This window comes from Prosthecobacter sp. (genome assembly GCF_044222565.1).
Taxonomy (GTDB): Bacteria; Verrucomicrobiota; Verrucomicrobiia; order Verrucomicrobiales; family Verrucomicrobiaceae; genus Prosthecobacter.
The window spans coordinates 1-57,671 of sequence record NZ_JBGANA010000016.1; the positions used below are offsets into that span (position 1 = coordinate 1).

Annotated in this window: 20 protein-coding genes (1 of these 20 running past the window's edge); 13 read left to right on the plus strand and 7 right to left on the minus strand. The window is 61.7% G+C overall.

The genetic code is table 11. The annotated features are described in order from the left end of the window. Window positions 1-631 precede the first annotated feature (631 nt). Window positions 632-1,429: a hypothetical protein gene (locus ACILSR_RS21650; protein ID WP_395751883.1), complete on the minus strand. Its 798-nt coding sequence runs from the start codon at window positions 1,427-1,429 to the stop codon at window positions 632-634. A 70-nt stretch (window positions 1,430-1,499) separates the two neighbouring features. Beyond that, complete coding sequence (locus tag ACILSR_RS21655) at window positions 1,500-2,081, minus strand: hypothetical protein (RefSeq protein ID WP_395751884.1); 582 nt, start codon at window positions 2,079-2,081, stop codon at window positions 1,500-1,502. Between the two features lie 367 nt (window positions 2,082-2,448). Between ACILSR_RS21655 and ACILSR_RS21660 the strand changes: the two genes are divergently transcribed. Next, on the plus strand, window positions 2,449-2,808 hold the full coding sequence (locus ACILSR_RS21660; RefSeq protein ID WP_395751885.1) for a hypothetical protein: 360 nt from the start codon (window positions 2,449-2,451) through the stop codon (window positions 2,806-2,808). 142 nt (window positions 2,809-2,950) lie between these two features. After that, on the plus strand, window positions 2,951-3,367 hold the full coding sequence (locus tag ACILSR_RS21665) for a hypothetical protein (RefSeq protein WP_395751886.1): 417 nt from the start codon (window positions 2,951-2,953) through the stop codon (window positions 3,365-3,367). On the opposite strand, the gene ACILSR_RS21670 is transcribed toward ACILSR_RS21665, so the two are convergent. After that, window positions 3,357-3,482 carry a hypothetical protein gene (locus ACILSR_RS21670; protein WP_395751887.1) on the minus strand — a complete coding sequence of 42 codons (126 nt, stop codon included), beginning with the start codon at window positions 3,480-3,482 and terminating at the stop codon, window positions 3,357-3,359. The two genes, ACILSR_RS21665 and ACILSR_RS21670, sit on opposite strands and share 11 nt — an antisense overlap. A 213-nt stretch (window positions 3,483-3,695) precedes the next feature. Between ACILSR_RS21670 and ACILSR_RS21675 the strand changes: the two genes are divergently transcribed. Beyond that, window positions 3,696-4,589 (plus strand): GH25 family lysozyme, encoded by an 894-nt coding sequence (locus tag ACILSR_RS21675; RefSeq protein ID WP_395751888.1) that lies wholly within the window; start codon window positions 3,696-3,698, stop codon window positions 4,587-4,589. 17 nt (window positions 4,590-4,606) lie between these two features. Here the strand turns inward: ACILSR_RS21675 and ACILSR_RS21680 are convergent, their stop codons facing one another. The 4 genes from ACILSR_RS21680 to ACILSR_RS21695 all read right to left on the minus strand — a co-directional run bounded on the left by ACILSR_RS21680 (window position 4,607) and on the right by ACILSR_RS21695 (window position 5,976). Beyond that, window positions 4,607-4,948, minus strand: a complete 342-nt coding sequence (locus ACILSR_RS21680) for a hypothetical protein (RefSeq protein WP_395751889.1) — start codon at window positions 4,946-4,948, stop codon at window positions 4,607-4,609. A gap of 148 nt (window positions 4,949-5,096) precedes the next feature. Next, the gene (locus ACILSR_RS21685; RefSeq protein WP_395751890.1) at window positions 5,097-5,363 is read right to left on the minus strand and encodes an addiction module protein; all 267 of its coding nucleotides are present in this window, start codon (window positions 5,361-5,363) and stop codon (window positions 5,097-5,099) included. 134 nt (window positions 5,364-5,497) lie between these two features. After that, window positions 5,498-5,803 (minus strand): type II toxin-antitoxin system PemK/MazF family toxin, encoded by a 306-nt coding sequence (locus tag ACILSR_RS21690; protein ID WP_395751891.1) that lies wholly within the window; start codon window positions 5,801-5,803, stop codon window positions 5,498-5,500. 5 nt (window positions 5,804-5,808) lie between these two features. Continuing rightward, entirely contained in the window at window positions 5,809-5,976 is a 168-nt protein-coding gene (locus tag ACILSR_RS21695; protein WP_395751892.1) for a hypothetical protein, read from the minus strand. Between the two features lie 129 nt (window positions 5,977-6,105). Between ACILSR_RS21695 and ACILSR_RS21700 the strand changes: the two genes are divergently transcribed. From ACILSR_RS21700 to ACILSR_RS21745, 10 genes are all read left to right on the plus strand, one after another. Further along, window positions 6,106-9,531, plus strand: a complete 3,426-nt coding sequence (locus ACILSR_RS21700) for a PVC-type heme-binding CxxCH protein (RefSeq protein WP_395751893.1) — start codon at window positions 6,106-6,108, stop codon at window positions 9,529-9,531. A gap of 331 nt (window positions 9,532-9,862) precedes the next feature. After that, window positions 9,863-45,895, plus strand: coding sequence for an autotransporter-associated beta strand repeat-containing protein (locus tag ACILSR_RS21705; protein ID WP_395751894.1), 36,033 nt, complete (start codon window positions 9,863-9,865; stop codon window positions 45,893-45,895). A 128-nt stretch (window positions 45,896-46,023) separates the two neighbouring features. Then, entirely contained in the window at window positions 46,024-50,910 is a 4,887-nt protein-coding gene (gene vccA / locus ACILSR_RS21710; RefSeq protein ID WP_395751895.1) for a Verru_Chthon cassette protein A, read from the plus strand. Beyond that, window positions 50,907-51,410, plus strand: coding sequence for a Verru_Chthon cassette protein B (vccB, locus tag ACILSR_RS21715; RefSeq protein ID WP_395751896.1), 504 nt, complete (start codon window positions 50,907-50,909; stop codon window positions 51,408-51,410). Before vccA ends, vccB begins: the two co-directional genes overlap by 4 nt. Before the next feature lie 12 nt (window positions 51,411-51,422). After that, on the plus strand, window positions 51,423-52,643 hold the full coding sequence (gene vccC / locus ACILSR_RS21720; RefSeq protein ID WP_395751897.1) for a Verru_Chthon cassette protein C: 1,221 nt from the start codon (window positions 51,423-51,425) through the stop codon (window positions 52,641-52,643). Between the two features lie 64 nt (window positions 52,644-52,707). Continuing rightward, a complete protein-coding gene (gene vccD, locus ACILSR_RS21725) occupies window positions 52,708-53,421 on the plus strand; it encodes a Verru_Chthon cassette protein D (protein WP_395751898.1) in 714 nt (237 codons plus the stop codon). An 87-nt stretch (window positions 53,422-53,508) separates the two neighbouring features. Beyond that, the gene (guaB, locus tag ACILSR_RS21730; protein ID WP_395751899.1) at window positions 53,509-54,966 is read left to right on the plus strand and encodes an IMP dehydrogenase; all 1,458 of its coding nucleotides are present in this window, start codon (window positions 53,509-53,511) and stop codon (window positions 54,964-54,966) included. 49 nt (window positions 54,967-55,015) lie between these two features. Continuing rightward, window positions 55,016-56,536, plus strand: coding sequence for a glutamine-hydrolyzing GMP synthase (guaA, locus tag ACILSR_RS21735; RefSeq protein ID WP_395751900.1), 1,521 nt, complete (start codon window positions 55,016-55,018; stop codon window positions 56,534-56,536). Window positions 56,537-56,540: 4 nt separating this feature from the next. Further along, on the plus strand, window positions 56,541-57,176 hold the full coding sequence (gene tmk, locus ACILSR_RS21740; protein ID WP_395751901.1) for a dTMP kinase: 636 nt from the start codon (window positions 56,541-56,543) through the stop codon (window positions 57,174-57,176). After that, window positions 57,166-57,671 carry the 5' portion of a hypothetical protein gene (locus tag ACILSR_RS21745; protein ID WP_395751902.1) on the plus strand. Its footprint extends 487 nt past the window's final position, so only the first 506 of its 993 coding nucleotides appear in the window; its start codon is at window positions 57,166-57,168; its stop codon lies off the right edge, out of view. The genes tmk and ACILSR_RS21745 overlap by 11 nt, the downstream gene beginning before the upstream one ends.

Below are 57,671 nucleotides of genomic sequence, written 5' to 3' on the forward strand. Positions count from 1 at the left end.
GTGGTGGGCGGTGAGCGGTGAGCGGTGGTCAGTGGGCAGTAGGCGGTGGGTCAGAGCGAAGGGATGGTAGGGAACCGCTGCGTCGGGTCCGTGGTTATGGGTCTGTAGCGTCGAGGGCGATGAAAAAGGTGCGCCGTCCTTGAGGCGGGGAGAGGCAGTGGAGCGGGTAGCGGGGAGAGGCGAGGCGGTGAGGCTTGGGTAGCGGCGAGTGGAGACGGTGGGTGAGGTGCGGAGCGTGTGAGACGCGAGGCTGCGCTGGGACGAAGGATTCTTCGGACGCGGCGCAGCGCGTCCCTACCAGCCTGTGGTATCGAGAGGCGGTGGTAGGGAACCGCTGCGTCGGGTCCGTGGTTTTGGGTCTGTGGCGTCGAGGGCGATCAAAGAGGTTCGCCGTCCTTGAGGTGGGGATAGGCAGCGGAGCGGGGAGGCGGCGAGGCGGTGCGGCTTGGGTAGCGGCGCGTGGAGACGGTGGGTGAGGTGCGGTGCGTGGGGGACGCGAGGCCGCGCCGGGACGAAGGATTCTTCGGACGCGGCGCAGCGCGTTCCTACCAGCCCGTGGTATGCGGCACCTCGATGCTGCTGCGTGCCGCCGTCATCCTCAGCCGCCTCTGCCTCTGCCTCTGCCTCTGCCTCACTTTTTCTGCGCACGATCCTCGGTTTCGGCCTTGATGTAGGCTTTTTGGATTTGTGCGCGGCGCTCTTCCTCGGGGAGGTTTCGGAATTTCTGATCGCTGAAGAGTTCCCGCATGGCATCACGAAATTTGGATTTCGCATCGTCTGAGAGGCTTTCGTAGCGCCTCCTGTCCTCCTCCGTGGGGCCTCTGCGCTCTGCGGTGGCGGGTCTTCTGTTTTCAGGGCGCGAGGCTTCGGCGGGCGGTGTCGGCGGCACCTTCGGGGCTGGCGGAGTCTCGGTGGGCGTGAGGGTGATGGCGCAGACCATGCCGGAGATTTTCATGACCTCGTAGCTCTGTCCCGGCTTCAGCAGCAGCATGCCCATGGCCCCTGTTTTTTTGTATTGAAACGTGGAAGTCAGAGATTCGGCCGTGCCCGCCAGCCCTATCGTCTGCATGGGCACCGGCGTATCCACCCGCATGTCGTAGCTCAGCTTCAGGCTGCCGTCTGCCTGCTCGGCCAGAGCGCCGCGCAGGGTCAGGGGCTCGCCTTTGACATCGTCAGCGGTCGGCTCGATGGCGAAGCCGCTGATTTGAAAAGGAGAGGAGCAGGTCAGCACCGCGAGCTCGCTCTGCTTTTTGCCATTCACCGTCGTGGTGATGGCGATGCGGTAATTGGCCCCCAGCATCGTGGTCTCGGGCTCGGCCTCCCGGTGGCCCGGAGGTGGTGGCACATCCGTCGGGCGCTGCGCAGCGGCCGGTGTGAGGCCCGCACCCAGGGCGAGCGCCAGCAGCATGTGGAATGGAGAAGATTTCATCGGAGTGAATGCAAATGCGGATGCAGTGGGTGGAGATTCAGCGCATCCGCAGCGGGATGCGGCGTTGGCTTCATTTCAGCGGCTCGGCGGAAATCGTCAGCGAATACACCACGCCCGCCGTGGTCACGAGCTCGTAGGTTTTGCCGGCCTTCACCCGCACCGCGCCGCTGGAAAGATTGTCGCGGAAATTGATGATGCTCGTGACGGTGGTGCGCGGTGTTTCCGGCTTGGCCTCGCCTGCTTTCGCCTCAGCCTCCTGGCGCTTCGCTGAAGAGCCCGCAAAGCTGGAGGTGGACTGGATCACCGGCGCGTTCACGGCAAAAGAGTAGGTCAGCAGCAAGGCCCCGCCCTCCTCCTCCGCCAGCGTGCCGCGCAGGGAAAGCTGCGTGGCGGGCAGAGCGCCATCGGCGGGTTTTTCCAGCATGCCTGAGGCATCGATGGCCTTCGCGCAGGTGAGCACGGACACTTCTCCCAGGGCCTTTTCGCCCGACTTGGCGGCAAGCGTCAGCCGGTAGTTTGTGCTGAGCGTCGCGGCAGAGAGCGGCGGCGGAGCAGCGGCATCGCTCACGCGTATGCGGCTGGTCTGCGCATGGGCAGGCAGGCCGGCGGCCAGGAGAAGAAGAGCGGCGGTGAAAAGGCGCGGGAGATTCATGGTCGGGAGCAGTCAGTGGTGAGAGGTGGAAAGAAAACGCGCTGAGAAGAACGGGCCTGCGTGTGGTGCGGTGTCAGACGGGAACGATGCCGTGCGGATTCAGGCCAAATTGATATATCGGGGAGGTTTTCGGTTTTACGGAAATGGTGCAAGCTTATTCGGCAGGTGCTGAACCGCTGCGCGTGCAGCCAGCGCCTTCGCTGCATGCCGCGCGATGTAGGCGCACAGCCCACGCAAGCACCGCCGCGCGCCTGATTTTGCAGCGCCGGTTTGTTTGAATCGTCGTCTGGAGAGCGGCGTCTCAACCGATGACGCTCGATTTTCGAATGAGCGCAAACACACAGAAATCCTTAACCCCCTCATCACCATGAAAACGTTTCTCCCCATCGCCATTGCCACCGTGCTTGGTGCCGCCGCACTGCCGCAGAATGCCAGCGCCGCGTGGCCGTGGCATCCGCGGGTCAATGAAGTCAGCGGCAGGTTGAACAATGAGCAGCGACGCATCGGCAACGGCGTCGCCACCGGTCGGCTCAGTCCGGGACAGGCGAACCGCCTGGAACGCGGCGAGCAGCACATCCAGCGCCAGGAGTCGCGCGACCTCGCCCGGCACGGCGGTCACCTGACCGCGCGTGAGCAGCTGCGGCTCAACCGCGAGGAAAACCTGCAGTCCCGACGCATCAATCAGGCGGAACACCACAGCATCTTCCACCGCTGGTTCCATCGTTGATCGAAGCGGGTGATTCAGACGAAGAAAGCCTGAGTCATTCACTGTCCCAAGCGCGGCATCTTCACGGGTGCCGCGCTTTTTTGGTGAAAACGGCCGCCCGTAAAACCCTTGTCAGAAGAGCGGATGCAGGCACCGTTTCATCATGCGTGCTCACCTTCGTCCGAGATATTTTGCGCTGCTGCTCCTCCTCCCGCTCTGCTGCTGCATGGGGAAAGAGAAAGATTCAGGGCCGCCGATGCATGCCTCCGGAATATTTTCGGCCGAAACACTCGCCTCCAAAACTCGCCTGGCCAAGCTGGGGGACTCGGAGGCTGCCTATGCCATCCATCAGCACTGGATGTTCTCGCACGATCCCGCAGCCTCGCTCAAGTGGTTGCGAATCGCCGCCATCCAGGGCAACGCCAAAGCGCAGCACGCCATGTTTGTCTACCTCACCATTCCTGGAGAAAAAACTACGCTGGAAGACCGCATCGAAGCAGGCCTCTGGCTGCAAAAGGCTGGTGCGGCGGGGTTTGAGTTGGCAGTCGAGGCGTTGAAGCGGGGTGAGATCAAGCCGTGACAGGTGCCTGCACCACGTTGCCGTCCTTCATATTGCACAGGGTCATCCCCGTCGCCGTGATGGCCACCAGCAGAGCGATCCTCGCATTCAGTTTGCGCTCTCCCGCTTTCACCACGGTTTCCTAGATGGCCTCGGTGATCTCGCTCATGGGGCAAGGATGCGGTCCAGGGAATCAGGTGGCAAGAGCTGCCTTGTCAGGCGTGCTCGCCAGCCGCCTGGACTAGCCCTGTTCCTGCGGAAGGGGGGAGCGCACCGCAAAGGTCCGAACGCGAAGGACGACCGAAAGGTATGGACTCGGTCCCACCCGCCTCCCGCTAAAACAGCACGCATGACTTCACGCGCGTTCTCTCGTTTCAGCAGGGCTGCGGCACTCGCGGCGGCATTGTCTCTCGGGTCATGCGCTCCCATTCGCACGGTCACGGTCTCCACGCATCAGGCGCGCACGACGCTGCTGAACAACACGGTCGATTTCGGCTGGGATGGCGGCGGGGTGCGGCCAGATCTGCTGCGCAGCATGGGGGTGGAGCTCATGATTCATCGCGCCACGCGCGGCGGCTCTGGCGCGGATGTGGACTACTCCCGGCGCGAGCACGCGGCGCGTGTGGCCGGGCTGAAGTGGGGCGCGTATCACTATGTGAACCGCGCGGGAAACCTGCAGGCGCAGATCGAGCGCTTTGTGCACACCGTGGCCGCCACTGCGCATCGCAACGGCACCAGCGGGCATGCGGTGATGATGGTGCTGGACAATGAAGGGCGGGACCGCGTGTCGTGGTCGCAGCTTGCCTCTGCGGCGCAGCAGGTGCGCGCACACACGGGCGTCTGGCCGCTGCTGTATTGCAGTGTGCCACTTCCTGGTATGCCCACCTTCGCCCAGCAGGAGCGCGAGCTGGAGGCGCTGACCTCCGACCAGCGTCAGATCCTAAAAACCTGCGGCCTGTGGATCCCGCGCTATGGCGAGCAGTCCGGCCACCACATGACCTTCAGCGTGCCGCGTGTGTTTGGCAGCTGGACCTTCTGGCAGTACTGCGGAGACATCAGCGGCCATCCGAAGACCGCGCTGCTCGGGCCGGAGTTCACCGGAAACGTAGGCGGCGGCTACACCCGCAGCGGCGGCCGCGTGACCCTGCGCCACTTCTGCGACCGCAGTTTCTTCAATGGGTCACGCGGGGCGTTTGAGAAGTTTTACCGCGAGCATTCCTCGGCGGTGAGGGCTTGGAGGTAGAGGCGGTGCTTTCACCTTCATTCCAGCCACTTCATTCCGAGCACGTAAGCAGCCAGTTCATCGGGGTCCGTCGGCTCGCCAGGAAAGCGTGTGATGCATCCAGTCGCCACCCACCCGATTAATCCATCCAAATAATTGCTCACATCATCATAATGCTCTTCTGGTAGAGATGAGAAGGATGTCATAATCTCGCTTGCCAGATGGTATAGCTCCTTGCGGGTCCATCCTTCCTCAAAGAGCTGTGTCATGCGGCGCTCCAGCGCATCCCAGCCTGCATCCTGATCTCCTTTCGGCTGCTTGCGTATGTTCAAAAACAGGTGCGTCACTTCCTCGAGTGCTTGTGCATGGCTGGTTTTCATGCCGGGCGTTTGTTTCCTGTTTCTACCACTCGTTTCATCTTTCACTGCAGGCGGTCTCTCCAGTAGCCAGGACGGCGGTGCAGGTGCATCACAGAAATGATGCGCAGATCGTAATATTCGATCCGGGCATGCCTGTTCCAGAGGTGGCTTATGCGGCCTGCTTTTCTTTGCGGATGCGGGCCACCAGTTCGCGGGCACCGCTCATGACCTCCTCGTGCGGGACAAGCTGCGCAGTGCCCAGGCGGACGGATTCCACACGCCGGTTGAGTTCATCCCGCCATTCCTGGCTGACTTCGACATCATCGTCCTCATCCAGGCTGCCGATGAGCTTGGTGGCGAGGTAGGAGCGCTCCGCACGCGGCATGGACAGCGCACATTCGACAAGTTCGGCGATGTTGAGGGCGGCGGTGCTCATGCGCTGATTCTAAGAGACTGCGGCACTGATTTCAACTGGATGCGTGCCACATTCACCCTGCTCCCGCACCGCGTTTGAGAAGTGTTACCGCGAGCATTCTTCGGCGGTGAGTGCGTGGCGGTGAAAGGGGCTTGCTAGCTCAGGCCGAGCCAGCGCTTGAGGGCTGCTTCGACCTTTGACAGGGTGGCATCATCGCAAACAGTCAGACGCCGGATCAATTGCACGTCCGGGACGGTGCCGATTGATTGCGCATCAAACACGCCGGGGGCAAACTTCGCGTGTTCGTGGGGTACCTCGTATTCCGTGCCACGTGTGCTCGTTGTGCGCGCCACATAGCTCACCAAGGCCCGTTCTTCATCCTTGTAACGAACACTGAGGATGAGCACGGGCCGAACCTTTTGCGTCATGCCCAGATCAATGAGCCATATTTCGCCGCGCATGGCGGTCAGTCTTGCCACTGCTGCTCCGCCCCTTCCTCGGCATCGTAGAGGGAAAACACACTCGCAGAAGCGGAGAGCGTGGCATCACGCTCCATGAACCACTCGCGTAGTTCCTGCCACTGTTCGGGCGGCAGCGTCTCGATTGCTTTTTCGATTTCAAGGACGGTACTCATTAAGAGATTCTAAATGCTGGCTGAGCCAGTTTCAACCGGCGAGAGGCGCTCCCCACCCCCTCCGCATTTCCCCTGAGAGAAAGCTTGCCAAACTCCCGCCGCAGCGCCGTATTTTGCACTCCCTTTTTTATGACCTCCCGCCTTGCCCTGATTCTTCTTGGTTCGCTCAGCTTCGCCGCGTATTCGGCGCATGCCTCGCAGCCGACTTCGCTGGCTGACCTGCCGGACGCGAACCCTGATGCGGAGCTGAAGGCCTTCGTGGTGCCGGAGGGCTTTGAGGTAAATCTCTTTGCCTCGGAGCCGATGATCCAGAAGCCGGTGCAGATGAACTGGGACGCGCAGGGCCGCCTGTGGGTCGTCACCAGCACCACCTACCCGCACATCAAGCCCGGTGAAGAGGCCAAGGACCAGGTCGTCGTGCTGGAGGACACGAACGGCGACGGCAAGGCCGACAAATCCACCACCTTCGCCGAAGGCCTGCACATCCCCACCGCGCTGGCTCCCGGAGACGGCGGCCTGTATGTGGCCAATTCCACCGAGGTGCTCTTTTTGAAGGACACGAACGGCGATCTCAAAGAAGACGAGCGCACCGTCATGCTCAGCGGCTTCGGCACTGAGGACACGCACCACCTGCTGCACACCTTCCGCTGGGGTCCGGAGGGCATGCTGTATTTCCTGCAGTCCATCTATATTCACACCCACATGGAGACGCCCCACGGCGTGCGCCGCCTCATGGGCGGTGGCGTGTGGGAGTTCCGCCCCGAGACGCGCCGGGCGGAAATCATCAGCAAAGGGCTCATCAACCCCTGGGGCTTTGAGTTCGACCGCTGGGGCCAGAGCTTTGCCTGCGATGGCGCGGGCGGGGAAGGGGTGAATTTCATCTTCCCCGGCTCCGTCTTTGCCACCTCCCCCGGCGCCAAGCGCATCCTCCACGGCCTCAGCCCCGGCCAGCCGAAGCAGTGCGGCCTGGAAATCATCGAAGACCCCCACTTCCCGGCGGACTGGCAGGGCACGTTTGTCCTGAACGACTTCCGCGGCAACCGCGTGAACCGCTTCCAGCTCACCCCCAGCGGCAGCAGCTACATCGCCAAGCAGCTCCCGGACCTGCTCGCCTCCACGCACCGCGCCTTCCGTCCCATCGATGTCAAAATGGGGCCCGATGGCGCTCTTTACATCGCCGACTGGTACAATCCCATCATCCAGCACGGGGAAGTGGACTTCCGTGACCAGCGCCGCGACCACCAGCACGGTCGCATCTGGCGCGTCTCCGTCAAAGGCCGCCCCCTCAGCCCCAAACCCCAGATCGCCGGTGCCAAAACCACCGACCTGCTGGAAATGCTGAAGTCAGACCGCAACTACGTCCGCCGTTTTGCCAAGCGCGAGCTGCGCGATCAGGGCGCGGAGAAGGTGACCCTGGCCCTGGACGAGTGGGCCGCGAAGCTGGACGCCAGCAAGGAGGCAGACACCCACGCCCTGCTGGAGGCCGCCTGGGCGCGGGAAGGCACCAATTCCTTCTCCCCCGGCATCTGGCGCCGGCTGTGGGAAAATCCGGACTACCGCGTCCGCGCCGCCGCCCTGCGCATCCTCAGCCACCGCTGGAAGGAATATCCGGAGTCCATGAAGGTGCTGGAAAAGGCCGTGGCAGATGAGAATGCCCAGGTGCGACTGTGGGCGCTGGCCGTGCTGGCAGACATGCGCAAGCCCTCCGCTATCAGCCTGGCGCTCAAGGTTTTAGACCAGCCCATGGACGAGTCGCTGGACTTCCTGCTGGAGCAGACCTGCCGCGAGCAGGCAGACATCTGGATGCCCGCCGTGGCCAGCGGCAAGTTCAAGCTGGAGGAGCGCCCCAAGCACCTCGTGTACGCCATGAAGAGCACCGGCCGCAGCGATGCCCTGCCGCCCCTCTTTGCCGCGCTGAAAAGCGGGAAGCTCAGCGAGGAAGACGCCGCCGCCGTGCTCGGCATGGCCGGAGGCGCCGCAGACGCCGCCCAGGCCCGGCTCATGGCAGACATGGTCAATGACGCCGCCATGGCCCCTTACTACATCGGCCTGCAGGACGCCCTCGTCAAAGCCGCCACGGACCGCAAAATCATCCCTGAAGGCGCCAAAGAGACCGTCATGGCCTGGTTTGACCGCCCCGAGCCCCACGTGCAGCATCGCGCCGCCATCCTCGCCGGTCTTTGGAAGGTGGAACCCGCCCGTGAAAAGCTGGTGGACCTGCTCACCGACGCCAAAACCATCCCCCCCATCCGCGATGGCGCCATGCGCGGCCTCACCGCCCTCGGCGGCGTGAAGTCCCGCGACCTCTTTGACAAGCTCTTCGTGGAATCCCAGGACGCCAGCCTGCGCGCCCTCATGATCGACGGCCTCACCAGCGTCGGCCCGCAGCTCGCCGCCAAGCGCGCCGTGGAATTCCTCGCCAAGGCAGATGTCGAGTCCGCCAAGCCCATCCTGGCCGTGTTCCTCAAAAACAAGCAGCTCCCCGCCGTGCTGGCCAAGGAGCTGGAGGGGAAGACGATTCTTGACTCCGTCGCCGTGGAGGGCATCCGCATGGTCACCTCCCGCGGCATCCAGGGCCCGCTGGCAGACGCGCTGAAAAAAGCCGGTGGCGTCAAGCAGATGGACCGCCCCCTCACCGCCGAGGAAATGAGCGCCCTCGTGGCCAAGGTGAAGTCCCAGGGCGACCCCGCCCGCGGCGAGGCCGTTTACCGCCGCCAGCAGATGCTTTGCACCACCTGCCACGCCATTGGCGAATCCGGCGGCGTCCTCGGGCCAAACCTCGTCAGCATCGGCGCCAGCGCCCCGGTGGACTACCTCATCGAAAGCCTGCTGGAACCCAGCAAGAAAATCAAAGAAGGCTACCACATGGTCATCGTCAGTAAAAAGGACGGCGGAGTCATCTCCGGCGGCCTCATCAATGACGGTGCCGAGGAGTTGACGATTCGTGACCCCGCCAACCAGATCGTCAAGGTGGCCAAGTCCGCCATCGCCAGCCGCCAGATGAGCCCCGTGAGCATGATGCCCCCCGGCCTCACCGCCAGCCTGCGGGAGGACGAATTTGTCGATCTCGTGCGCTTCCTCTCCGAGCTCGGCAGGGAAGGGGCCTACAAAACCCAGCCCAACCGCTACGTCCGCACTTGGAAGGCGATGGGCAAAATGGAGCAGAAGGACGTCGATCATGTGCGCCATGTTGGCAGTTTCGCTCTCAACGATGAGAATTACGCCTATCCCTGGCAGATCGCCCTCAGCCAGGTCAATGGCGACCTCCCGCTGGCCGATTTGCCCGCTGCGCAAAAGATGTATCCGTGGTTCCCGAAAATCATTCAATTCGGTCTGAAATCCGATGCCGGGGGAAAGGTAAAGCTGGGCTTTAGCTCCGTGAAAGGCATTGTGGTCGCGGTGGACGGCGCTGAACTCAAGGAACTCAACCCTGAGCAGGCGTTTGACCTATCACCTGGAACACACAGAATCAGTGTGTTAGTCACGCGGGACGCCGCAGACTTGGCGGCCTTACGAGTGGAAATCTTAGATGGACCTGCGGTGGCGGTGCCGTGAAGAATTGCAATGCCGAAAATTCGTAAAGTCGATGTATTTGCATTGACGGAGCGGAACCATTTTCGCTATTCTGAACGCTGGCTCAAAATCCGTGTCATAAACCCGTCGCGTATTCGTGCCCCAACCATTGCATAGCATCTACATGAGAAACAAACCGGCCGACCCATCCCAGAACGAAACGCTCGTTGGGTCGAACGCTTGCGACTTTTTAGGGTTTGCATTGGAAGAAGTGCAGCAGTGTCTCAACGCCACCCGCCTGCATTCTTGTGCCTCTTTTTTCCGCCTTTCTTAAATTCTCCCGTTCCTCCCCCGAACAAGATCCTTTTCTCTGATGAAAACATTACGACACAATCGCATCCTCCTCGGCTGGTTCATGACCGTGCTGGTGTTCGCCATGCAAGTCGCCACGCCTCTACGGGGAGCCACCTTTTACTGGGACCCCACCGGCGTCTCCGGCAGCGGCCAGACCCAGTCTGGGACTTGGGACACGACCACGGCCAACTGGGTGCCTAATGCGCCTTCAGGTTCTTCGCAGACCACGGCCGCATGGGTGAATTCCAACTCCAGCATCGCTCAATTTGGCATCGTTGGCAGCTCCACCAGCCAGAACATCACGCTCGGCAGCGCCGTCACTGCCAATGGGCTCCAGCTTGACAACACCAGCGGCTTCACCCTCCTCGGCGGCGGCACCGTGGCCGCCCCCGGTGGCAGCCTCACCCTGGCCGGGACGAACCCCACCATCACCATCGGCAGCACCACTGCCGCGGCTTCCGCCACCATCAATGCCGTGCTCAGCGGCACCAACGGCGTGACTGTGCAGCCTGGCGGCACAGCCACCTCCGCACGCCTCATCCTCGGCGCTGCCGGCACCGGAGCCAACTACGCCAACAACCTCACCGGCGGCATCACCGTGGCCAACAAGGCGACCGTGGAGGCCATCGTCCGCACCGGAAACAACAATCCGCTGGGCACCAACGCCATCACCCTGCAGGGCGGTTCCAATCTCGACCTCACCGGCACTCGTAACTCCACCATCGGCATCTCCGGCCGTTTGTTTGACATTACCGCGACCGGGGACACCGCCCGCGTCAATTTCAACGGCGTCGCCACCGGCGAAACGCTGCCCAGCCAGAGCCTTGTCGCCAGCGGTGGCAGCGGCCAGAACGTGGTGACCTTGAGCACCACTGTCGTGGGAACCTCGGGCACGATCCCCACCACCGCCTCCCTGTCAGTCGGCCAGCAGTTGAGCGGACCCGGCATCCCGGCGGGTGCTCGCGTCGGCCAGATTCTCAATGGCACGCAGTTTACCGTGGTGAATGCCAGCAATCAGGAACTGGACCTCACCTCCGCGATTAGCTCCATCACCGTCACCCCGCTGCTGACCTCCCAGCTCACCACCAATCCCACCCCCAGCCTGCCGCTGTCCCCCACGTTCACCCTTAATGGTCTCGACGGCTCCGCAGTCACCTCCATCCGCTACCTGGATGCCAACAACACGGTGCAGACCGTGGCCAACTACGCCGTGCAGTGGGTGGGCAAGGTGAACATCACCACCGCTGGCGGTTACACCTTCTTCGCCAGGCCGGATGACGGCGCGCGTATTTACATCGACGGCGTTCTGGTGCTGAACAACGACGGCGGCAAGGGCGCCACCGACCTCTCCAGCGCCGTGCTGCAGCTCGGCGTCGGCTACCATGACATCCGCGTCGATTATGTGCAGGGCACCGGCGGTGGCTCGCTGGATCTGGCATACGCCGGCCCTCAGACCTCCTATACCCGCACCAACCTCACGGCCGCCCTCTTCCAGGCGGAAACGAACACTGCGGCCGGCTCCAGCAATGCCATCGCTCTCGGCAACGATGTGATCGTCACTGGCAACGCAGGCATCAATCTCAAGGGCAACGGGGCCTCTTCCATCGCGCTGGGCGGCCTGCAGCTGAACACCGGGCTGACGCTGACCGTGAAAGCAACAGACTCCACCGGCGCCAATGAAGTCGTGGGCGGCAGCAGCGGCTTCGGGCAGACGCTGCGCTTTGCTGGCAGTTCCGTCTTCGGCTCCTCAGTCACCATCGACGCCAATCCGAACGTGGCCTTCGACGGCTCGGTTTCTGACGGCGGCGCAGCCATGACCCTGGTCAAAAAGGGCAACGGGCGCCTGTTCTTCAATCAGACCGCCACGGCCAACAATCTCGGCGTCGGTCATACCTCGATCATTGAAATGCAGGGCGTCAGCACCACGCTGACTCCCACCCTGGTGGCGAATTCCAACACCTTCACCGTTTCGGACGCCTCCACCCTGCGTCTGGGCATGACGGTCAGCGGCAACGGCATTCCCACCGGCGCATTCATCACCGCCATCAACGGCACCTCGGTCACTCTCTCGGCCTCCGCCACCGCCGCAGGATCGCAGGTCCTCAACTTCTCCTCCACCCCCACGCTGGTTCTGTCTGGCGGCACGGACTCGACCTCCGGCACCTTCAACCCCATCGGTTCCGCCACTGTCAGGCTCAACGGTGGCAACATGATCCTGGACTCCAAAGGTTCCACGATCGCGGGTGTGGGCCCCACCTTTGCAAACAACGTGCAGGTGGTCAAAGACGCCAGCATCCAGTCCACCGCCAATGCGGCCATCACCATCCTGGGCAGCAACAGCAACACCATCACCATCACCAACCAGTCCATCAGTTCCACCGCGATTCTCAACAGCACGAGTGTCACCGTCCCCAGCGGCACGGGCACCCTGCATGTGGGCCAGGTGGTGAGCGGCCCCGGCATCAATCCCGGCACCACCATCGCCGCCATCGTGAGCGGCACTCAGATCACGCTTTCTCAGCAGGCCGGCGTCGGCGCGGGTACGGCCAATCTCACCTACGGCACTACTTTGGTGCTCGACGCCATCTCCGGTGGTCTGCCGGTGGGAGATCCCGGTGCCACCCTGACGGTGGCCTCCGGCATCGTCGGAGATGCCTCCACGACCATCGTGATCCGCTCCACAGTCATGAACGCGGGCACCACGATCAGCGCCTCCCAGGCGCAGGTCACCTCCAGTGCTCAGACCACGGGCAACAGCGGCGTCACCCCCGGTGTGGTGGCCCTGCGCGGAGACAACTCGAACTTCCTCGGCACCCTCAGCTTTGAAGCCAATGCCGGCCTGCGCATCGAAGGCGTGAACGCCCTTTTCGGCAGAACCTTCGCCCTCAACAACGCCAACACCCTCTTCCTGCTCGAAGACGGCAACGGCACCGGCGGTGCTCAAAACCTCAACTTCAATGTCAACATCACGGTCAACAACAGCAACACCATCCAGGTGGGCCGCATCGGCACCTTGTTTGCCCCGTATTTTGCCCAGGCTGCGAACAAGACCGCCCAGATCTCCACGCTGAACATCAGCCAGGCCACCCTCATCGTCGCCAACAACAATGGCTACGGGCTTGAAGTCACCGGAGCCACCGCCTTCACCGGAGCACCCACCTTCCAGGTCAACAACGGCACCAACTCCAACGTCGTGCAGGGCCTGACCCTCACCGGCGTGGTTTCTGGCAACTCCAGTCTCACGAAGACCGGCGGCGGCACCCTGGCCCTCATGAATGCGGGCAACACGTTTGGCGGCACCGCCACCATCACCGGCACCTATGGGGTCAATGGTTCGGCCATCATCACCGCCACCAGCGTGGCCCAGCTGGCCGTGGGTGAGCGCGTGAGCAACGGCACCACCATCCCAGCCGGCGCCTTCATCACGGCGGTGAACGTGCAGAACTTCGCCGCCAGCTCCGCGACCGGCGCTACGACGGTCTATATCACCACGGATCCCACCACCATCTTTGCCAACACCATGCCTGTGACCGGCACCGGCATCGCCGCCAACACGACCGTCACTGGCTTCAGCAACAATGTTACATCCACCACCACCGGCTCCTCGGGCACCAATACAGTTACGGTCACCGGCGGATCGCTTATTGGCACCTATTCGGTGGGCAACACCCTCATCGCCGGCACTGGTATTCCCGCTGGTACGGTGATCACGGCCATCAATGGCAACGTCCTTACGCTCAATCAAAACATCACGGCCAACAATCCGACCATCAAGCGCTACTCGCTCACCCTGAGCAACGCCACCACCACCGCCAACCCCACCGTGACGCTGCAGCAGGTGACGCTGAACGCCAATTTGACCGGAGCTCCTGGCACGGTCACCGCTACGCCTGTCATCAACATCGCCGCCGGCACGGTCGCCGCGGCATCGGACGGTGCGCTGGGCAATGTAGCCAACCAGATTCTCATCAACAACAACGCCACCACCGGCGGTCTGCGCGCCACCGGGACCTTCTCCACCTCCCGAGCGATCATTTTGAACCAGGCCAGCAACTCCATTGAAGTGACCAAGGGCAACACCCTCACGCTCAATGATTCGGGTGCCGGCTCAGGCCTGTGGGTCACCACCAGCACCAACAACCTGCAGAAGAACGACGAAGGCACGCTCGTGCTCACTGCAGCTCCGGAGAGCGGCACCGGCGGAGTCTCCGCTTGGAACGGCACGCTGACCGTGGCACAGGGCAGCCTGCAGGTCACCAGCGCCGCAGCGTTCGGCTCCACCGGCTCCACCAATGCCGCCCTGCGCACCATCATCAATGACATCTCCGCCGAAGTGGCCCTGAACATCCCGGCCGGTGCCACGATCAACGAAACCTTCCAGATCAACACCCAGAACGGCCGCAACGTCTCCGGTATCAACTCTCTGGGCGCCATCCGCAACATGGCGGGCAACAACACGATCACCGCCCCGGTCATCATTTCCGGCACCCCCGCCGACAACAACTCCAAGAACGTCATTATCGCCGGTGTGGACACCGGCACTCAGCTCACTCTGGCTGGTGGTGCCCGCTCCAACTGGAGCGTCGGCGGTTCCGGGCAGTCGATGAACTTCTATCTTTCCGCCACAGGCACCGGTGTGGGCACACTTTCCGCTCCCCTCGTCAACCTGAACAACACTCCGGCAACCACCACGCTCTATAAGATCGGCACCGGCACCTGGAACATCACCACGGCCAATGCCTTCACGCCGAGCTTCCTCGCCTCCACCACCAGCGGTTCCAACTCGGTCGTGGTGGGCAGCACCAGCGGCTTCTTTGTCGGCATGAACATCAGCGGCAACCCGAACATCCCCGCGGGCAGCACGGTCACCGCCATCGTGGACGACACCCACGTCACGATTTCCAACAACGCCTCCGCGACCGTCAACAACGTGCTCACCACCTTTGGCTCCGCCACCTCCGGCATTGGCAACTTCAACATCAACCTGGGCACCATCGGTCTGTCGGGTGCCGGGGTGGTCAGCGGCACGGGCACAGTCTCCGTCCTGCCGAGCGCCGTGCTGAACATCGACAACAGCACCACCAACGTCAACAACCGCCTCTCCAACGCCCCGCTGACCATGTATGGAGCCAGGCTCAACATCACAGGCAACAGCGCTGCTGCCACCGTTGAGCAGACCGGCACCTTTACTGCGGGCAATGGTTTCAGCACCATCACCCTGACGCCGAACGCGAACCAGTCCACCACGCTCGTCCTGGGCGTCGCTGCTGCTGTGGCACGCAGCGCGGGCGGTACAGTCCTGTTCCGCGGCACCAATCTCGGGAATGCCTCCGGAGCCAACACTGCGGTGGTCACCGGACCGACCACCACGACCGGCCTGACCTTCATCGGGCAGGCAGGAGTGACCGGCTCCACCAACAAGGCCATCGTGCCTTGGGCTCTCGTTGACTCCAGTGCTTCCGGAAACGGTACTTCCTTTGCCACGGCGGACTCCGCCGGTGCCACCACCACGGGCACGAACATTCTGCGCCCTCTGACAGCCGGTGAAATGTCCACCACGCTTGCCTCCCTGGCCAACGTCTCTCTCAGCACCACTGGGAACGTGACCGCGCCTCTGACCATCAACTCCCTCACCCTGAACAGCGGTGGCAGAGTGAACGTGGGCCTGGCTCAGACTCTGACGCTGGACAGCGGCGGCATTCTGGCCTTCACGGGCAACACCGGCATCAATGGCGGCCTGCTTAGCACCACCAGCAACCGCGAGCTGATCGTCTTTGCCCTCGGAAATCTGAACATCAGCAGCGCCATCGTCGGCAGCTCCGGTGGTCTTTCCAAATCCGGAGCAGGCACCCTGACTTTGGGAGCCGTCAATACTTACACCGGCCTCACCACCGTCAGCCAGGGCACTCTTCAGCTCGCGGCGGGCAGCACGAACTCCATCTATTATAACAATGACCTCGTGGTCAATGCCGGCGGCACACTGGATCTGAACAGCAGCGTTCTTTTTGCCAACCGTCTGCGCAACGACGGCAACGTTTTCGTAGCCGGCAACGGCGGCTTGGTGACCAACAGTGGCAGCAGCCAGGCCACGCTGGTCCTGGCCAATGGCGGCGTCAACTGGGCCGGACAGATCAATGGCAACATCGCCGTGGTGCGCTCCATCGTGGGTGCTGGAACCAACGACTGGAACGTGTATGACGCCCAGGGCTACAGCGGCGCCACCCTTCTCAACGGCGGCCGCCTCCAGCTGCTGGACGCGGGCACTCTGCTCAACACCTCCGCGATCTCGCTCAACAACGCGAACCTGCTCATTCAGAACGCCTCCAATCTGGGCATCAACATCAACAACCGCATCAACGACGCAGCCCCCATCGACCTGCGCGGCAGTATGATCCAGTACCGCAACCGCACCGGTGGCAGCACCAGTGAAACCTTCGGCACTTTGACGCTGAATGGTGCGCAGAACATCATCGACGCCCAGCTGAGCAGTGTGAACATCAGCTCCTCGGATCTCACCTTCACCAGCCTGACCCAGGCTGCAGGTTCCCGTGCCACGATGCTCTTCCGTGGTGCCACTGGCCTCATCGGCAACAACGGCCGCGTGTTCTTCTCCACCGCTCCGTCCTTGAACAACAACCTGATCGCCAACGCCTCCGGCCAGACCGGCTGGGCCGTGACAGACCGTGACTGGGCCAGCTACGCAGCGGGCACCGGCGTCGGTTCGCTCAGCCAGGTGGGCTATGCTGGTTACGCTGCCAATCCGCTGAACACCATCAATACCGGCACCGCCACGGACAACCTCAAGATCTCCATGCCGGCGCTGCTCACCACCGGCTCCGCAGGGACCAACCTGCTCACCGTCAGCAGCACGGCCAGTCTGCAGGTCGGGCAGGCCATCACCGGACCTGGCGTGCCGGACGGCACCACCATCACGTCCATCACCAACGGCACGCAGTTCGTGATCAGCAACAATCTCACCGGTAACAATCCGACGATTGCAGCTTACCAGACGATGAATTCGGACCGGACGCTGAACACCCTGAATCTGGACACCAGCCGTACCGCCACGCTGGATCTCGGCGGCCACACCCTCACCCTTGCCGGTGGCGGCATCATCGCCTCCCAGACCGCCGACAACACTGCAAACGTGGTGGTGCTGAGTGCCTCGCTCACCAGCAATCAGGTCGTCGTTCAGTCCATTCCCTCCACCCTGGTCGTCGGCTCCGTCAATTTCAGCGACTCGGGCAGGACGGTGACCGCCATCGACTACGTGAACAACATCATCACGCTCAGCGCCAACGCTGCTACGGCGATCAACACCCCCACCACGCGCTCCTACATCAGTGCGCTTCCTTCGCTGCTCACCATCACCAATGGTAATCTCACCAGCGGCACCACCTCCGCACCGGCGGATCTGTACTACTGGGCGCTGCCTTACGGTTCGGGTCCCACCAACAACCGCATCCAGGTGCTGGGAGCAAACATCGTGGACAACACTGCTGGCGGCTCCGTCAGCCTGGTGCTGGGCGGCAACGTCACCGGGGCGATTGTGGGGCCTTACGTCACCTCCGTGGCCACCACCATCACCGGAAACAACACCTACACCGGCGGCACTTTTGTGAACTCCGGCTCCTGGATCCTCAAAACCCCGGGCGCCAACGGCAACAGCATCGTCTCGATCCCTGGCAACATCACCATCTCCGGCGGCAACAATGAAGAAAACAACGTGTATGGCGGCCAGGTGACCCTGGGGTCCGCCAACCAGATCAAGTCCACCGGCATCCTGACCCTGTATGGCGGCGGTTCGCTCGACCTGAATGATTTTGACCAGACCCTCGGCGGCATCATCATCAACAACACCGGCGGCGCGGCACCCACCATCGACATGGGCAGTGCTGGCCTCGTCCTCAACGGCAACATCACCGCCAACGCCTCCTCCGTGGGCAATGTGTCCCTCATCACCAGCGGCAACATCAACTACTCCTCCACCACGACCAATGGCAGCCCTGTGGTCACCGTCGCCAGCACGGACGGCCTGCTCGTCGGCGCCTCGGTCACCGGTACCGGCATTCCTGGTGGCGCCACCATTGCCGCCATCGTTGACAGCAACACGTATGTCCTTTCCGCCAATGCCACCACCACCGCCACGAACAACCTGACTTATGTCAATCTGGGCCGTCTGGACCTCGGCGGCAGCCCCCGCGTCTTTGACGTCGGAGCCATTGTGGCCAATGGCCAGAGCGTCGCACCGCTGCAGGCCACGCTGAACATCAGCGCGCCCATCGTCAACGGCGCTATCACCAAGAACGGAGCAGGACTTCTGCAGCTCGGGGCGCAGAGCATCTACACAGGCGGCACCACGGTCAACAACGGCGGCCTGATCATCGGCGCCAGCAGCATCGGCTCCGCCGTCGGCGCCACCGTCACCAGCGGCCCGGTGGGCACCGGCACTCTGACGCTGAATGCCACCAAGGCCAGCCTTGCCTCCACCACCGTCAGCGGCAGCAAGCAGCTGACGCTGACCAGCACCGCCAGCCTCCTCACCGGCATGGCCGTCACTGGCACCGGCATCCCGGCCGGAGCCATCATCATCAGCATCGATGACCCCACGCATGTGACCCTGTCTGTGCCGGCGACTGCCAGTGGCAGCCCCACTCTGGCCTACGCCTCCACCCCGGTGCTGGTCTCCACGGCCGCCACCAACATTCTGGGCAACAGCATCGTGGCCAATGGCGACCTGCGCTTTGACGGTCTGAACAGCCTGACACTGAACGGCGATGCCACCCTGGGAGCCACCGCCGCCATCAATGTGGTTCTGCCAACGATGACGGCCACCTTTGGGGGCAAAATCACTGGCAACCACACCTTTGACAAAAACGGCCTCGGTGTGCTGGCCTTCGCCAACTCCTACGTCTCCTCGGGCAATCTCAACAGCAGCACGATGACAGGCACGATCAACGTCAACGACGGCACCCTGCGCCTCATCGGACCCACCGGCGCCGCTACGACGACGCCTCTGGGCACCATGGCCATCGTCCTGAAGGGCGGCACGCTCGATCTGCGCAGCAACGGCGCCTCTTCCTATGGCAGCATCGTCATGGGCAACAATGTCAGCCTCGATGCCGGTCAGACCACGGCCACCATCAGCGTGGATCACACCACGAACCTGCCGAACTACGCCACCTCCCCTGCCAATACCAACAATACCGTTCAGATGGGCACCCTCGGCATCGCCGGCGGCCAGACCCTCGTGGTTACCGGGTCCAGCAGCTACAATCTGCGCTTCACCGGTGGCTCCTACACCGGCAGCGGCACTATTAACTTTGCCCCCAGCCTTGGCACCTCGCTCACCATCGGTGGTGGCTTCACCCCCACGCTGGGCTATGCCAACACCGGCGCGGGCACCCTCCTGCTCGGAGGCAACAACACCAACACCAACGCCACGAACATCACCACCGGCACTTTGATCGGCGCGGCTCCCACCGTGGACACCGTGAGCACACCGTTTGGTGTTGGTGCTGGCGCGACAGTGACGCTGAACAGCGGCGTGACCTTCCCGATCGTTCCCATCGGCGGCATGCCGCAGCAGGGATCTCCTCCCAACGGCTACACGCAGGGCGGTCTGGCCGTCAGCTACTACTCTGGTGGCGCCAGCAATTTGAACTCTGCCTTCGGCTCGGGCATGGCGCCCGGCGCCGTCCTCACCGGGGTCCTGCCCAACGACGCCAACTTCAACAACCGTCCTGCCATTTCGACCCAGCTGGCAGGCACGCAGGCGGTGTATTCCGGCCTGCTGAAAATCAACACCGCAGGGGATTACAACTTCCAGATCAACTCCAAGCAGGGCATGCTCGTCATTGATGGCGTGCCGGTGGCGGGATCGAATGTGGATCTCACCAGCGGCGCAGGCAGCATGGCCCTCGTGGCCGCCGGCACCGGGTCCATCCGCCTCTCCGCTGGTTATCACACCATCGTGTTCAAATCGAACAGCACCACCGGCAACGGCGGCGTGCAGCTGCTCTATGGTGGTCCTGACACCGCTTCGAACAACCTGCCCACCGGTATCTACACCGGCAACCCTGCTCCCAATCCGGAAGCCAACCTCCAGGCCATTCCTTCCTCCGCCCTGTATTGGACCACGGCCACCGCATCCGCTGCCAACGACTACAACAGCGCCGCCCAGATCAACAACGCCTTCATCGTTCCCGCCGCCGCCACCGTCACACTCGATGGCCAGGGCACGGACATCAACAGCACCATCGCCAGCCTCAACGCGGGCAACGGCTCCAAGGTCAACGTCAACAACCAGCTCGGCACCGGATGGATCGGAGTGCTCGGCACCACGACTCTCGGCAGCGGCACGACCCTCTCCCCCAACACGGGCAAACTGTACCTCATCGGTGGCATCTCCGACGGCGGTAATGGTGTGACCAAAACTGGAGACGGCACGCTGATCCTCGGTTCCAGCTCTGCGTTTACCGGAGCCATGACGGTGAACCAGGGCTTTGTGCAGCTCGCCGGAGCTAACGCGCTTTCCACCGGCGGCACCCTCATCACCCGCTTCGTGCAGCCTGTCAGCAACGTCAATTCGAACACGACCGTCGGTACAAACGTGGTCACAGTGGCAGACACCTCCGTCCTGAAGGTGGGTATGGCGGTCAGTGGCACCGGCATTGCCGCCGGCTCCTTCATCAGTGCCATCACCAGTGGTACGACTTACACGCTTTCCGCCAATGCCACCGCCACCGGTTCAGCCGTCTCCCTCGCCTATGATCCGTCCAGGCTCACCATCGTGGGCACCCCCTCGCAGAATTCACAGACTCTCACGGTAACTTCCACGGCGGGTCTCTCCGTCGGCATGGCTGTCTCCGGCGGCATCATCAATCCCGGCACCTACATTTCCGCCATCACGAACAGCACCACGATTGTCCTTTCCCAGCTGACTCAGAACGTGGGCACCTCCACGGTCAACATCACCTTCAACACAGACACCTACGGTGCCCTGGACCTGAACGGTATCGCCTCCAGCGTGGGGCGCGACATCACCCTCAACGGTGTCTCCCCCATCTTCCGCAACACCATCACACCTGTGGCCCTGTTCAACAGCAGCAGCACTGCGGCCAGCTTTGCTGGGAACGTCTCCATCGGCTCTGCGGTTGCGCCATTGGCCACCGCCATCGGCGGCTATGGCGACATCGAAATCTCCGGCGTGGTGCAGGATGGCGGCACCGCCGGCGTGGCCTGGAGCAAGGTGGGCCCTGGTGTTTTGACGCTCAGCGGAAACAACACCTTCACCGGCGCCCTTTCCGTCAACAACAGCGTGCTGAAACTGGGCAGTTCCACAGCTCTGGGCAGCACTGCTGGCGCCACCACCGTGGCCAGCGGAGCAACGGTGGACCTCAACGGCCAGAACGTGGGTGCTGAGCCTATCACGATCAGTGGTGCTGGTACCACGAGCCTCCCTTTCGCGAACACCCTGGGCGCCCTGGTCAACAGCAGCACCACCACCGCCGTTTACTCGGGCACGCTTACACTGGGCGCTGCCAGCAGCATTGGCGGCAATGGCAACATCAACCTCACCGGCGTTGTCACGGGTTCCACGCTCCTCACCAAGACGGGTTCGGGCACGCTGAACATCAGCGGCATCAACTCCACAACCGGTGGCATCACCGTCAATGCAGGCAGTGTCGTGGTCAGCGGTTCTGGCGTCATCCTCGGCGCGGGCGGCACCACCACCGTCAACACGGGCGCGACCCTCACGCTGGACTACGCCACCAATGCTCCTGGCCGTCTGGGCGGACGTCCAGTGACACTGAGCGGCGGCCTTCTCAACTTCGCGGGCAACACCACCACCACCTCCAATGAAACCGTCGCCGGCCAGGCACTGACGATCAATGCTGGTGCATCCCTGATCAGCATGACCGGAGCCACCGCCTCCACTGGCGCGGTGCTCTCCTTTGGCTCGCTGGCCCGTGGCGGTGCCGGCACGGCGCTGTTCCAGGGAACGAACCTGGGGACCGCCGCAGCAGGAAACAACGTCAGCAACATCATCTTCACCACCGCGCCTGGCGCCACAGGGCAGGGGGGCGGTGCCGCCACCGCCAACCGCGGCATTCTGCCTTGGGCGATCATCACGAACAATGGTGGCGCCACCTACAGCTTTGCCGCTCCCAGCGCCGCTGCCAACAACGGCCTGCAGGCTCTCGCCGTGGGCAGCGACACTGCTCCGGTCAATACCCTGGCAGCCAACGCAAACATTTACCTGACCTCTGGCACCACCACTTCCAGCGGCGGTCCGCTGACGGTGAACTCGCTCACCTTTACTGGCGCTGGCAGCATTCTGGCTGTCAATGCCGGCAGCCGCATTGCCATCGACAGCGGTGGTATCCTGGCCACGGCCACCAGTTCAATCAACGGCACCGGGCAGCTGCTGACCACCAACAGTTTCAACCGCGAACTGATCGTCCACGTCGTGGGTGGCGGCAACACCCTGACCATCAATCCCTCGCTCTACATGATTGGCGGCGGTCTCACCAAGGCTGACTCCGGAACCCTGCTGCTGGCCTCTCCCCAGACCTACCTCGGCCAGACGACGGTCAACGGTGGTGTTCTCAAGCTCGGCGCCACGCAGACCCTCTTTACCCCCTTCACCACCATTCCAGTGGCCGGTGCCGTCAACTCGGGTCCGACCGGGCAGGTGCTGCAGCTGAACGCTGGTACGGGCATTGCCTTCGGTCTCTCCTCCACCACCAGCAACAACAGCCAGGTGATCACCGTGAGCAGCTCGACGGCGCTCAGCGTTGGCATGTCTGTCTCTGGCGGCAACATTCCTGCCGGAGCCATCATCACCGCCATCAACGGCAACTCGGTTCTCATTTCCATGCCCACGGCCAGCACCGGCGGCGGCAGCACCACCCTCAGCTTCGGCGCAGTGAGCTCCGGTGTGCTCGATCTCAATGGCAACAACCAGGGAGTCGGCGTCCTCAACAGCGCCAGCAACCTCGCGGGCATGGGCGGCATGGTTTTGAACTCCTCCGCCACTGCGGCGACCTTCCGTGTGGGAATGTCTGCCAGCGGCACCTTTTCCGGAACGATCGCAGACAACTCGGCTCTCACCTCCACCGGCACGCTCAACTTTGTGCGTGACAGCGGCAACACTCTCACGCTGACCAGCGCCAACACCTATTCCGGCACGACCACTCTGCAGGGCGGCGTCACTCTGCTTCAAGATGCCGGTACGCTGCAGGGCACCTCCGGCATCACCCTGCGCCGTGGCGTCCTCATTTGGGACGACAATGTGGGAACCCAGGCTCTCACCACGCGTCTGGCCGCCAATGTGCCTCTGACCATGGATGGTGGCGCCTTCGTCTTCCGCGGACGCTCCGGCACCGACGGCGTTGCCCAAGTGGGCGCGGTGACCCTGAATTCGGGAGCCTCCCTGATCCTCGCCAACCCCAACAATGGCACTGCAGCCCTGACCCTGGGATCCATCTCCCGCGTGGCCAACTCCGGCGCCGGCATCACCTTCAGCAGCGTTGGTGCCGTGGGTGACAATGGACGCGTCTTCATCAACAGCGCCCCAACCTTGGTGAACGGCATCATCGGCGCGTATGCCACGGCTCTCGGCATTGACCCCATCGCGGGCGGCGGCAACCAGGCTGAATTCGCCACCTACGATCCGGCTTCGGGTGTCCGCCTGGCCGGTACTTACAGCACCGCTCTGGTGGCCGGCTCGTTCGGCAACTCCCTGCAGTTTACCAACGTGCGCCAGTCCGGCAACGTCACCCTCGGTGCCGGTGGCATCACGGTGAACACCCTCACGATCAACAACGCGGTTGCGGCCCTCACCTTCGCGGAGTCCACCGATGTGCTGAAACTCACCGCCGGCGGCATTCTCACCGGCCTGGACAACAATGCCAAGAGCATCGGCACCGCGGCCGTTCGCGGCCAGATCACCGCAGGCACCGGAGTGAGCGAGCTCTTCATCCACGAAGGCGCCAACGTGCTGACCATCAATTCCGTGATCACCGACAACGGCAATCCGCTCAATGTGATCTTTGATGCCATGAGCCAGACCGGCAACAACCCCACGGTCACGCTGACCGGCGCGAACACCTACACCGGCACCACCTACGCCAACGGCATCATCCTCAACCTGAATTCTCCGGGCGGACCCGCCATCGCTGGCAATCTGGTCATCTCCGGCGGCACCAACAACGGCACGGACTCGGCACCCATTGGCAACTCCAGCGTCACGCTGCAGCAGAACAATCAGATCGCGACCACCTCCACCGTCACGATCAATGGTGGCTCCCAGTTGAATCTGAACGGCTTCGACAACACCATCGCCAGCCTCAACTTTACCAATGACGGCGGCTCGAATGGCAACAACGGACCGGCGGTGATCACCGGCCTCGGCACCCTCACGGTTAACTCAGGTGTGCCTCAGCCGGGTAAAACAGTGTTGGGATCGAATACACTCACGTTTGACACAGCGCCTGCAACGCCTCTGGCGTTCGGCACCCCCATCAGCGGTGCAGGAATCGCGCCAGGCACCTATGTGACAGGAGGCTCCGGGACTGTTTATACGCTTTCTCAAGCAGCGATTTCCCCTCTTCCCACGACTGACACCGTTTTGCTCGGCGGTAGTGCTCAGCCGCTAACGTATACAATCCCCCTTGATGGTAGCAACCAACCTACCAATCAGATTGTATTCGATGTCGGCCATCTGCCAGGGGCCACCATCCCTGTGGGAACCCATATTAGTGGTCCTGGCATTGCGCCAGGAGCAGTGATCACCGGGGGTTCAGGTAATACATACACCATGTCCACGGTGGGAACAGGGGTGGCGTCTGGTACGCTGGACATGAATGCCGCTGTCACGCCCGGTCTTAGCACGCTTACATTCCAGATCATGCCGAGCGGAGGAACATTGGCAGTTGGAACCCCTGTTACTGGTCCCGATATTGCTCCTGGGACGACGATCGCTGGAGGTTCGGGACTCTCCTACACACTTTCGGTCCCGGCTCTGAATCCTTCTGCAACGGTTGCAGCGGGCGGCATCATCTCCTCCTCCAACCTGCTCAACGCGAACAGCGTTCCAGTTCTTAATGGCTTCCTGAACGGCAGTGCCGGCCTCAACTTCAACGTGGCCTCGGTGAACTACGTGCCCGGCCAGATCGGTCTGGCCCTCAATGCGGCGATCAACTCAGGCTTCGTGATCAAAACCGGTGCCGGAGTGCTCGGCATCGGCGGGCAGAGCTCCTACAGCGGTGTCACCAATATCGTCGGCGGCACGCTGGCCTTTGGCCAGAACGGCGCGTTCATCGGCAATTCCCAGGTCATCCTCGGCAGCGGCACGACGCTGGATGTGCGTGGCCTTGCGGGCATCACCGGCCTGGTGGTCGGTTCCGGCACCATCACCAGCTACAATCTGAACTCGACGGGCGGTGTGCTGGTGACGGGCTATGACAACTCCAGCGGCACCTTCTCCGGCACCTTCACCAGCCCGTTTAGCAGCGGTCTGCTGAATGTCACCAAGGTCGGAACAGGCACCTGGACGCTGACAGGAGACAGCACGGCAGGTGCTTCCGCCACCACCTCCAACGTCCTGACCCTCAACCAGGGCACCACCATCCTCACCGGTTCTGCCGGCCGGGTGAACTTCCGCACCACCACGATCACCTCCGGCGGTGTGCTGACCATCGACAACTCCACAAACAATCTGGCCAACCGCCTCGGCAGTTCTTCGGACGGTTCGAATACGCCTGGCACCTACAACGACTTTAGCACGGCCGCGGCCACGAACCGCGCCATGAATCTGCAGGGTGGCGTGGTCAACGTGATCGGCTCGAGCTCCGGTGCGCTGGCGGAAAACCTGGGTGCGCTCACGATTTCGAACGGAGCCAGCACGCTGACCATCACCCCCGGCAGCGGCGGTACGAACATCCTCAACTTCCGGACCCTCAACGCCATCGCCAACAACGGTGCACTGGGCGGCACGCTGCTCCTGCGTGGCACCGGACTGGGCGGAACTGCCGGGACCACCACGACCAATTTCGTGGGCGTCAGCGCTCCGGGTCTCATCGGCGGCAACACGGGTGCCGGCACCGCGACCATGAGCATCCGTCCAGACATCATCGGAGACACCAGTCTCACCGGCTCCGGCACGGGTTTCGTGACCTACATCACTGGTACGGGCTTCCGTCTGCTGGTGGGCAATGAACTGACCGCCAACCTCGGCACCCAGCCTGTGATTCCCGCCTTCACCGCGATCACCGCCTCCAACACCAACGTGGCGCTCTCCTCGAACGTGGCGATGACCGTCAACACCCAGATCAACAGCCTCGTCCTGCAAAACAACGGCGGCGTGTTCTTCTCTGGAGGCGCGCTTCCCGCCCTGGCCAATCCTGCCGGCACCCTCTACAATGCCTCGGGTACTCTGCATACGTTCACCGTCGCCAGCGGCGGCATTCTTGCCATGACTGGCAACACGGGGATCACCGGCGGGGTGATCACCACGGGAACCACCAACCAGCTGATCTTCCATACCATTGGTGATCTTGCCCTGAATTCCTACATCAGTGCCACCGGCGCTCTGGGAGTGACCAAATCCGGCGCGGGCAAGCTTATTCTGGGCCGCAGCAGCCTCAGCGGTGGCACCACCACCGTGAACGCTGGCACGCTGGTGCTTAATTCCGGCTCCAACAATACGCTGCTGGTGGTCCCGACCGCCACCGTGGCCACGGTTTTTGATCTGCGCGTCAATGGCGGAGCGGTGGATTTGAGCGGCAGCAGCCAGATGGTGGGTGCGCTCAGCAGCAACGCCACCTCAAATGTCGGCGGCTCCACGACGGCGGTGGCCAACTCGGGCGGCAACATCACCAACTCTGGAGCCAATGCGGTGAATTTCTACACCAGCACGGCCACCAGTTCCTCCTTTGGCGGTATCATCTCCAATACCGGCGGCGCGCTGTCCGTGTACAAATCCGGCACGGGCGTCCTTACGCTGACCAGCGCCCAGACCTACACCGGCACCACCAACGTCCTCGGTGGCGGCCTCACCCTGCGTGACAACGGTGCCCTGACCCAGACCAGCGCCATCAACATCAAGTATGCCACACTGACTTTGGACAACCAGGGGATGGCGGACAACGCCTCGCGCGTGCCAGTTTCTGCGGCGATCAACCTCAGCGGCGGCGCCATCGTCATCAATGCGCGTCAGGCCAATGACGTGCAGACCGTCGGCACGGTGAATCTGGCCGAAGGCTCGTCCTCCCTGACGATGAACCAGTTTGGCACGGTCTCCTCCGGTGCCTATGCCTTGGTCGTTTCCAACCTCACCCGCACTGCCGCCAACGGTGGTGTGATCAATTTCGTCCCGGGTTCCAGCCAGACCTTTGGCGCCACCTCCAATGCGGTGACCACGGGAGATCCCGCGCAGCCGCAGGTCTTCTTCAACCAGATCAACGGCGTCACGTTCAATCAGGCCGCCATGGTCAACGGTATCATCGGTGGCTGGGCCGTCCTGAACGGCACTGAGTTTGCCAGCTACTCGAATGCCTATGGCATTAGCACCCTGGGCAATACCGGGGCGGGTTATCCGGGCTATGCCAGCACCAATCTGGCCACCGCCACCGCGGCCCAGAACGTCAATGACGCCACCGCGCGCACGCTGACCACCAACATCACCGCCAACTCCTACCGCACGACCGGAGCCATCACCAACACCCTGGGTTCATCCGGCAATGCGGTCCAGCTGACCTTGGGCAGCGGCGGCTTGCTTACCAACGTGGGCGGCGCGGTGAATTTCAACGCTGGCGCCGTGGGCTCCACTCTCACCTCCGGCTCCACCGATCTGTTTGTCTGGGTGAATCAGAACACCACCTCGATCAACAGCAAGATCACCGGCAACATCGGACTGGTGAAATCTGGGCCTGGCACTCTCGTCCTGAACGCCGCCGCCACCATTACCGGCACCACCACCAACGCCAGCGCTGTGGTGACGATGGCCAGCACCAACGGCCTTTCTGTTGGGCTGCCGGTTTCCGGCGCCGGAATTCCTGCGGGCACCACCATCCTCTCGGTGGACAGCCCCACGCAGATCACTCTGTCATCGGCTGCCACCGCCACAGCCTCCACAGGCGTGACCTACGGCCTGGGCAACAACGCCGCCAGCCTTGCTGCCAGCACGGTGGTGGCCCGCAACACCCTCACCCTGGCTACTACGGCCGGTCTGACCGTGGGCCAGACAGTCTCCGGCACGGGCATCAGCGGCACTGCCACCATCCAGTCCATTCTCAATGGCACCCAGGTGGTGATCTCCAGCAATGCCACGGCCACTGGCACGGCGAGTCTGACCTACTCCTCCGTGGCAGCGCAGTCGGGCTCCATCAACAGCACCACCGCCGCCAATTCCACAACGATCAGCGTGGCAAACACTCAAGGCTTGAGTGTTGGGCAGACGGTGACGGGGGCCAACATCCCCGCGGGGGCCACCATCACCGCCATTCTCAGCGGCACGCAGGTGCAGATCTCTGCGCCTGCCACCGCAGCCGCCACAGGGGCTCTGACCTACGGCACCTACACTCCCTTGAACGGATCTGTTGCGTCCACCACCACCGTCACGGGCACCCAGATCACTCTTGCCAGCACGGCCGGCCTCGTGGTCGGAGCTCCCGTGACAGGCGTGGGAATTCCGAGCGGCAGCACGATCGTTTCCGTGGACAGTCCGACGCAGGTGACCATCTCCCAGCCTGTCACCTCCTCCGGCACCGGCGTTTACGTGAACTACACGCCTGGACAAACTGTCACGCTCGCCAGCGTGATTACGAACGGCAGCAACTCGGTCACTGTGACCAGCACCACCGGCCTCGTCGTCGGGCAGCCGGTGACGGGCGCAGGCATCCCGGATGGCACCGTCATTCTGGCGATCGACAAGGCAAACAACACGGTGACGCTTTCGAAGGTCGCAACCGCGGATGGCACCACCGCCACTTACACCACGGCCCCGATTCAGCTGCGCAACGACTACACTGGCACAACCATCGTCAACCAAGGTACTCTGAGCCTCTCCTCCAGTGTGTCGGGCACGATCCTCGTCCCCGGAGATCTTACGATCAACGGCGGAGTGGTGTCCTTCGCAAACACGAACGTGGGCCAGATCGCCTCCACCAGCAACATCACCATCAGCGGCTCCGGCACCTTCACCCTGCCGAACTATTCCTCCGCCACCCCCATTACCTACGCCAGCCTGAAGCTGAACGGCACGGGCGGCGGCTCCGCACCGCTGTTCTCCTTTGGTTCTCCGACTGCCACCACCACCGTCACCCTCACGGCTCCCAATGCGATCACCGTGGTCAATGACAACCTTGCCTTCACCCCGACCATCAGTTCGGGTGCGGCGACCCAGGCGGTGCTGGCTCTGAGCGATGCCAGCCCGGTCATTAACGTCAGCGGTCTCTCCCCCATGGGATTGATCATCAACGGCGTGGCGCTCGACAGCACGGGTGGCGGCACCATCCAGAAGATGGGCAATGGGACGCTCATCTTCAGCGGAGGCACAGTCAATCCTCTGACCAATGGCCTTCGCATCAGCGGCGGCACGGTCGTGTTCGACAACACGGCAGCCAACGCCTATGGCACCGGCAACATTGTGCTCGATGACAAGGTCACCATCCAGGCCGGTACGGCGGCACGCACTATTTCCAACCCCATCGTCGTCAATGGTGATTTCACCTTCGGGGGAAGCCCAAGTGGCGCTGCGCCGACAACCAACAATCTGACGCTGAGCGGTGCGGTCACCCTTTCCACAGGCTCTCACACCATCACTGTGACCAGCCCGCTGGTGACTGACACGATCAGCGGCAAGATCTCGGGCGGCAGCGGACTGACCCTCGCTGGAGCCGGTACCCTGGTGCTCTCCAATGCAGGCAATAATTATGCTGGTACCACCACGGTGTCGGGCGGCCTGCTCAAGATCGCAGTGTCTGGGGGGGCCATCCCTGATTCCTCCAGTCTGTTGGTGGGTGCCGCCGGCGTGGTGGACCTCAACGGCGTCAGCGAAACCGTGGGTTCTCTTGCCGGCAACGGCTTGATCACCAACTCGAGCACGTCTGTTGCGTCTGTTCTGACCATCGGCTTCGACGGTACCAACTCCACCTTTGGTGGCTCCATTACCAATAGCGGTTCTGCTGCCGTGGCGTTGACCAAAATAGGGGCGGGCATACAGACCTTCACCGGCCTGAGCAGCTATCAGGGCAAGACTATCATCAAAAACGGCGCCATCAGCGTGAATTCGCTCAAGAGTGTCAACAGTGGTGCCAGCGCTCTGGGCAGTCCTACCGCCACGGCCACCGGTACGATCGATCTGGGTGACGCGGGCACGATGGGTGGCCTGATCTACACCGGCTCGGGGGACACGACCAACCGTGTCATCAACCTCTCAGGTGCCGCGGGGGGCGCCTATCTGGAATCCTCCGGCACCGGCGCCATCGTTTTCAGTGCCTCCGCCTTCACCGCCACGGGCGCGGGTTCCAAAACCCTCACACTCCAGGGCACCAACACCGGAGACAACACCATTGCGGCCAACATCATCAACAACAGCACCACCAACCTCACCTCGGTGGTGAAAACTGGCTCCGGCACCTGGGTGCTCAGTGGTGGAAACACCTACACGGGCAGCACTAGCGTGAACCAAGGCACCCTCATCCTGCGCAAAGGCACGGCGGGCACCCTGAACAACACCTCCATCACCGTGGCAGCCGGCGCCACCTTGCGGGTGGATGGAACCTACACCGCCGGTCTCACGAGCGCCTCGAACGCTGGCTCCTCGCTCAACATGAGCGCCGGCTCCAACTTCACGATGAGCGGTGACAACGCCATCAACGTCTTCACGCTGCAGCAGGGAGCTTCGGTCGGCACCAGTTTCACCGTGGATTCCTCGGGCGGACGCAATTCCTCCCTCAGCTTTGACATCGGAGGCACCACGACCAACACGGACAAGATTGTGGTAACCCGCCCCATCAGCTTTTCCGCCAACAATGGCAATCTGACCCGCATCACCATCAATGCGCTGACCGGCACCTCGAGCCTCACCACCAACACCACGAATGGCTATGACCTGATCACCTCCTCCGCAAACACGCTTACGGGGGCGGGCAATCTGACCCTCGCCACACCGTTCCTGCTGCTGAATCCCACCACGGCTTACAGCCTGACGCTCAAGACAGACGTCGCTGGCAAGGTATCCCTCCTCGTCGCAACCCAGACGGTGAACACTCTCTACTGGGCAGGCGGCGCCAGCAATCTCTGGAACAACGCAGCCAACTGGAAGGGCGACCTCGCGGGTTCGACTGCGGGATCTGTGCCTGACAATGTGGACACGATCAACTTCACAACCAGCAGCGCCTCCAATCTGGCCACCACGCTGGGACAGAACATCTTTGTCGGCACGGTCAATTTTGGTTCGGGCACGGCGTCCTCCAGCAGTGTGTCCATCGATGGCACCTTCAATCTGACCATTTATGGCTCGCTCAACGTTGCAGCCGGTTCCGCGGCCCATAGCATCAGCGCACCGGTCATCCTGGGTGCCAGCCAGACCTGGACCATCAGCAACAGCGCCGCCAACGCATTTACCGCGAGCGGAGTGATCAGTGACAACGGCAACAACTTCGGCCTGACCAAGGCTGACGTTGGAACTCTGGCGCTGACCAACCCGGCCAACACTTACACGGGAGCTACGACCATCACTGGCGGCATTCTGAACGCGGGCACCCTCCTCGATGGCGGACTGGCCAGCAGCATTGGCGCCTCCTCCGCCAGCGCTTCCAACCTCGTGCTCTCGGGCGGCACCTTGCAATACACGGGCAGCACGGCTGCCTCCACCGACCGCCTCTTCACCCTCCTGACCGCGGGCGGCACCATCGACTCGTCCGGCACCGGCACGCTGACCCTTAGCAGCTTTGGCCGCATGGAGCAGACGGACACGGGTTCCTTCCAGGGCACGCTGGTGAACTCGACGATCGACACCTCAGGAAACATCACCACCCCGTCTTACACGATCAACAATGTGAATACCGCGGGACTCGTCGTGGGCGCGTTCCTCGCAGGCCCAGGCATCCCCGCTGGAGCCACGATCGTCTCCATCAATTCAGGCGCCAACAGCATCACCATCAGCCTGCCCATCAATTATGATGACAATGGAGACCCCAACGACGGCGTTCCTCCCACGGTCACTGAATCGCTGTCTCTGGGCGTCAGCCGCACACTGACCCTTACGGGCAGCAACCCAGACGCCAACCTGTTCAACATTCTGCTCTCCGACTCAAACGGAGGCGCCCCTCTCAGCCTCGTCAAGAGCGGCGCTGGCAACTGGGTGCTCGGCGGTGCCAACACCTTCACAGGGGCTGTCAGCATCCAGAATGGCTCGCTCACTGTCAGCAGCCTGAACAGCGTGAACAGCGGCACGCCGCCGCTGGCGAGCAGCAGCCTCGGTGCACCTACCACCGTCGCGGGCGGCACCATCGCCCTGGGCAGCCTCGGCACCACTGGCAGCCTGATCTACACGGGCGTCGGAGAGCAGACTGACCGTGTGTTTAACCTGGCGGGTACCACGGGTGGCGGCACCATTTTCGCCTCCGGTTCCGGCGCGTTGATCATCAAGAGCGATCTGACCGCCTCCGGAGCAGGCAGCAAAACGCTCACCCTCAGCGGCAGCAACACGGGTGCGAATGCCTTCCAGGGAGCCATTGTGGACAACAGCGCCCTCAACATCACCTCGGTGGTCAAAGACGGTGCTGGCAGCTGGATTCTCTCCGGAGCAAACACCTTCTCCGGCAGCCTCAGCATTCTCAACGGTTCGCTGACCGTCAGTTCCATCAACAGCGTCGTCGGCGGCACGGCCAGCAGCAGCATGGGCGCTCCGAAATCCGTGGCCAACGGCACCGTCAATATTGGCAGTGACGCAAACTCCGCCACCCTGAGCTATACCGGCACGGGTGAGACCACCGACCGTGTCTTCAATCTTGCGGGCACCACCGGCGGAGCCACCATCCTGTCCAACGGCAGCGGCGCTCTGACCTTCAACGGAGCCTTCTCCTCCACCGGAGCAGGTGCCAAGACGCTCACCGTGGGCGGTACTTATGCCGACACACCAAACACCATCAATGGTGTCATCAGCGACAACGCCCCGGCCAATCCGACTTCGTTTGTGAAGGCGGCTGACACAAGTTCATGGGTGCTCCGCGGCGTGAACACCTACACCGGCACCACCACCGTCAATGGCGGCCTGCTGCAAGTCGGCGTGGGCGGCGTCGGCCGGACCGGCGCGGGAGCCACGGTCGTTAATTCCGGTGCGACTCTGGCGGGCTCCGGTCTCATTAATGGCACGGCCTCCGTCACCAACCACATCATCAACAGCGGTGCCACCATCGCTCCCGGTGACATGAGCGGCGCCAGCAACGGCACCCTGACCATCAACGGCAATCTGCAGCTCGCCAGCGGCTCCATCGCCAACTTCCAGGTCTCCTCCTCCACAGGGAACGATGGCAGCATCCTGGCCCAGCTCCTGGGTGGCACTTACGACAGTCTGGGTGGCTACCGCGACAGCGCCAGCACGCTGACTCTCTGGAACAACTACCTGCCCACCTCGGGCCAGAGTGACTTCATCAGCCTCAATGGCACACTCCTGCTCGGGCAGGCGACCTTCAATGTCATCGACAACGGCTTCGTGGCGAATGCGAAGCTGGGAGACGTGCTCAACCTGGGCAACTGGCTCGCGGTTGACGGTTCCTCCTCCTTCGATGCCGGCACCAACTACCGCAGCGGCGGCACCGGCGGGGGCAACCTCAACCTGCCGACCCTCAACGGTGGTCTGGTCTATGACATCAGCAAGTTCCTCACCGACGGCATCATTGTCATCATCACCACTCCTCCGGTGATTCCGGTCAAGCAGAGCTATTACAACCTGACCGGCAACGGATCGTGGAATCTCGCCACCAACTGGAAGCCCGCCACCGCGCCGGATGGCAGCGCCTACATCGCGGTGTTCACCTCCAACATTTCCTCCAACGCCATCGTTACCCTTGATGGCACCAAGACGGTGGGCAAGGTCATCATCGGTGACCAGAACAACACCAACTTCTTCACCCTGGCACAGGGCTCTGGCGGCAGCCTGGTCTTTGACAATGGCGCCTATGGCCGGGCCTTGCTGAGCAAAGTGCTGACCAACAGCGGCACGGTGGGCGTGGATGTGGTCGCTGCTCCGGTGCAGCTGAAGTCCTCCTTGAACATCAACGTCAACTCCGGCGGCGCTGCCGGCCGTCTGGACATCAGTGGTGCGATCTCGCAGTTCACACCTGCGATGGGCGTGACCATCATGGGAGCCGGTCGTGTGACCTACAGCGGCATCACCGCAAACACCTACACGGGAGACACCCGCGTCTTCAACCGCGGCTTTGGCGATGCCACCAATGCGCAGCTCGTCCTGGGCAAGGCGCAGTCCACCAACGGCGGCACGGCCACCTTCACCACCGCCAGCGGCAGCAACCTGGTCACCACCTCCGGCAACATCACCACGCAGATCTATCCGGGCATGACGATCTCTGGCGTTTCCTCCATTCCGGCCTCGGCCGTCGTCAGCAATGTGGTGTACAACTCCGCTCTGAATCGGACGGAGATCACCCTTTCAGCCAATGCCACGGGAGCCGCCACGACCTCGGCTGCCTATGGAGCGTTTGGATCTCTGGCGTTCAACAGCACCGCCGGCAGCGGCACGCTGACGATCACAGGTAATTTCGTCAACCGCCTCGTCACCGGCATGCCGTTGGGTGGCAACCCCAACCTTCCCGCGGGTGCTCTGGTGGGTGCGGTCAGCTACAATGCCGCCACCAACACGACCTCGGTCACCATGTTCTCAAACATCACCGGCTCTGGTGTGGGCGCCCTCACCACCGCTACGGGAGTGGCCACGACCTATGGCAGCTTTGCCACCACCACCAGCGGCAGCACCACGGTGACCGTGGGCTCCACCGCCGGCTTCTACCCTGGCATGCCAATCACCGGCAATCCTAACATCCCAGCGGGAGCCACCGTCGTCTCCGTGACCAATGCCACGCAGTTTGTCATGTCCACTTCCGCATCTGCCAGCGGCACGGCGGTGACCACCGTCTTTGGCACGAACGTGACCAATGGCGCCATCGCCGGCAATCTCATCATCGGCAACATGAGCCTGGGCGGCCTGGGCAGCGCAGTCGTCGCGCTCGCTGGCCGTGAGCAGATCGCCGACACCGCGCTCATTCGCTTTGACTCTGGCAACGGATCCGCAGCCACGGGCAACGGCGGCAACAACTCCTACTTCAAGCTCATGGGCAATGACGAGACGGTGAGAGGACTCTCCGACTATACCGCCAGCGGTGTCATCGAAAACACCGAAGGTGAGGCCAACCCATTTGACAGCACGCTGGCGCTCATGACCACCGATACACAGAGCTTCAATGGCTTCCTGCGCAACCGCGCCAACAACAACGGCACCGGCATCCTCAACCTGATCGTCGGCGGCACCGGCACGCAGGTGCTCGGGCTGGGCAACATCAACTATACCGGCTTCACCACCATCAATGCGGGAGCCACCCTGGTGCTGGACACCACCAGCAACTTCAACAGCATTCTCAACAACAACGGCACCCTCGGCATCCGCAGCACCGGCACATCGTGGAACTTTGCTGAAATTGTGGTGGGTGCCGGCACTGCCTTCCGCGACGGCGGCGGCGGCACGGTGAACATCACCGCACCCAACCAGCAGGCCACCTGGACCAGTGGCAGCACCACGGTGACGGTGGGTTCCACGACGGGACTCAGCGTCGGAATGGGCGTCTCCGGAACTGGCATACAGCCCGGCACCACCATCGCCAGCATCGTCAACGGCAGCCAGTATACGCTTAGTGTGGCTCCGACCGCAGGCGCCACGCTCACCAACCTTAACTACACCGGCACGGCGCTGAAGAGCGGCGCCACCACCAACTCCACGGTTCTCGGCAGCACCACGGTGACTCTGGCCAACACCACCGGTCTTTCGGTCGGGATGGCGGTGTCAGGCGCCGGCATTCCGAATGGCAGCGTGATCCGCAGCATCAGCGGCAATCAGATCACGATTTCCACGGCTGCCACTGCCAACAACAACGGCCAGTTCTTCTCCTTTGGCAGCATGGTCAACTTCGGCGGCGGCTTCTCCGTCTATGATGGCACTGTCAATGCCAGCAGCGTCACCACCATCAGCACACCCCTCACCGTTGGTGGCGCAGGGTTCAAGATTGAAGGCCTTGAAAGCCTTGTCACGGTGAACTGGCAGCAGCCAGTGAACGTCACGGCAGGCGGTCTGCACATCAAGGGCACCGGAGACAACACCATCAACGGCGCAGTGCTCAACGTGCAGTCTTTCAGCAATGTCTCCGGGGTGATCGACCTTGCCGGCGGAGATATCCGCATCAATGGCGTCAATGGCGCGATCACCGGCGTGACCGCCATCAACCTCTCTGGCAGCGGCAACTCGGCCAATAACAACAACCTGCCTGGCCTGAACATCCTCAACCGTGCCACGGTGGTGAACAGCGTGCTCGATAGCAGCGCCAACGTGGCCGACCGCCTGCCGAACAATGTCGCCATCAACATGAATGCAGGACGCCTGCTGCTCATCGGCCAGGGCGACAGTTCCAACACCTCCTCCGTCTTCGCCGAAACCCTCGGCGCTCTCAAGTACCTTGGAGGCTCCAACTACATCGGCAGCTTCATGAGCAATGCCACCAGCAACACCCTCACGTTCTCGAGCTTTGCAGGACGTTCCATCGGAGCCACCGCCTTGTTTGACACCTTCAATGGCAGCAATCCCGTGGGTACGATCAAGATCACCGGCCTGACCAACACTTCCACCGGCATCGTGGGCAGCTGGGCGGTCGTCTCCACCAATGTCAGCAACACCCAGTTGTATGAATGGGCTGCCTCCTCGTCTTCCACCGTCTCGGCCTACTCCGGCTACAGCACGTCCGCCATCAGCGGCTGGACGAACGCCTCGCTTAACATCAAGATGAGCGGTGGCAACCAGACCTCCGCCACCAACACCAACTACACGATCAACACCCTGAATATTCAGGACACTGCCGGGCGGACGCTTACCATCGCCAGCGGCAGCACCCTCAAGATCGAAAGCGGCGGCATCCTTTCCTCCCGTGCCAGCCACGTCATCGCGGGTCCTGGCATTCTCACAGCCGGAGCCGGCGCGGGTTCGGGCACCTCGGAACTCATCGTCTACAATCCGAACCAGCTGACCATCAATGCGGTCGTGGCTGACTACAGCGTCAATCCGGTTTCGCTGGTAAAATCTGGTGCGGGCACCCTGCTGCTCACGCCGATCACGGCCAAAACTTCCACCTATGTGGTGGGAAGCAACACCGTGACCGTCACAGCAGGCGGCACCACGGATCTCCGCGTGGGAGCCACGGTGACTGGCACGGGCATCCCGGCTGGCACCACCATCAACGCCATCAACGGCAACGTCGTCACCCTTTCCGCGGCGGCCACCGCCAATGGCACGAATGCCAACCTGACCTATGGCGTGGTGAACACCTACACCGGCAAAACCATCATCAACGAAGGCATCGTCCAGATCACCCGCGAATCGGATCTGGGTGCCAACCCGCAGCTGTATGTGGCCGACCAGCTCTTCCTCAACGGCGGCCGTCTTCTGGTGAACGACTCCATGAGCTTTGACGACACCAATCGTGGCATCACCATTGGCGCCACGGACGGCCTCATCTCCGTCTCCGACAGCCGCAGGGTGACCATGGGCGCCACCAATGCCATCGACGGCAGGCTGGGCCGCCTCATCTTCGTCACGGACTCCACTCACGAAGGGGTGCTGCAGATCGCCGGCAACAACATCCTCACCGGCGGCCTCGAAACCAACGGCTCCACCACGACGGGAACCACCACGCTTACCACCAGCTACGTGAACGGCAGCACCACTCTCAAAGTGGGCGCTGGTCTGGTGGATGCTCTTGAGATTGGCGCCACGGTGACGGGCCAGACGGTCACGCTTCCGGATGGCAGCACCACGACGACGAGCTATGGCATCCCCGCCGGCACAGTCATCACCGCCATCGACAAGAACACGGACACCATCACCATCTCCCAACCCGTCACTGCGGACGGTTCGAACATTGCTGTCAATTTCGGCGGCTTTAATGTGATGCGCCTTACCGGAGACAATGACATCGGCTTCATCCGCGTGCTGGGATCCGCCATTGAACTGCGTGGCAACAACACTCTTGAGAGCGACATTTCGGTGAACAACGGCACCCTCAGACTGGGCTATCAGGGCGGCGGCACCAACATCTTCAATGGAGTCCTCACACTCAATTCCGGCACGGTGATCCTTAACAGCGACACCGCGCTTCAGACGTCCACCGGCGGCGGCTACACGCTCAAGGTTCTCGGTGGCGTCATGGATCTCAATGGCTATGACACCACTGTCTCCAGCCTCACTGGCACTGGTGCTGTCACCAATGAAGGCACGGGCGTTTCCGTCATCACCATCAATTCGGACGCCAGCTTCAACTTCGCGGGCACCATTCGTGATGGCTTCTCCGGAACCGGCAGCGTATCCGTGGTCAAGTCGGGTTCGGGAGTGTTTGGCCTGAGCGGCACCAATGGCTACAGTGGCCCCACGGTCATCCAAGGCGGCACCGTCACGGTGGACAACCTCAGCTTCGGCGGCTTCAACAGCGGCATCGGCAACTCCTCCAGCGACGCCGCCAACCTGGTGCTCGATGGCGGCGCCCTGCGTTACTTCAATGCCTTCAGCACCTTCACCGACCGTGCCTTCACCCTTGGCACTGGAGTGAATGCCGGTGCGCTCATTGCAGACGGCACCCGTCTCAGCGCCACGGTGAACTGGGGAATTGACTTCTCGCCGGCGGTGGCATTCACCGGTTCCGGGGATCGCACCTTGACCCTGGGCGGCTCGAACCGCGGGGACAACGTCTTTGATGTCGTCCTGGGAGACGGCACGGGCGGCCTCACCTCGCTGACCAAAATTGGCAACGGCACCTGGGTTATCGAATCCACCGTCGCCCGTGAGGGCATCACGGTCACAGGCAGCAATCAGATCGCCATGACCGACACCTCCCGTATTGCCGTAGGCCAGCAGGTCAGCGGCACTGGCATCCCGGTCGGCAGCAAGGTGGTCAGCATTGATGCCAACCAGAGAATCACCATCAGCGCCAATGCCACGGCAAGCGGAGACATCTCCGTGTCCGTGATGGGCAACAGCTACGGCGGTGAAACCGTGGTGCTGGCGGGCATCCTGGCCGCGACTGTCGATGGCGCCTTCGGTGCGCAGGGCGGGGCAGGGGTGGTCATCGGCGGTGGCACCAATGGCAGCACCGTTCTGGGCAACCAGAATGCCACCTTGGATCTGCGCAACGTGACCTACAATACCATCGAGCAGATGTTCCTCTCTGGCGGCACGCTGGCCACCACCACCGGAAACAGCTCCTGGGCTGGCACGGTCACTGTTTCGGCAAACTCCAACATCCTCGTCAATGCGGGCGCGACTCTGACGTTGAGCGGCTCCATCGCAGGTGCGGGCGCCATCACGCAGCTGGGCGCTGGTACTCTCGTCCTGTCCGGCACGGCCGAAACGATCACGCGCAACACCGCAAGCACCTCCGTGGTGCCCAGCTTCACCCTTCAGGCTGGAACGCTGAAGCTTGATTATACTGTCAACAACACCTCGAAGCTGGCGGACACTGCCACGCTCACCCTGGGTGGTGGTCGTCTCGGCGGTTCCGTCATCCTCGTGGGTGGATCTCACACGGAAATCGTGTCCGGCACCACCATCGCCATTGGCAACAACTCCATCAGCCGTCAGAGCGGCAGCTCCATCCTTCGCCTGAACGGCCTGAGCGTTCAGACCGGCAGCACGCTGAATCTGAGTGCCAATGACATTGCCAGCACCGACACCAACAACATCAATGGCATCCTCGGCGGCTGGGCCACGGTGGGAGGATCCGACTGGGCCACGAAGAGCAGCTTCAATGAGTCGCTGGTGAACACCGGCTCCACCACAGGCGCTGACCTTCTCATCCGTGCCTACACCAACTACCTCTCCAGCAGCTCCAACAACGACTGGGTGCTGCCCACGACGGCCAACTTTGGTGCCAACATGGACATCGTCGGTCCCAGCACGCAGACGAACACCACGCCGAACACCCTGCGCTTCAACACTGGAAACGCCAGCGCCACGAACATGACCGTCACCCTGTCTGGCACCAACACCCTGCAGGGCAGCGGCATCCTCGTCACCTCAGGCGTGGGTACTGATGTGGTGGTGATCAATGGCACCGGCTCCCTCACCGGGGGCGCGGGCGTCAATACCGATCTCCGCATCTACCAGAACAACACGCAGGCCCCGCTGGAAATCTCTGCCGTGATCGCCAATCTGGCTCCGTCCAGCCGCTCCGGCACCGCGAATTCCGGTTCCAACCAGATTACGGGCATCAATGTGGCCGGCCTTGCTCCTGGCCTTGCTGTCACAGGCACTGGCATTGCGGCTGGTTCCACCATCAGCAGCATCGATGCAGTGAACGGCACGATCACCCTGAGCGCCAACACCACCGCGAGCGGCACGCCCACGCTGTCCTTCACTCCGGTGGCCAATGGCCTGAACAAGATCGGTCAGGGAAGCCTCATCCTGTCCGGCCTTAACACCTACACCGGCGTCAACTCGCTCAATGGTGGCGTGCTCACCCTGCGCAGCATGTCGGTGGAAGGCTTCCCCACCGGGGCCGTGCTTTCCACGGTGAACTCCACCACGACCAGGCTGGTCACCCTCTCTGGCACCACCACCAACGGCCTTACCTTTGGCCAGACCGTCACGGGCAACGGCTTGCCTGCTGTGCTTAACGTCAGCACCAACACGACCAGCGGTTCCAATGTGGTCGTGGTGTCCAGCACCACAGGACTGACGACCGGCTTGCCTGTGGTGGGACCTGGCATCCCTGCCGGCGCCATCATTTCCGCCATCACCGGCAACAACGTGACCATCAGTGTGAATGCCACGGCGACGGCATCGGGGGCTTCCATCAACTACGGCGGCGCCACCATCACCGCCATCAACAGTGACACTCAGATCACCCTCTCCAATGGTGCGACCATCTCGGCCACCCAAAACCTGGCCTATGGCACGATCACGGGACAGAGCGGGGCCGTCAATTCCACCACCACAAACAACAGCGCCACCGTCACCGTGGCCAGCACGGCGGGACTCACACCAGGTCAGGCGATCTCGGGCACGAACATTCCGGTGGGTGCGGTGATCGCCACCATCATCGACGGTACTCGTTTCACCATGTCTCTCACGGCCACCGGGTCTGGCACCAATGCCCTGACCTATGCGGCACCGACGCTGCAGAGCGGTGTTTCCCTGGCCTCCATCACCACCAGCTCCGCCCGCCTTGTGCTGCCAAGCACCGTCGGTCTCACCCTGGGCCAGACCGTCAGCGGCACCGGCATTCCTGCCGGCGCAGTCATCATCCGCATCCTGGACTCTCACAATGTTGACATCAGTGTTCCTGTCACCAGCACCGGCACGAACAACCTGACCTTCAGCGCTCCGACCGTCCTGGGCGCGACCTTGGCCGCCACCACCACCAGCGGCAGCACCACGGTCACGTTCGCCTCCTCCGTGACCGGACTTACAGTCGGTCAGGTCGTCACCGGCCCTGGCATCCCTGTGGGCACCACGATCGCCTCGATCATCAGCGGCACGCAGATCACCCTGTCCAATCCGGTCATGTTCACCTCTGCGGCCAACACGCTCGCCTTCGCGGGCCCTGCCAGCACGCTGGGAGCCTCGAGCAATGCTGCTGCAAACCTCATCCTCAACAATGGTACCTTCCAGTACAATGGCCTGAGCGCTGTCTCCGACCGCGGATTCACCATCAATGCCGACGGCATCTTTGATGTGGGCAATGCCAACACCCGCCTGGTGCTGGCCGGCAACATCACGACCCCGGCTGCCGAGGAAAACTACCGCATCATCAAGCTCGGAGCGGGCCTCCTGGAACTGCGCGGCACTCTTACCCCCAATGCCGGCAGCTACGGCATCAGCACACTTCTCGTCAATGACGGCACGCTGCGCCTCAATGCCACCTACAACGACCAGTTCATCCGCAACGACGTTGGTTCCATCACCATGGGTGGCGGTGCTCTTGAGCTCCTTGGCGCTCCAGATCGCAGCACGATCCAGAACGTCATCGGCACCTTCAGCCTTACTGAGGGCGCCTCCGTGGTCACCGTTGGCAATGTGACTGGAGCCAATGTGGACACCACGCTCAACCTGCAGGACTCCGCCAACCCGTCCAAGGTGAGCTTTGGCGCCGGCAGTTCCGCCCTCTTTGTGGAGAACCACAATGGTACCGGAGACGCCAACATCACTCTCGCCGGCCAGTTCGGCATTGACGTCCAGGTCGTGCTGCCACGCATCACCTACAAGACTGACATCGACATCAGGAATCCTGGCGTGAACTACTTCGCCTTTGTGGATTCGAACGGTTACAGTGTTGTGGCTTCGGACAACATCGCCATCGGTGGTGCCACGGCCCATACCATTGTTGGCAACCCCGCCAACTGGCAGTCCTTCCAGAATGTGATGGACGGCGCCCTGAGCTTTGACGCCTTCAGCGGCACGACCGCCTCGGCTGCCTCCGTAAACACGATCCGCTTCTTCAACAGCAGCATTGCACGTCAGGCCACCTTCACCAGCGGCAGCAATCAGGTGACCAATATTGTCACCACGGGTCTTGCGGTGGGTCAGGTCGTGCGCAGCATCCCGGGCATTTTGCCCTTCGGCACCACTTACACCATCACTGCCATCAACGCTGCGAACAACAGCATCACCCTGAGCGCCAATGCCCAGCTCTCCTCGTCCACGGACAGCCTCTACGTCGATGCCACGAACTTCAGCACCGTCACCATTGCGGACACCCTGACCATCCTCTCAGGAGCCATCCTGCAGACCACGCATGCCGGCAACCATGTGAACTCCATCACTGGTGGCACTCTGACCAGCGCCCTGAACAACACCGACGGCACTTCGGCGGATCTCATCATCCACAACTGGAATCCTTCGCGCTCGCTCACCATCGGCTCGGTCATCGCCAATAACTCCTCCAGCGGCAGGATCGTCAACCTGATCCAGACGGGCAATGGCACCACTGAGCTCACAGGCGCAAACACCTACTCGGGCGTCACTTACATCCAGGGCGGCACCCTGCGTATCGACTCCGCACTGGCTCTGTCACCGAACTCCAACGTCCATCTGGAAGGCGGCGTCCTCGGCCTCGGCTACGGTGGCGGCGACTTCACCCGCTTCATCGGCTACGGTGCAGGGCAGCTGACATGGATCACCAGCGGTGGCTTTGCCGCTTACTCCACCTCCCAAGTCGCCTCGACCACCATTTCCACGAAAAACGTGACCGTTGCCTCCACTGCGGGCCTGACGGTGGGAACCTTGGTTTCCGGCGTTGGCATCGCCCCCGGAACGACCATTACCGCCATCAATGCCAATGGCACGGACTTCACCATTTCCATCAACGCCACGGCGACTGGCAGCAACACGCTCACCTTCGCCACGGACCGCACTGTGAACATCGGCGGTGCTGGCGCCATGCTGGTCTGGGGCGCCGGTGGCTTCGTTCCGGACAATGACTCCCTCATCCTCGGCGCACAAGATGCGGACAGCACGCTGGTGTTTGCCAACGGCATCGATCTGGGCCGCAAGTCCCGCTTCGTGCAGGTGGTTTCCGGACGCGGCGCAGCCGCCACCACGGATGCCCGCATCACCGGTCTCATCCAAGGCGACGGCGGCAGCCTGATCAAGGGCGGCCTCGGCTCCCTTGAACTGACCAACACCGGCAGCACTTACTCTGGCGGCACCTATCTGGCTGAGGGCACTCTGATCAGCGCCAGCAGCGCGGCGTTCGGCACCGGCGGCATCTTTGTGGGCACCACCAGCGATACCCTGACACCGGACGAAACCCTGGTGCTTTCCTTCCAGCCGACCTCCACCGCCACGGTGTCCAACAACATCACCTACGGCTCCGCCAACTACGAAGGTGTCAGCGTCCTCAAGCTGGGCAACCTGGTGTCCACCATCTCCGGCAACGTTGCAATTGACCGTCCGGCAGGCAGCAATCTGCTGATCACCACCAGCAACGCCGCAGATCCGAGCACTATCGGCAGCACGGGTGGCGTGACCATGTCTGGAGCGCTCACTGGAGCTGGCGGCTTCACCCTCACGGGTTCCGGAACCGTCATCCTGACCAACAGCTCCAACAACTACGGCTCTCTTTCGGGCACTTCCGGCACGGCCATCAATGGTGCGACCGTCATTCGTAACGGCACCCTCACTGTCGGTGCCAACGGCGCCCTGAGCGGCTCGACGGTTGAACTTGGGGATGCCACCTTCAGGCTCTCCAGCGTGGTGATCGCCACCAATGGCGCTTCGGTGCTCGGGGTGGATCGCAATACCGTAGGATACACGGCTGACAATCGCGGTTCTCTCGGCGGCTCTTATGTTACCAATGGCACCGGAACCGTAGCTGGCAACGGCGACGCCGTCACCACTGGCAACGGCGCCTTCTACAACATCAGCCCGACTATCGACAACCGCACCTTCACGAATGCCAATGTGGGCCTCCGTATCTTGGTGAAAGACGAACTCGGCAATCCAGAGCGCAATGGCATCTATCAGATTGTCCAGTTCAATGCGGATGGCACGATGAACATCACCCGTGTGAGCGACTTCAACAGCTCCTCCAACATGCTCTACGGCACGCAGGTGCAGGTGACAGGCGGCACCAGCATCAACCAGATCTACTTCATGGCCTCGCCGAGCGTCACCACTCTCAATGCCAACGGCACGGACCCCGTCATCTGGCAGCAGGACACCAACACGACCAACACCGACGTCGCCATCCTGGAGATCAACAATCCCGCGGTCACATCGATCACCCAGAATATCGACGTTAACACCAACTTGAATGCGATCACCGGTCTTTACACTTCCAACTCGGTCAATTTCTCAGGCAACATCACCCTGCAGGATCTCAAGGCTGGCGTGAAGGAAAGTCAGACACTCAACATCGAGACACTGGCCAAAACTGGCACTGGTGTGGTCATCTCAGGTGTCATCAGCGAGGCGGCATCTGGCAGCACCGCTACTGACGACGTGCTTGGCGTTCAGATTAATTTCATTCCTTCGGCCGCCACCGCAGGCAACGTCACCTTTACCAATCAGAACACTTACAAGGGCACCACAGAGATCGTTCATGGCACCTTGTTCGTGAACAATGCCCCTGGCGGTTCAGGCACGGGCACGGGAGCCGTTCTTGTCGACAATACCGCCACGCTGGCCGGCACGGGCAGCATTGGGCCTGCCGCAGGCAAGAACGTCACCATTTCTGCCGGCGGCATCCTGAGCGTTGGGGTGCCTACCGACACCTCAGGCAGCCAGTTCACCATCAACCTGCAGACGGGCAGTGCGTTCACACTGGCGAACACGGTCTCCAGCCGTGTCAGCACCCTCACTCTGGACCTCTTCTCCAATCAGGCTGGCACCACCCTCGCTGAATCCGATCGTCTGGTGTTTACCAAGACGGGCACCCCCACCATCACCATCGGCACGGGCGCCAAGCTCATCGTGAACAACGTCAACAGCCTTCCTGCTTCCAGCTTTGCAGTGGGAGACACCTGGAAGTTGATCGACTGGGCGGGCATCACACCTACCGGAACCTTCACCTTCACCAACGTCACTGGCAACTACACCACCGATTTCACCGATCTGCCTGCTCTTACCGGCGGCCTCATGTGGGACATCAGCCAGCTCTACAGTGCCGGCACCATCATTGTGGCCGTGCCAGAACCGGGACGTCTGCTGCTGCTGGTCCTGAGCCTGCTTGCTCTGGGCTGGAGAAGGCGCCGCCGCTGGGCCGTTTGATGCGTGGAGCGGCAGTTCTTTGAGCTGCCGGGAGGATTTCGGTCTGTATTTACAAAATAAATACCTTGCTGTTTTCAAGGCTGTTTTGTAGCATCAGATAATTCACGAAATTCAACCACAAACCCTTTATGAATGCAGCACAATTCTCTCTCTCTGCCCGCAAACGCAGAAAGGCCATGGCGCTGGTGATGGTGATCACCGTGGTGGCGTTGATGTCCATTCTGATGGTGGCCATTTTTTCGGTCACCCGCATGGAGTACAAATCCACGCAGGCCTTCATTGCTGGCAAGACGGCCAAGCAGCTCGGGGACATCGGCACCGCCATCGTCCAGGCCCAGATTGAAAACGGCCAGAACACCTCCACTTCCGCAACTGCCCGCACCACCCATGCCACCCAGCCCGGCATGGTTCGCGTGTACAATGCCAATGGCAGCTTCAATGCGGCCTACAAGCTCTACTCCAGCTCCAATATGAAAGTGACTGGTTCAGAGAGCTCCCTTTACAGTGACCAGCATGTGCCGCCGTCCACCTGGACCACCATGACGGCACGCTATGTGGACCTCAACGAACCCGTGATCCGCCCTGGTCTCACCGCCGGAACGTTTGCCGTTTATTTCCCCATCCTGGACCCACGCGCTGCCTGGAATTACGGCAGCGGTGGTCAGGGCAGCACCAATTTGGTGGGAAGCACGCAGGTGGAAGGATTCTCGTATACCAAGACCGCAGCCACCGTCGGCGCCGGTGGTGGGCAGGACTATTCCACCTCCGTCGTGACTCCGACTGACACCAGCAATCCGGACAACCTGCGCCTGCCAATGCCGGTGGAGTGGCTGTACATCCTCGAGGACGGCACTGTTGGCGCCTTGGACGCATCCAACAAATTTATCAGCTCCGGCCCCACCCAGGCAAGTGCTGACAATCCTATCGTGGGCCGAATCGCCTTCTGGACGGATGATGAATCCTGCAAGGTGAACATCAACACTGCGGCTGAGCCCACCTTCATGACCTCACCGTTTTACTTCCATGAGCGCGATATGAAATGGGCGCACTTTCCGGCCGTCACCGGGGAGTATCAGCGTTATCCGGGGCACCCAGCCACGGTGGCTTTGAGCTCTGTGCTGGCGCCCAACTATATGCTGGACCCCCTGCTGCCTTCTCAGGACGGCTTCTCCGGTTTCATGGAGGTGGTCAATTTGAAGGAAAACATCTACAAGATCGCTCCCAAGATCAGCCCTGGCGGCTCGGAGGAGGGCACCCGCCCGTTTGCTCAGGACGACTTCTCGGGCCAGAACGGAGAGCGCAGCTCTGCGGTGGCCGTCGACCTGCAGGCCACCGCGAAAGCCCGCCTCTATGCCAATGTGGACGAGCTTTTGTTCGCAGATCTCGAATACAGTTCGCAGACAGGCCGCACACAAAACGGCAAGACGGCGCAGTTCACCAACCCCTTCAGGCTTCCCAACGGCACCGACTTCATCAATCACGACATCATCGAACGCTCCCGCTTTTTCCTCACTGCACAGAGCCGCTCCCCTGAATTCAACATTCACGGCCTGCCGCGGGTTTGCATGTGGCCCGTTTCGGATGAAAACGCACTGGGCCAGCAGTGGCGCACCAGCTTTGACAACCTGATCGCCTTCTGCTCCACCATCCAGAAGACCTCCTCTTCTGCGGGGTACGGCAACAGTTACATTTTCCGTCGCGCCAATGCACGCAATGGCAGCAGCGACATGAACATCAGCCGCAACACCCAGCTGCTCGACTACCTGGTGGACCAGATGTCCCAGCTTTCCTGGCCGGCGACTTCCTACAATTCGAGCACCAGCTATAACAACTACGTTTCGAAGTACGGTCAGGATAACGTCAACCAGATGGCCATCCAGTTCTTTGACTACGTCCGCAGCACCAACCTGTATGACGGCATCACCGCCCGCAACAACGATGCGTGGAGCGCCAACGGCATGAGCACGGTTAACCTTTACAACTACCGTGACACCAGCGTCAACGATTGCTACACCTTCACCAGCCAGCGCATTTCTCCGCAGCCCACCTCGGTGAATGTTTCCGGAGACGCCGCCTCCAGCAATACGAACGCTGTCTCTGCCAACAACATCCTGCCCGGTCATGGCCAGGTCTCTCCTGCCGTTTGGTCAAAAGGCGGACGCTCTTACAAAGGATTCGGTCGCATGATCACCGTCTCCGAGATCGGCTTCCAGTTCCTTTGCACGGCAGATGGCCAGCCAGACGGTCCTTCGAACGATCTTATGTCTGTTTTTGACCCAAGTGCGACACAGGGTGGTGGCGGCACTTCGTGGCGCTATGGGGTCAATCCCGGGGAAAGCTTCATTCCCGTGTCTGCCGTCTTTCCCAACCTTAATGTTCCGGATGGCAATGCCGCCTGGTACTCCAATTTCCCGCCGCTCATCACCGACGAAGACATCAATGCCGCCATCACCTATTATGGCTGCAAGACAGGAAAACTTGCCAAACAGCAGTACCATCCCTCCAAGCATCCGGCTTTCTACCCGGAAAACTGGAACATGACCCTCGCTCAAGGCACACCGCTCCAGCCCAATGAAAAGCGCATTCAGGTCATGCTCCTGCTGGAGACGTTCTGCCCCAGCCTGGGTTACACCGGCCTCTATCCCGAGTACACCATCGTGCTTGATGGTTCGACGATCGCACAGATGCAGGTCAACGGGCAGTCCCTGTTCAACACGACCGGCGACGTGCCGATCAAATCCTTCAACAACATTTACTCCACGGGGCGCAGTGCTGACATTCTCGGCGGTCATGCCAGCCCAACAGCGATCTCCGGTGGCAGGCACACGCGTCAGATCTCTCAGGGGGGCGGCGTCGTGCTCCTGCCCAAGGACGTCAACTATGACGTCAACAACACTTCGGGCCACAACGCCCTGCAAAACTATGCTTTCTGCAGTGACTTTATCACGGTGCCCCGCGACCAGCCTCTGACTGTCACCTTCCCCTCGGGAGATATCAAGGTGGCCATTTATGACACCCACAACTGGGAATCTGCCTCCCCGGTCCAGACCATGTATGTCAATTTTAGCTCCCTGAGCCCACAGGTGCCCGTGCCCAACCTGGCGAACTCGCATCCCTATTCTGAATCCATCGATTCCTTCGGCCGAATTGTTTATACCCGTTCTCGCCAGGGACCGCATGACTGGGTGGCGAACTACGAAGGCTGCCTGGGACGGTTGCAGGGCACGCCCAATCCGGAGTTCGGCATTGATCCTGACGCTGGCTTCTGGCTGGTGCCCCCCACTCCCGTTAACACGGCCAATGCCAACAACGCCCAGGAAGGGCGTGAAAGGCAGAGCCTGCGCGGACGCCTGGACTCCGCCGCAGGTCTCTTCCAAGACCAGCGAAACAATGTTTCCGCCCTTGGTCTCAGCGTCATCGCTCCGGATTCCACCCAGCCTACCGATGTGGTGCGAAGCATCGTCCCTGCCATGGGAGATTACCGCACTTTGGCCGCCAGATTCGACGTGCCCAGCAGCTGGTGGGTGCCGCACCCCATGGCCGGAAACTCTTCATTGTTCCAAGCCCACAGCTTTACCAGTTCGACCGCCAATTCTGAGCCTGGTTGCAAGCTGGCGCAGTCCAATGCGGACAACGTCTCCGGTACGTACGCCCAGTATTACCAGCCCAACATGCAGCTGATCGGTGGCGCCCGTTTCGACATCGCTCCCAACGGCACGATTTACAACAGCGTCCATCCGCGTCAGGCGGACCTGCCGCCGAGTGCGGACTTCGCTTCTGCGGCCAATGCCTTTGGAGACTTTGACACCGGACTCTCCAACGCCCGTGAAGGCCCCTACATCAACAAGGCGGATGAAGGCAACTTCTACGCGGGCAACGAAACCCTCAACAGCCAGACCAAATTCTACCGCTCCGCCTACTTCTTCAACACCTGGCATAATGCGGACGACTGGCGCAGCGGCATCTACATGACGCCAAACCGCATGATCTCCTCTCCGGTGATGTTTGGCTCCCTGCCCACTGGGGTGTGGGGAAATCCCTCGGGTCTGCCGACGGGTTCGAATGCCCTGCAGGACATGGCCCCATGGCAGACGCTGCTTTTCCGCCCCCATGCCCAGGTCACCAACCAGGACCCCAACTCGCAGGCAAGCCATCCTGGCATGATGGATCCGAGCGACCACTACCTGCTGGATCTCTTCTTCATGCCCGTGGTGGAGCCCTATGCCATCAGCGAGCCCCTTTCCATCGCCGGTCGAATCAACATGAATTATCAGATCATGCCCTTCACCAACATCCGTCGTGCCACTGGCATGCATGCCGTGATGAAAGGCGAGTTCATGACGGCCATTCCGAACAACCAGATCACCTCCGCAAAAGAGTTCTACCCGACTCCTTCCGGCTCCTCCACCGCCGCATGGGACCAGCGTTTCTGGAATGACGCCAGCGACCATCGCTACTGGCATCGCCCCATCGACGTGCCCGCCACACTGCGTCAGTTTGATCTCAAATTCTCGCACCAGTCCGGCGGTCAGGACACGTATCAGGGGCTGTTCCGCTCCGCGAGCCAGATCTGTGAAATGCACCTGATCCCCAAGACGATGCAGGACGGTTCCGGCACCTATGATGCCACCGGCGTGCTGAGCGCCACGAACCAGGGTCAGATCAACGACATCATGAACACGTTCTGGTCCAACAACCGTCCCACCGGGGACAATGTCCGCGAGCGTCCCTACTCCAACCTCTATGCGCGTCTGACCACCCGCAGCAATACCTTCCGTGTACACGTCCGCGCTCAAGTGCTCAAAAAGGCCCGTTCCTCAGACCCCACCATGTTTGACACCACCAAGGATGCAGTGATCAGCGAGTACCGCGGTTCCACTCTGCTGGAGCGCTACATCGACCCGAACGACATCAGCACTCCCATCCCTGACTATGCCCAGGGAGGCATCAATCAGGCGCCGCTGGACACCTTCTATCGCTTTCATGCCCTCGAAACCAAACGTTTCAATCCATGAACACCCCAGCCTTTACCTCTCCTTCCAGCATGAAGCGTTCTTCTTTGCGTCGCGTGTCCAGCGCGGGTTTCTCCCTGGTCGAAGTCGCCCTGGCGGTGGCGATCGCGGCGCTCGCGATCATCACGCTTCTGGGCCTGCTGCCCCAGGGGCTTGAGATGTCGCGCAAGACCGCGCTGCTCAACACCAACAGCAGCATCCTCGAGCAGATCATCCGTAATCTTGAAAACATGAAGTGGTCGGATATTCCGACGTCGGGCGTCACCACCAAATACTATTCTGATCAAGGCTTGGAAGTGACCTCCGACTCCAAGGAAATCAGCTTTGTGGCGGAAATTGACTACAGCAAACAGGCGACTTTGCCCCAGTCGGAGACATTGGAACCTTACTTGAACCGTGTCATTATTCGTGTGGCCACCAGCAGCAGCCCCACTTTCAAATTTGGCACCGACAACCGGATGTCTTACTCCGTTTTCAACCACCTCATCGCCAAGAGCCGCTGATCCATTCCAGCCATGAAACACCATTTTCGCATGGTCAATACCGCAGGTGCCAGCAGGGCCGGATCCCGGCGTCTTCAAAAGGGTGCCTTCACCTTGGTCGAACTGCTTGTGTCCATCACCTTCCTGGTCATCCTCATGCTTGTCGTCACTCAGGTGGTCGGCATCGTGCAGCGCACCTGGGTCCGGGCAAATTCGCGCGTCTCCCAGTTCCGGGAAGCACGCAAGGCCTTCGATCTGCTCTCGCAGAATCTCAGCCAGGCCACTCTGAACACGTATTGGACCAATGACTTGCAGCAGCTCTCGTCCGATGCGCTTGGGCAGGCCATCAAGGCTCCCACGGCGTACAAAAGGCAGTCAGAGCTCCACTTCATCTGCGGACCCACCACCCAGATCCTCAGTGGTGCCACTGGCACGAATTATCCAGGGCACGCCGTCTTTTTCCAAGCACCGCTCGGAGTGGTACGCACGGACACCAAAGGCACCGTGAACACGGCCAACCTTTCCAACCTCCTCTGCGGCCGCGGTTATTTTGTCGAATGGGGGAGTGACCAGTATTACCGCCCCACCTTTCTCGGTCAGGCGCCCTACACCACAATCGTTCCGGTGCGCAACCGCCTCCGCCTGATGGAGTGGAGCCCCACGGCGGAGATGAATGACATCTACAGTTCCGCTTTTCGCGACAATCCCAACAACATCAGGCAGTGGTATCAGGACCAGGCCACTGGCGCACTGGCTGGTGAGGTTTCGAGCGGCGATGACACCTCCGTCGCTGCCGGCCGTTACTTTACGCGGCCCATCGCAGAAAACATCCTGGCCCTCATCATTTCGCCCCAGACTGAAAATACCAACACCGCCTCCGGTGTCGTTTCCTCCAATGTCTATGACATTGCAAAGAACTACCTCTACGACTCCGCGCTGGTGGGCACTGCCAACACCGCCAACACCAGCGCCCAGGGGACGCAGCACCTCATGCCTCCCATGCTAAAGGTTACCATGGTTGCGTTGGACGAGCGGTCCGGGGAACTCCTTTCCTCTGCAGACAATGCCGCGACCCAGTCCAAAGTCATGCAGGGAATGTCCAGCCTCTTTACTTCTGCATCCAACTACACCGCCGACCTCGAGGGCACGCCTGATTCTCCAGGGACGCTCAAAACTCTCCTTCTGGGCGCAAAGCTGAACTATCGTGTGTTCACCACCACCATCGCCCTCCGGCAGGCGCGGTTTAGCTATTGATCCTGACTTCCGATAGACGCTATTTTGTCTGGCTCCCATCTTCCCACTCCTTGATTTTTGAGTTATGAAACGCCTTCTTTCGAACACTGCACAAAGCCGTCGTGGCTTCAGCCTCATCGAGATGCTCGTGGTGGTCTCGATCGTCGTCATGATTCTGGCGCTGGCTACTCCGGCGCTTACCCGCACCTTGCAGGCAAGCCGTCTGTCGTCCGCAGGTGAGTCCATCCTGGGTTCCATTTCGGAGGCGCAGCAGACCGCTTTCACGAACAACACACCCGTGGACATCCGCTTTTTCAGCTTCATGGAGGACTTGGATGATGCACCGGTTTTCCATTCCTATCAGTTGTTTAAGATCACGCAGACGACCCAGGGATCCGGAGGCAGCGCCACCATCAAGGAAACCATCACTCCGGTCGGCAATTTGATCCGGCTGCCGGAAGGCGTCATCATTCCTGTGGACTCCCAGCTCTCGTTCGCGCTTTCCGGTTCGGGAACCAACCTGACAGACACCAAGGAAAACTCGCAGGTGGGCTACTCTGGCGTATCCGGCGCCACCTACAGCGCCATCCGCTTCATGCCGGACGGAACCTGCCGCTCGGTGGGCAGCACCTCCAACGGTCTGGCCACGCTGACACTCCAGAGCCTTCAGAAGAATTTTTTCACCCTTACCTTTGGCAGTGGCTCAGCGGTGACGCTGGCCACTTTGCCCAAGAATTTCTTCACCGTGCAGATCGATCCCTACACGGGCAAAGCCCGCAGCTACAAGCCTGGGTTCTGAGCCGAGGGAGGCGTCCGGTTCTGCGGAGAGAGTGTACATCCGCCAAATTTCCGCATGACAGCGGCCTGATCGTCGCTTGAATGGCGTATGGGTGAACTGCCTTCTCTTGCTTTAAGTTTCGATGACGTTCTCGTCCTTCCCGGACTGAGTCAGGTGCTGCCTGGGGACGTCAATGTTTCCACCAAACTGGCCGCCATCGGCCTGAATGTGCCGATTCTTTCGTCGGCCATGGACACCGTCACGGAGTCCGAACTCGCCATCGCCCTTGCTCGCGAGGGCGGCCTCGGGGTTATTCACCGAAACTGCCCCATCGACCAGCAGGCCGAGCATGTGGCACGGGTGAAGCGCTCTGAAAACACCGTCATTCAGCAGCCACACACGGTCTCGCCAGACACCCGTCTTGGCGAAGTGCAGCGCCTGATGCATGAAAAAGGCGTCAGCGGCTTCCCGGTGGTGGATGCCCAGGGGAAACTGGCGGGCATGGTCACCAGCCGCGACATGTGGTACATCGAGGACGAATCCACCCCCGTCTCGGCCATCATGACCCCCCGGGACAAGCTCTCTGTCGGCACGCCGCAGACCAGCTTTGAAGACGCGCTGAAAATTCTCTACACGCATCGCATTGAAAAACTCCCGCTGGTGGACTCGAACGGCCAGCTCGCAGGTCTCATTACCAAGCAGGACATCGTTAAGCGCCAGATGTTTACCAACGCCGCCAAAGACGCCAACGGCCAGCTCCGCGTGGGTGCTGCCGTCGGCGTGGGTGAGGACTGCGTGGATCGTGGTCTCGCCATGCAGGCCGCCGGTGCGGATGCCGTCTTCATTGACGCTGCCACGGGCCATACCAGCCGCGTCATGCAGGTCATTGCACGCCTTCGCGAAAACCTTGGTACCAGCATTCCCATCGTCGCCGGCAATGTCGTCACCGCTGATGGTGCGAGGGACCTCGTCAAAGCGGGCGCTTCCGCCGTCAAAGTCGGTGTGGGCCCGGGCTCCATCTGCACCACGCGCATCATTTCCGGCGTGGGCATGCCGCAGTTCACCGCTGTGCAGGAGGTGGCCGAGGTGTGCCGCGCCGCAGGCGTCACCGTCATCGCCGATGGCGGCATCCGTTATTCAGGAGACATCGTCAAAGCCCTCGCCGCAGGTGCGGACTTCGTCATGCTCGGCTCCCTGCTGGCGGGCACGGCTGAAAGCCCCGGAAACATGGTCAAGTGGCAGGGCCGCACTTTCAAGGAATACCGCGGCATGGGCAGCCTGAAAGCCATGCGCAAAGGCGCGGGCGACCGCTACGGTCAGAACTCCAGCGGCAAGCTGGTTCCCGAAGGCGTCGAAGCACGCGTGCCTTACAAAGGCCCCCTCGCAGACGTCGTCTTCCAGCTCATCGGCGGCCTGCGCTCCGGCATGGGCTATGTGGGTGCCAACACTCTGGATGAACTTCGCGCCAAAGCCCGCTTCGTCCGCATCACTGCCGGCGGCCTCAAGGAAAGTCATCCGCATGACGTCGTCATCACCGAAGAGCCGGTGAACTACGAGCCGCATTGATGCTGCTGACGTCCGTCATTTTTCACTCTGCATTGTCATACCCCCTCTCATGACCGCCCAAGAAGTCGCCGTTCTCGATTACGGCTCCCAGTATTCCCAGCTCATTGTCCGCCGCGTGCGCGAGCTGGGTTTCGCCTCGCATCTCTATCCGCCTGCTGAACTCGCCAATCTGCAGTCTCCCGGCGCCATCATCCTCTCCGGAGGACCGCGCAGCACCTCGGAAGCCGATGCACCCGACGTCGATTACGACAAGCTGATGTCCTTCGGAGTTCCCGTGCTGGGCGTGTGCTATGGCATGCAGCTTCTTAACATCAAGCACGGCGGCACCGTGAAGCCCGGCGTCACGCGTGAGTATGGCCCCGCAAAGCTCGTCATCACCGATCACGAAGACCTCTTCAAAGGCATCTCGCACGAGTCCCAAGTCTGGATGAGCCACAGCGACACCTGCGCCAACCTCTCCGACACCACCAAGATCATCGCCACCAATGAAGACGCAGTGCCCGTGGCTCTCAAATGGTCCGACCGCTGCTGGGGCATTCAGTTTCACCCCGAGGTGACGCATTCCCACGAAGGCACGGCGATCCTGAAAAACTTCCTCACCCAGAGCGGCGCCACACTGGCCAAGTTCGACATCCAGGCCTTCAAAGCTCAGATGCTGGAGCGCATCAAAGCCGAGGTCGGCAGCCGCGAGGTGATCTGCGGTGTTTCCGGCGGCGTGGACAGCACCGTGCTCGCCGTGCTGCTCGCCAAGGCGGGTGTCAAGGTGCGCTGCATCTTTATCGACACCGGCATGATGCGCCTGAACGAGGCTGCGGAGGTGAAGGCGCTCTTCAATGAAGTGGGCGTGCCCATTGAGCAGATCGACGCCAGCGCCATATTCCTGGGTGCGCTCAAAGGCGTGACCGATCCCGAGCAGAAGCGTCGCATCATCGGCACGCTCTTTGTGGAAGAGTTCTGGAAGGTCGCTGACAACGTTGAACTTCTTGCGCAAGGCACGCTGTATCCGGACGTGATCGAAAGCGCCACCAGCGGCAGCATCGCCAGCAAGATCAAAACGCACCACAATCGTGTGGATCGCATCATGGAGCTCAAGGAGCAGGGCAAGGTGCTGGAACCGCTCGCTGAACTTTTCAAAGACGAAGTGCGTGCCCTCGGTGCCAGCCTTGGCATCCCGCACCAGGCGCTGTGGCGTCATCCCTTCCCGGGACCCGGCCTAGCCGTGCGCATTCCAGGAGAGATCACCGCCGAGCGCGTGGCCACCACGCAGCAGGCGGACGCCATTTTCATCGCTGAACTCCGCCGCAGCGGCTGGTATGAACAGACGTGGCAGGCCTATGCCGCGCTGCTTCCTGTCAAAACCGTTGGAGTTAAAGGTGATGAGCGCAGCTACGAGCAGGCCATCTCCCTTCGCGCCGTCATCAGTGAAGACGCCATGACCGCAGACTGGGTGGAACTGCCTTATTCCGTGCTGCGCAACGCCTCCAACAAGATCCTCAACAGCGTCAAAGGCGTGAACCGCGTGCTCTACGACATCAGCACCAAGCCGCCCGCCAGCATTGAGTGGGAGTGATGTCATGAGCACTGGCTTCCTGCTCTCCTTTGAAGGCTCCGAAGGCTGCGGCAAGTCCACGCAGATCGCGCTGCTTCGCTCACGGCTGGAGGCCGGCGGGCGCAGCGTCGTGGTGCTGCGCGAGCCCGGAGGGACGGAGCTGGGAGAGAGCATCCGCCATCTGCTCCAGCACGCCAAAGAAGGCGCTGCCATGACTTCCGAGACCGAGCTGCTCCTCTTCGCCGCAAGCCGCGCCCAGTTGGTGCGGGAAAAAATTCGCCCGCTGCTGGAGGCTGGAACCTTCGTCATCCTCGACCGCTTCCTGGACTCCACCACGGTCTATCAGGGCATCGCCCGCGGCCTCCCGCTGGAAAGCGTGAGGGCCATCAATCATTTCGCCATCGGAGGCACTCTGCCACAGCTGACTCTCGTGCTGGACATGGACAGCGCCACCGCCCGGCAGCGCATTCACCAGACAGGACGTGAGCTGGACCGCATCGAAAGCCAGCCGCAGTCCTTCTTTGAAAAAGTGCGCCAGGGATACCTTGAAGTGGCTCATGCCGAACCGGAACGCGTGAAAATCATCGACGCTTCAGCTTCGCCGGAAGCTGTTCACGCCAGCATCTGGCAGATCCTCACAGCCCAATCCCATGCCGTTTAAAAGCGATCATGCCCTGGAGCTTATCGCCCGCGCCCGTGACAACGGCCGCCTCGGGCACGCGTACCTGATCACCGGTCCCAAAGAAGCCCAGCATGAAGTCTTCGCCTCCAAAATGCTCGACCTCATCGTTGGCACCAAGATAGGCGCGCTCGAAGCCTGGGAAGGGCAGGGGGCCGTGGTGCTGCGGCCGCAGAGCAAATCCCGCCGCATCACCATTGGCGATGATGGAGACGATCCCGGCACCATTCGCTTTTTGGAAAAGATGATTCACCGCACCGCCGCTCCGAATGGCTGGAAGCTCGCGATCATCGTCGATGCCGAGCGCATGAATGTGCAGGCGCAGAATGCCTTCCTCAAAACGCTCGAAGAACCGCCGCCCAACACGCTGCTGCTGCTGCTGAGCACGCAGCCCCAGCAGTTGCTGCCGACCATCCAGTCCCGTGTGCTTGAAGTGGCGCTGATGCCTCCCGACGGCGCGCGCATTTTCACCGAGCA

What these genes read in the sequence shown, in the direction of transcription:
- ACILSR_RS21665 (WP_395751886.1), top strand. Translation starts at nt 2,951, where the DNA reads ATGCGTGCTCACCTTCGTCCGAGATATTTTGCGCTGCTGCTCCTCCTC.
- ACILSR_RS21695 (WP_395751892.1), bottom strand. Translation starts at nt 5,976, where the DNA reads ATGAGTACCGTCCTTGAAATCGAAAAAGCAATCGAGACGCTGCCGCCC.
- ACILSR_RS21655 (WP_395751884.1), bottom strand. Translation starts at nt 2,081, where the DNA reads ATGAATCTCCCGCGCCTTTTCACCGCCGCTCTTCTTCTCCTGGCCGCC.
- tmk (WP_395751901.1), top strand. Translation starts at nt 56,541, where the DNA reads ATGAGCACTGGCTTCCTGCTCTCCTTTGAAGGCTCCGAAGGCTGCGGC.
- ACILSR_RS21690 (WP_395751891.1), bottom strand. Translation starts at nt 5,803, where the DNA reads ATGCGCGGCGAAATATGGCTCATTGATCTGGGCATGACGCAAAAGGTT.
- vccD (WP_395751898.1), top strand. Translation starts at nt 52,708, where the DNA reads ATGAAACGCCTTCTTTCGAACACTGCACAAAGCCGTCGTGGCTTCAGC.
- ACILSR_RS21705 (WP_395751894.1), top strand. Translation starts at nt 9,863, where the DNA reads ATGAAAACATTACGACACAATCGCATCCTCCTCGGCTGGTTCATGACC.
- ACILSR_RS21700 (WP_395751893.1), top strand. Translation starts at nt 6,106, where the DNA reads ATGACCTCCCGCCTTGCCCTGATTCTTCTTGGTTCGCTCAGCTTCGCC.
- vccA (WP_395751895.1), top strand. Translation starts at nt 46,024, where the DNA reads ATGAATGCAGCACAATTCTCTCTCTCTGCCCGCAAACGCAGAAAGGCC.
- ACILSR_RS21675 (WP_395751888.1), top strand. Translation starts at nt 3,696, where the DNA reads ATGACTTCACGCGCGTTCTCTCGTTTCAGCAGGGCTGCGGCACTCGCG.
- vccB (WP_395751896.1), top strand. Translation starts at nt 50,907, where the DNA reads ATGAACACCCCAGCCTTTACCTCTCCTTCCAGCATGAAGCGTTCTTCT.
- ACILSR_RS21660 (WP_395751885.1), top strand. Translation starts at nt 2,449, where the DNA reads ATGAAAACGTTTCTCCCCATCGCCATTGCCACCGTGCTTGGTGCCGCC.
- guaB (WP_395751899.1), top strand. Translation starts at nt 53,509, where the DNA reads ATGGGTGAACTGCCTTCTCTTGCTTTAAGTTTCGATGACGTTCTCGTC.
- ACILSR_RS21685 (WP_395751890.1), bottom strand. Translation starts at nt 5,363, where the DNA reads ATGAGCACCGCCGCCCTCAACATCGCCGAACTTGTCGAATGTGCGCTG.
- ACILSR_RS21650 (WP_395751883.1), bottom strand. Translation starts at nt 1,429, where the DNA reads ATGAAATCTTCTCCATTCCACATGCTGCTGGCGCTCGCCCTGGGTGCG.
- guaA (WP_395751900.1), top strand. Translation starts at nt 55,016, where the DNA reads ATGACCGCCCAAGAAGTCGCCGTTCTCGATTACGGCTCCCAGTATTCC.
- ACILSR_RS21680 (WP_395751889.1), bottom strand. Translation starts at nt 4,948, where the DNA reads ATGAAAACCAGCCATGCACAAGCACTCGAGGAAGTGACGCACCTGTTT.
- vccC (WP_395751897.1), top strand. Translation starts at nt 51,423, where the DNA reads ATGAAACACCATTTTCGCATGGTCAATACCGCAGGTGCCAGCAGGGCC.